Here is a 55,516-nt window from a genome sequence, read left to right on the forward strand (position 1 = left end):
CACCGTCGGCGAACGCGAACTGCTCGAACCCGACATCCTGGCATTCACCCGGCGACTGCACGACGCCGGCACCCCGGTGCAGACCCACCGCTGGCGACGCGGCGTCCACGCCTTCCCGGTGCTGGCCGGGCTGCTCCCGGAGGGACGCGAAGCGGTGGCACTGACCGGCCGATTCCTGCGCGCCATGCTCGATTCGAGCGCCGCCGAGGCCGAGTCCGCCTAGGCCAGTCGGGCGGCGGCCGCGGCGATCCGCTCGTCGGTGGCGGTCAACGCCACCCGGACGTGCTGCGCACCGGCCGGACCGTAGAACTCCCCCGGCGCCACCAGGATTCCGCGCTCGGCCAGCCAGTCGACGGTGCGCCGGCACGGCTCGCCGCGGGTGACCCACAGATACAGCCCGCCCTGCGAGTGCTCCACGGTGAACCCGGCCGCCCGCATCGCCGACAGCAGTGTGGTGCGGCGGCGGCCGTAGCGGTCGCGCTGTTCGCGCTCGTGGGCGTCGTCGTTCAGCGCGGCGACCATGGCGGCCTGGATCGGGGTGGGCACCATCATCCCGGCGTGTTTGCGCACCGCGAGCAGCTCGGCCACCAGGGCGGTGTCCCCGGCGACGAAGCCGGCCCGGTAGCCGGCCAGCGATGAGGTCTTCGACAGGGAGTGCACCGCCAGCAGGCCGCGGTGATCGCCGTCGCACACCGCCGGGTGCAGCACCGAGCGCGGCTCGGCGTCCCAGCCCAGGCCCAGATAGCACTCGTCGGAGACCAGCAGCACGTCGTTGGCGCGCGCCCAGTCGACGATCGCGCGCAGCTCCTCGACACTCGCGATCGCCCCGGTTGGGTTGCTCGGCGAATTGAGATACACCAACGCCGGCGGCGCGCCGTCCTGCGGGCTGTCGCTGCGCACCCACGGCGCTCCAGCAAGCCGGGCACCTACTTCGTAGGTGGGGTAGGCCAGTTCGGGGACGACGACGACGTCGTCGCCGCCGAGGCCGAGCAGGCTCGGCAACCAGGCGATGAGTTCCTTGGTCCCGATCACCGGCAGGATCGCCGACTCGGTCAACCCGGTGACGCGATAGCGGCGGGCCAGCGCGGCAACGGTCGCCTCGCGCAGCGCCCGGGTGCCCGCGGTGGTGGGGTAGCCCGGTGCCGACGACGCTGCCGCCAGCGCCTCGCGGATGATCGGGGCGACCGGGTCGACCGGGGTACCGACGGACAGGTCGACGATGCCGTCGGGGTGTGCCTTGGCCCGCGCGGTCGCCTCGGCCAGGGTGTCCCACGGGAACGTCGGCAGTGCGGCAGATCTGCGGACCGGACTCACGCGGCTGATAGTAGCCGCCACCCCGGCGAGCCCCTCCCTATGCACCCAGTTGCTGTGCAACAAGTTGCATAGCAGGGGTGAGCGTGCCTATGCTCTCGCCCGTGGCACTTCCCCACGCGATCCTGGTGTCGCTGCGCGAGCAGTCCGGCTCCGGCTATGAGCTCGCGCACCGCTTCGACAACTCGATCGGGTATTTCTGGAGCGCCACCCACCAGCAGATCTACCGCACGTTGCGAACTATGGAGGCCGACGGCTGGGTGCACGTCACCGAGGTGACCCAGCAGGGGCGTCCGGACAAGAAGGTCTACACAGTGGCCGAGGCGGGCCGCGCCGAGTTGGCCCGCTGGATCTGCGCGCCGCTGTCCGGACGCGGCAGCTCGGTGGTGGACAACCGGCTTCGTGAGCTGGCCGTCAAGATCCGCGCCGCCGGCTACGGCGACGCCGAGGCGGTGCGCGACCAGGCCAACACGCTGCGCGCCGAGCGTGCCGAGCGGCTCGATGTCTACCGCGCCCTGGCGAAAAAGCAGTTCCCCGATCCGAGCTCGCTGACCGGCGCCGGGTTGCATCAGTACCTGGTGCTGCGCGGCGGAATCCGGGCCGAGGAGAGCGCGGTGGACTGGCTCGACGAAGTAGCACAGGCATTCCAGACGAAGGCGGCACCATGACAGGCGAATCCAGCAATCCGTATCCGATCATGTTGTCCCCGTTGGACTTGGGGTTCACCACGCTGCGCAACCGGGTGGTGATGGGCTCGATGCACACCGGCTTGGAGGATCGAGCCTCCGACACGGGCAAGCTCGCCGAGTACTTCGCGACACGTGCCCGTGGCGGCGTCGGGCTGATCATCACCGGCGGGTACGCGCCCAACCGGTCGGGTTGGCTCCTGCCGTTCGCCTCGGCGATGAACACCCCCGCCGACGCCCGCCGCCACCGCCGGATCACCGCTGCGGTACACGACGCCGGCGGAAAGATCCTGCTGCAGGTGCTGCACGCGGGACGCTATGCATACCACCCGTTCTCGGTGAGCGCATCGGCGATCAAGGCGCCGATCAACCCGTTCCGGCCGCGGGCACTGACGACCCGCGGCGTCGACTCCACCATCGACGACTTCGCTCGGGCCGCCGAGTTGGCCCGCGAGGCCGGCTACGACGGCGTGGAGATCATGGGCAGCGAAGGCTACCTACTCAACCAGTTCCTGGCACCGCGGACCAACAGGCGCACCGACCGCTACGGCGGCAGCGCGGAGAACCGGCGCCGCTTCCCGGTGCAGGTGGTGGCGCGCACCCGTGCCGCAGTCGGACCGGACTTCATCATCTGCTATCGCATGTCGATGGCCGACTACGTCGAAGAGGGTCAGACCTGGGACGAAACCCTGGCGTTGGCAACCGATGTCGAGGCGGCCGGGGCCACCATGATCAACTCCGGCTTCGGTTGGCACGAGGCCCGGGTGCCGACCATCGTGACGTCGGTTCCCAACAGTGCCTTCGTCGACATAAGCAGTGCGGTCGCCGATCACGTCACGATCCCGGTGGTGGCGTCGAATCGGATCAACATGCCGCAGGCGTGCGAGCAAGTGCTCGCCGAGACCTCGGTGCAGTTGATCTCGATGGCTCGGCCGATGCTGGCCGACCCGGACTGGGTCAACAAGGCGGCCGACGATCGGGCGCAGGAGATCAACACCTGCATCGCGTGCAACCAGGCCTGTCTGGACCACGCGTTCGTGCACAAGAAGGTGTCGTGTCTGGTCAATCCGCGTGCCGGACACGAGACCACCCTGGTGCTCGGGCCGACCCGCAGCCGCCGGCGCATCGCGGTGGTGGGCGCCGGGCCGGCCGGCCTGGCGGCAGCGGTGTCGGCCGCCGAACGAGGCCACGACGTGACGCTGTTCGAGGCGAACGAGTTCATCGGCGGTCAATTCGACCTGGCCAAGCGGATTCCCGGCAAGGAGGAGTTCGCCGGCACGATTCGCTACTACACGGCGATGTTGGACAAGTACGCGGTGACGGTGCGATTGGGCAGCCGCGCGGTTGTGGCCGAGCTGGTCGGGTTCGACGAGGTGGTGCTGGCCACCGGTGTGAAGCCCCGCATTCCGCAGATCCCCGGCATTGACCATCCGATGGTGCTGTCCTACGCCGAGGCGATCACCGGCCGGCCGGTGGGACGTTCGGTGGCGGTGGTGGGGGCCGGCGGGATCGGCTTCGATGTCAGCGAGTTCCTGGTGATTGCAAACGCTGCCGACTCCCCCACCCTGAATCTCAAAGAGTGGAAGGCCGAATGGGGCGCCGCGGACCCGTGGGACGCCCCCGGCGCGCTGGTGAAGCCCGACCCCGCACCACCGGCCCGCCAGGTCTATCTGCTGGCCCGCACCGGGGGAGCCCAGGGGCGCAAACTGGGCAAGACCACCGGCTGGGTGCACCGGGCTTCGGTTAAAGCCAAAGGTGTCCAACAGATCTCCGGAGTCAACTACGACCTCATCGACGACGCCGGTCTGCACATCAGTTACGGGCGTGAGAAGTCACGGCCGCAGGTGCTGGCCGTGGACAACGTGGTGATCTGCGCCGGCCAGGAGTCGGTCCGCGACCTGGAGGATGGGCTGCGCGAACACGGGGTGAGCCCGCACGTCATCGGCGGTGCAGCGCTGGCGACCGAACTGGACGCCAAGCGGGCGATCAAGCAGGGCACCGAGCTGGCCGCGCGACTCTGACGCTCTTCCGCCGAGCGTGCACTAAGGTTCACCCCGACCTGCGGCAATAGCGAACATTTGTGCACGCTCGGCGGAAAGGGTCGGCGGAGATTAGGCGGGCAGCGGCGCGTAGTCGGTGGCGCGCTGCCGCGCCGGGCGGCCGATACCCTCGGCGATCACCGTCAGCTCCTCGATGGTCTTGGCCGACCCGTACTCGGAGCCGGCCATCCGGGAGATGGTCTCCTCCATCAGAGTTCCGCCCAGATCGTTGGCCCCGCCGTTGAGCATCACCTGGGTGCGCTCGACCCCCAGCTTGACCCAACTGGTCTGAATGTTGGGGATGCGGCCGTGCAGCATGATGCGGGCCAGCGCGTGCACCGCGCGGTTGTCCCGGTGACTCGGGCCGGGCCGTGACCCGCCGGCCAGATACAGCGGTGAGCTCTGGTGGACGAACGGCAACGGCACGAACTCGGTGAAACCACCTGTGCGGTCTTGGATGTCGCGCAGTACCCGGAGGTGTCCGATCCAGTGCCGCGGCGAATCGATGTGGCCGTACATCATCGTCGAGCTGGACCGCAGTCCGACCTCGTGCGCGGTGGTGATCACCTCGACCCACATCGAGGTCGGCAGCTTGCCCTTGGTCAGCACCCAGCGGATCTCGTCGTCGAGGATCTCCGCGGCGGTGCCCGGGATGCTGCCCAGGCCGGCCTCCCGCAGGCTGATCAGCCACTCGCGAATGCTCAAGCCGCTCTTGGACACTCCGTTGGTGATCTCCATCGGGGAGAACGCGTGCACGTGCATCGACGGCACCCGGGCTTTGACCGCGCGCACCAGGTCGGCGTAACCGGTGACCGGCAGCTCCGGGTCGATCCCGCCCTGCATGCAGACCTCGGTGGCGCCGGCCAGGTGTGCCTCGTAGGCGCGTTCGCCGACTTCGTCATTCGACAGCGAGAACGCGTCCGCGTCGCCCTTGCGCTGGGCGAACGCACAGAACCGGCAGCCCACGTAGCAGATGTTGGTGAAGTTGATGTTCCGGTTGACCACGTAGGTGACGTCGTCTCCGACGGCCTCGCGGCGCAGCGAATCCGCCAGTGCGGCAATGGCATCCAATGCAGGCCCGTCCGCGGTGGCCAGGGCCAGATACTCGGCGTCGGTGCAGCCGGCCGGGTCACGTTCGGCCGAGCGCAGCGCGGCCAGCACATCGGTGTCGACGCGCTCGGGTGCGCGGGCCGCCAGTTCGTGGATCTGTTCGCGGATCGACTCCCAGTCCCCGAACGCACTGCCCAGGTCACTGCGGGTCTCGGTGGCCCGGCCGTCCACATCGATGGCGGTGTGCAGATCCACCCGTCCGGCGGAGACCACCTCGTCGGGCTCCTGCCAGGCCAACCCCACCGGGTTGACGTCACGCGCCCAGCCGGTGTCCGGGTCGGCAAGTGCCGTGACGTGCGGGCGCACCCGCGGATCGATCCACGCCGCCCCGGCCTGCACGTAATCGGGCTGCGCGGTCAGCCGCTGCACCAGGTCGTAGCCGGCCTGTTCGGTGACCGCGGCCAGGTCGTCCAGCGCCGGCCAGGGGCGCTCGGGGTTGACGTGGTCCGGGGTCAGCGGCGACACCCCGCCCCAGTCGTCGACGCCGGCGCCGATCAGGGCCAGGCACTCCTCCGCCGACACCAGGTTGGGCGGCGCCTGGATCCGCATCTTCGGGCCCAGCACCAGCCGGGCCGCCGCCACGGTGGCCACGAACTCCTCGAAGCCCGCATCGGGCGTCGCCGCCATCGCGGTGTGTTCCTTGGCCCGGAAGTTCTGCACGATCACTTCCTGGATGTGGCCGAACTCCTTGTGCACCTTGCGGATCGCGTGCAGGGTGTCGGCACGCTCGGCAAGCGTCTCGCCGATGCCGACCAGCAGCCCGGTGGTGAACGGGATGGAGAGCCGGCCGGCGTCGGTCAAGGTGCGCAGCCGCACCACCGGGTCCTTGTCGGGGCTGCCGTAGTGCGCCAGGCCCTTGGTCTCGAACAGTCGCCGGGACGTGGTCTCGAGCATCATGCCCATCGACGGCGCCACCGGCTTGAGGCGCGACATCTCCGACCAGCTCATCACCCCGGGGTTCAGGTGCGGCAGCAGCCCGGTCTCCTCCAGCACCCGGATCGCCATTGCCCGCACATAGGCCAGCGTGCTGTCGTACCCGCGCTCGTCGAGCCACTGCCGGGCTTCGGGCCAACGGTCTTCAGGGCGGTCACCGAGAGTGAAAAGCGCTTCCTTGCAACCTAATTCCGCACCGCGACGGGCGATTTCGAGGATCTCGTCGGGCCCGAGATACATCTGCTTGCCCTGGGCTCGCAGCACGCCGGGAACGGTGACGAATGTGCAGTAGTGGCAGGTGTCGCGGCACAGGTGGGTGACCGGGATGAACACCTTGCGCGAGTAGCTGACCGGCAGCCGCCCGCCCGGCCCGCGCCGGCCGGCCGAGACCAGTCCCGCATCGCGCACCCGGGCGGCGCTGGCGCACAGGTCGGCCAGGTCGGCGCCGCGGGCGGTCAACGCGACGGCGGTTTCCTCGGGGTTGAGCAGCACACCGTCGCGGGCCCGCCGCAGCACGCGCCGCAACGCCGACGGGTTCGTCACCCGCACACCTGAAATCTCGCGCATGCCATAACCGCCACAGTAGTCGGCGCGCCCAACCGACCTTGTTCAGGGACTGCCGGCATTGAGTGCCTGCCGGCGGCGCCACAGCACCCACGCCGGCGGTGCGCTGCCCAGCGCGATCAGCAACAGCACGCCGTAGGCCATCGGACCGCGGTCGACGAAGATCAGATCGTCACCCGGCCCGCCGAACGTCATCAAGGCGATGGTCATCAGCCAGGTCCACAGTGGTAGCGCAGCCAGTCGCAGGGAGGTGGTGCAGCGCAGCGCGACCCGGACCAGGCCGGCGTTGACCAGGCCCCCGATCAGTGCGCTCAGCGGGAACGGGACGGCGCCGAGGTGCGCGGGCAGGAGCAGCGCCGACGACACGGCGCACAACACGCCGTCGACGGCCAGCAGGGCCAGCACCGGGTAGTTGACTGCGCGGTCCGGTGTAGCGGGAGGGATCGCGGGCTCGGAGAGCGGCGCGACCGTGGTCAAGTGGGGATGCTGTCCAGCTGGCTGACCATCGAACCGATCATCCACTGGTAGCTGTCAATCCACCACTGCCAGTGCTCCAAGTTCGGGTCCAGATCGGGATCCATGCCTACCTCACCTGCCGATGTCGCGACGTTGCTCAGCTGGAGCTTACCCGGCGGCCCGCTGCTCCGAACTCAAGTCCGGCCAGAAGGTCGGTTTCCCATCCCCGGGAATCACGCGGACCGGCCCGGCCGGCGACCAGAATATAGTGCTCACTGTCCAGAATCGGCTGGGCGACGTCGTTGGACAGCGCAAATGCCCGACCGGTGGGGCCGACGGTGATCTGGGTGGCGTGCGCGGTCATGGCGGCGATCTTGGCGGCGCGCGACGCGCCCGCTTCTACGACGGCATCGATCCGCTCGTCGGGGAAGTCCCCGGGGTGGACGGCGTCGACACCCTCGGCGGGCACCGTCCAGTGCGGCAGCCGATCCGCAGCACCCAGCGCCCGTCCGGCCTCCCGGCGGGCACTGCCGGCGGTCACCGTCCAGTAGAACTTCGGTGTAGCCCAGCCGGCGGCGCCCGCGGCTCCCCTTTCGCTGGCGGCCACCGCGGCGGTCGTCACGTGGTGAGCGTGGATGTGGTCGGGGTGCCCGTAGCCGCCGTACGGGTCGTAGCCGACGACCACGTGCGGCCGCAGCTGCCGGATCAGGGCGGCCAGCGCGGTGACGGTGTCGGCGTCGTCGGCGTCGATGAACCGCTGTTGGTGCCGGGCGGGGGTGCCGGCCATCCCCGAATCGCGCCAGCGCCCGGCTCCCCCGAGGAACCGCGGCGGACCGGCACCCAGTGCCCGAAGCGCCGCGGTCAGTTCACCGATCCGGTAGCCCCCGAGCTGGTCGGCCTGATCCACCGCCAGGTGCGCCCACCGGTCGCCGATGACCTCACCCTCCTCGCCCAGGGTGCAGGTCAGCACGTGTACGTCCGCGCCGCGGGCGCAGTAGTGCGCGATGGTGGCCCCGGTCGTCAGCGTCTCGTCGTCGGGGTGGGCGTGGACGAACAACAGCCGCGGAGTCTGATCCGACACGGCCGGAACCCTACCGCCGCGCGCCGCCTGGCGCCGCTTTCAGAACAGGCCGCCGAACAGGTCAGCCCAGTCGATGCTGCCCAGCAGGGTCATGTTTTCGGCCTGGATGGCATTGATGATGTCGGTGAATTCAGTCGGGCTGAGTCCGAACAGGGTGCTCCAGTCGGCGTCGGCCAGCCCCGGCTCAAAGTGGCTGAGCAGGCTGGTGTGGGCGTCGAACGGAATCCCGAACAGGCTGTTGAACGCGCTCTCGTTCTGCGCCAGCAGAGTGTTGTTGACGCTGAAGATCCAGTTCACAGCCTCGTTGACCTCGGGGCTGTCGCCGAACAGCCGTTCGGCGGCCAAGAGCTGCGCTTCGACCAGGGCGCTGTTGAGCTGCGCTTCCATGGCTGCGACCGCGGCGGTCAACGACTGGTACGCCAGCGGCAGATCCACGGCGAGTCCGGCGAGCAGCGTGGCGGCCGCGGCGCCCACCGCCTGCTCGGTGCCACCGAGCACCGATGTGGTCGTCGGTCCGACGGTGCCGCCGACAACGCCCGCTTCAATCGACTCGAGAACCCCTGCGACACCCTGCTGCAGGGCCTGCGTGTCCAGGCCGCCACCGGCCAGGTCTTTGGCCAACTCGTCGCTGATCGCCAGTTCGCCGGTCGAGTCGGAGCCACCTCCGAGGAGGTCATCGTTGCCACCGTTCCACAACACGTCACCCAGGCTGACATGCGCAGTGCCACCGTCGCCAGTGCCGGCCAGGTCCGGCCGTACATGGTTTTCGACGGTCTCGACCGCGGGGCCGGTGTCGACGTTGATCGCGGACAGGTCGAAGTCGCGAATCTGCACGTCCGCGAGGGGCTGTGACATCGAGGTCAGGCCCACGACCAAACCGGCGGCCGCCAGAGCCGCCGCCGCCGTCACGCCACACCGTTGAGCAAGGTGGTCCATCAACAACCCCTCCAACACGAACCGGAAAGTTGCTTAATACTACCCAAGAGTTGTCTGTGCGCAAGACGCCCAAGGGGCCAAGTTCACTCGAGGCTAACACGGTGCTACTGGTGCCCCCGCCTTCCGCCAAGCTAACTCTCAGCAAAGCGGCAGGATCACGGCCGCTTGACCCAGCCCCCGGCATCACCGACGATGCCCACCGGCACCGCCCCGGACATGCTGACGTTCGTCACGCTCGGGCCGACCGCCACGATCGTGGTGTCCTGCAGAATCGGCAGCACCGTCGCCATGTTCCACAGCCTGGGTTCCACCACCGAGATCACCTCGCCGATGCTCTTGGAGCCGTCGAGCGCGGCGTTGATCTCGCTCTGGATGCCGCGATCACAGACACCGGTGATGTTCGACGGCGCCTGCACCAGCGCCCCGGGGCCGGCCGCCTTCGGCGGCACCGTCGACGCCGGGGTGTTCGGCGCGGCCGGCGGCACCGTCGACGCCGGGGTGTTCGGTGGCGCGGATGCCTCCGGTGTCGGCGACGGTGTCGGTGCCGCCCGGCCCGGTGCCGAGACGGCGGTGGACTCCAGCGCGACGCAGCCGTAGCGCGACGCCAGCAGGGTGGCCAGATCGCCGCCCGCCGGCTGCCAGCCGACGATGGCGTCGACCTGGTTGGTCAACATGGCCTCCCGGTACAGCTTCACCGGGTCCAGCGCCAGCACGGTCGCCGCGATCCCGACGTTGCGCAGCTGATCGGCCGCGGTGTTGGCCACCGCCAGCGAGGCCGGGTCGTTGGCGCCGACCCCGATGGTCAGCGACAACTGCTCGTCGCCCTTGCTGATCCGCCCGCGGGTGTTCTCCTGCGGGCCGACAGGCGGCCCCGTTGACGGGGCCGGCGCGGCCGGGGGCGCATCCTTCTCCAACCGGTAACCGGCCGAGTGCAGCAGCGTCAGCGCCGCCTGCTCCGACATGGCTGGCGGCGCGGTCGGCACGTAGCCGGGGTCGCTGGGGGTACGGATCTGCGCCTGATCCAGCATGACGGTGTTGTCGCTGCCGGCGCCCACGGTGGCCAGCAGGCTCACGTCGAGCAGCCCGAGGATGGCCCGCCGCACCCGCGCGTCGGCCAGCTTGGGTTCGACGGCGCGCAGGGCCAACTGCATCACCCGCGGCGTTACCACCCGGGAGGTCTGCACGCCCGGAATCACCGACAGCTGCGCGAACGCGGCCGAACCGCCGTGTACCTGGGCGACCTGGGTGTCGCCGTTGCGGATCGAGTCGGCCAGCGCGGCCGCCGACCCGGCCCGGCGGAACAGGATCAGGTCGGGTTTGGCGGGCGGGCCCCAGTACCGGTCGTTGCGGGCCAGCAGGATGGCGTCACGCTGCGGGTCGATGTTCTCCACCCGGAACTGACCGCCGGTGACCGGCAGCGCCCGCGCCAGCCCGGCCGGGAATCCACCCGGCACGTCCTTGACGATGTGCGCGGGCAGGATGTTGGTGAACAGTTCCCGCCAGGCCGGATACGGCTTGGCGAAGGTGACCACCACCTGCTTGCCGCCGTCGACGGACTGCACCCCGTTGATCAGGTCATAGCCTGCCGGGTCGACAACGCCGGGCTGGCTGACCATCTGCTGCCACAGGTACCAGAAGTCGTCGGCGGCGATCGGAGCGTTGTCGGTCCAGGACGCCTCGGGCCGGATCCGGTAGGTGACGGTGAAGGGCACGTCATCGGTCACCTTCGCCGATACCAGCAGGTTCGGGTCCATCTCCCAGCGCGAACCGGTCGGTGTGTTGGAGTCCACGACGGGCCGGAATGCGCTCGGCAGCACCAGAGCACTGACCGCCGCGTTGACCGGCGACAGGTCAGAGCGCAGGTGCGGGTTGAAACCGGCGCCGATCGAGTCGATGCCCATGATGATCTGGCTGATCCGGGGCGGCGGGGGCGCCGTGCTCTTGGTGGTCTCGGTACTCTGCGGGGCCGGCGGCGGATTGACCGTGCAGCCCGTGGTGGCCTGCGTCAAGGTCAGTAGCATCGCCGAAATCAGCGCTCCCGCAGTCACATGGGGGCGGCGGACTGGCTTCGGCACGGGCACTAGGGTATCCGGCGAACCCGGAGCTAGAGGTTCTTGGCCCGGGAGCGGCTGCGCGCCCGCAACGTCGAGTCCAGTTCTACCTTGCGGACCCGGACCACCTCGGGGGTGACCTCTACGCACTCGTCTGCCGCACAGAACTCCATCGCCTGCTCCAGGTCCAGCTCAATCGGACGGGCCAGCGTCTCCATCACATCGGCCGTCGACGACCGCATGTTGGTCAGCTTCTTCTCCTTGGTGACGTTGATGTCGAGGTCCTCGGCCCGAGGATTGATCCCGACCACCATGCCCTGGTAAGTGTCCTGGCCCGGCTCGACGAAGAACTGCCCACGGTCAGCCAGCTGGATCAGCGCGAACGGCGTGATGGACCCGGCCCGGTCGCTCACCAGCGACCCGGTGTGCCGCGCCCGGATCTCGCCGGCCCACGGCTGGTAACCCTCGAACACCGCGTTGGCGATGCCGGTGCCGCGAGTCTCGGTGAGGAAGTCGGTGCGCCAGCCGATCAGGCCGCGGCTGGGGATGATGAACTCCATCCGCACCCAGCCGGTGGTGTGGTTGGCCATCTCGGTCATCCGGCCCTTGCGGCCGGCAGCGAGCTGGGTGATGGCGCCGACGTACTCCTCGGGGCAGTCGACCGTGAGGTGCTCGAACGGCTCGTGCACCTTGCCGTCGACCTTGCGGGTCACCACCTGCGGCTTGCCGACGGTCAGCTCGAAGCCCTCGCGGCGCATCTGCTCGACCAGAATGGCCAGCGCCAGCTCGCCACGGCCCTGCACCTCCCAAGCGTCGGGACGGCCGATGTCGACCACCCGGACCGAGACGTTGCCGATCAGCTCGGTGTCCAGACGCGACTTGACCATCCGCGCGGTCAGCTTGTGGCCGGAGACCTTCCCCGCCAGCGGCGAGGAGTTGGTACCGATGGTCACCGAGATCGCCGGTTCGTCGACGCTGATGCGTGGCAGCGCGACAGGAGAGGCCAGGTCAGCCAGGGTGTCACCGATCATGATGTCGCCGATGCCGGCGACCGCGACGATGTCCCCGGCCGCCGCCTCCTCCGTCGGGGTGCGCTCCACGCCCTCGGTGACCAGCAGTTCGGTGATCTTGGCGGTGGTGGTCACCGGTTCGCCGTCGACCTCGCGCATCCAGGCGACCTGCTGGCCCTTGCGGATGCGGCCGTTGTAGACCCGGATCAGGGCGAGCCGGCCCAGGAACGGCGAAGCGTCGAGGTTGGTGACCAGCGCCTGCAGCGGCGCCTCCGGGTCGCCCGACGGCGGCGGCACGTGCTCGAGCAGGACGTCGAACAGCTCGTCGAGGTTCTCCCCGTCGGGAACGGAGCCGTCGGCCGGTGCAGTCGTGCTGCACACCCCGGCACGGCCGGATGCGTAGAGCGTCGGCAGGCCCAGCGCATGCTCGGCAGCTGCCTGCGCCTCGTCGTCGAGATCGCTGGCCACGTCGAGCAGCAGATCGTGGCTGGCGTCGACCACCTCGGAGATGCGGGCGTCGGGCCGGTCGGTCTTGTTGACCACCAGAATCACCGGCAGGTGCGCGGCCAGCGCCTTGCGCAGCACGAACCGGGTCTGCGGCAGCGGCCCCTCGGAGGCGTCCACCAGCAGCACCACGCCGTCGACCATGGACAGCCCGCGTTCCACCTCGCCGCCGAAGTCGGCGTGACCCGGGGTGTCGATCACGTTGATGACGGTGACGGTGCCGTCCGGGTTGTGGCGATGCACGGCCGTGTTCTTGGCCAGGATCGTGATGCCCTTTTCACGCTCCAGGTCACCGGAGTCCATGATGCGCTCTTTGTCGTCGTCACCGCGATGCGAGAGGGCGCCGGACTGGCGGAGCATGGCGTCGACCAGAGTCGTCTTGCCGTGGTCTACGTGCGCGACGATGGCGACGTTACGAAAGTTCACCGGGCGATTCTGCCAGCGCACCCTGTCAATCGCGAAAACATGAAAGCCACGTCACAGCTTGAGGGGGGACTCGTCGGAGAACCTCTGCAGCTCTTCGAGGTGCAGTTCGGTCAGTGACTGCAGGCACTGCGCCGACGTTTCGGTGAGCTGCAGCCGGATCACCCGCTGGTCCTCACTGTCGCGGACCCGGGTGACCAGGCCGGCCGCCTCGGCTCGCTGGATCAGCTCACCGGCACTGTGGTGGCGCAACAGCAGATACTCGGCGATGTCTCCGACCGTCGGCCCCCGCGAGTCACTGTGCCCCCGCACGGCCAGCAACAACTGGTGCTGGGCCGGGGTAAGCCCGGCGGCCTGAGCCTGGTCGGCGCTCCACCGTTCGAAGCGGCGCAGCCGGGTCCGGAACGTGAGTAGCCGGGTGTAGACATCGTCTGGCAGTGCCACGCAGGTAACTCTAAGCCGACGATGCCGAGCTGTCCCAGTCAGCGCAGCCGTGCGTTGACCCGAATCTCGACGACCGCCCCCGGGATCGCCAGTTCGGAGATTCCCACGGCGGTCCAGGCCGGGTAGGGACGGGACACGAAAGAGTTCTTGACGGCAATGAACTCGTCGATGTGCCCGGAGAGCCCGACGTGGTAGGTGGTCATCTCGACGACGTCGGCGAGGGTGAGCCGAGCTTCGGCGAGCAGGCTACGCAGGTTCTCGAAGGCCAGGGTGAACTGCTCGGTGAGGTCCTCGGGCACGCTCAGGTCGGGACGGTGACCGATCATGCCCGAGCAGCGCAGGTGATCGTCGTCGATGACGGCGGGGGCGTAGTGGTAGGTGTCGTACATCGGTTGCATCCACGCCGGGATGACGACCTTCACGGTTGCTCCGTCGTATGCATCAACTGATCAGGGCAGTACGTATGCGCCGCGATGCCGACGAACAACGTTCCGTGCTCGGTGGACAGGCCCGGATTGCGCGCCTTGAGGCCTTCGAGCACCTCGGGGCTCGGTCGGCCTTCGGCGATCAGCCCGCACACCAGCTTCGCGGTGATAATCGCCTGATCGGCATGGTTGTAGGTGATTCCCGACGCCCGCAGAGCCCCCAGAAAGGTGTTGTCGGTGTCGGTGGTGGCGGGATCGGCCTGCACCGGGCCGGCCAGCGCCGCGGCTGCGATGGCGGCCGGCCCGGCCACTCCGGCCAGCAGCGCTGCGCGGTGCGTCACCAGCCCCGCCGTTCCGGTCGGGAGCCCATCGGCTGGCCCCGCATGGCTACGTCGCGGCTGCGGTAGACGATGTAGGGCCGGAACAGGTATCCGACCGGGGCACTGAACGCGTGCACGAGGCGGGTGAACGGCCAGAGCGCGAACAGCGCCAGCGCGATCATCACGTGCACCTGGAAGTAGATGGGCGCCTGCACCATCAGATCCCCGCGCGGATCCAGCGTCCAGATCGAGCGGAACCAGACCGAGACGGTCTGCCGGTAATCATGCGCCTCACCATAAGCGGTGGTGCCCATCAGCGTGCAGGACATACCGGCCACCAAAGCGCAGACCAGCACCAGGTACATCAGTTTGTCGTTGACGCTGGTCGCCTTGAACACCGATCGTTCGGTGCGGCGCCGGTAGATCAGCAGCCCAACGCCGATCAGGGTGGCGATGCCGGCGGGAAGGCCCAGAATCAGCGCCTGCATGTGGTAGAGCCGGTCGCTCATCCCCAGGGCCTGGGTCCATGATTCCGGGACGAACAGTCCCATGATGTGCCCGGCGATAACCACGAAGCTGCCGAAATGGAACATCGGGCTGCCGATCCGCAGCAGCTTGGATTCATACAGCTGCGACGAGCGCGTGGTCCAGCCGAACTTGTCGTAGCGGTAGCGCCACCAGATGGCGACGACGACGATGGCCAGCACGAAATACGGCCCGATGTCCCACCACAGCTCCGCGGCGTTGTTGGCGTTCGTCATCGGGTCGGCACCTTCGGCATCCCGAGCGACACGGTCGCCGAATACGGTTGCAGCCCGACGGCTTCCGCGGGCGGGCCGGAGGCCATCAGCTCACTCACGTTGTGTACCTCCTGGTCGGTCGCCATCGGCAGTGTCTCGCACACCGCGGCGACGGCGTGGGCATACGGCGATCCCGCATCGGACAGCGCCTTGTGCAGCACATCGATCGGCACCCGGTGCGCCAGCAGCAGCCGGCGGCCGGCCTCGGGGTCGACCAGTGCGGCGAACTCCAGCACCACCGGCAGTTGATCGGGCGCCTCACCGGCGGGAGGCTCTGCGCCGGCCTCGCGATAGGCGGTGGCGAAAGCCAGCATCTGCATCCCCCGGTTACGGGTGTCCCCGCCGGTCCAATAGGTCAGCAGCAGTGTCGAGCGACGTCGCATATCGAAGGTCTCCACATAATCGACCGCAGCCGTCATCGGATCCGAGGCGCGCAGCGCGGCCACCGTGCGCCGCAACAGATCCGCCGGCGTCTGGTCCGCGTGGACGAGCAGCGCTTCGACGGTGTCGAGCCGCTGCCACAGCTGCTCGTCCGGATAGGCCAGCAACAATGACGCCGCCTGCCACACCGCCCGATCACCCGGCCCGCCGGGTTGGCGCCGCAGCGAGCGGATCAACCGCTTCACGTCTGCTCCGGGAACATCTCGGGCTCCGCCCGGTCACCGCCGCCCCAGTTGAGCAGGTTGGTCCTGCCCCGCGGTCGCTGGGCGTGTCCACCGTTCTCGACCATGTGAAACGACGCCCCCGCCTCACCGTCGGCGCCGACGAACGGGTCGTCCTCGTGCCCGTTGGGGCCGCCGGTGATGGAGCACCCCATGTGTTCCAGATCGTGCGCCTGCTGGCTGTAGGCGGTGGGAATCACGTAGCGCTCTTCGTATTTCGCGATCGCGAGCAGACGGTACATGCTGTACATCTCCTCCTCGGTCATGCCGACCGCGGCGGGGATGTGTGGTTGGGTCTCGCGCCCCAGGCTGATGTCGCGCATATAGGAGCGCATCGCCGCGAGCCGTCGCAGCACGTCTTCGATGATTCCGGTGTCACCGGCGGTGAACAGTTCGGCTAGGTAGGCCATCGGGATGCGCAGTGCCTCCAGCGCACCGAATAGGTTGCCCATGTCTTCGCCGTCGTGCCCGTCCCGACTGACGGCGTCGACCACCGGCGACAGCGGGGGGACGTACCAGACCATCGGCATGGTCCGGTACTCCGGGTGCAGCGGCAACGCCACCTTGAAGGTGTTGATCAACGCGTGGATCGGCGAGCGTTGGGCGGCCTCGATCCAGGCGTCGGAGATCCCCTCGGCACGCGCACCGGCGATCACCTCCGGGTCGTTCGGGTCCAGGAACACCTCGCGCTGCGCCTCGTAGAGGTCGGTGTCTTTTTCCACCGACGCCGCCTCCAGCACCCTGTCGGCGTCGTAGAGCACCAGCCCGATGTAGCGCAGCCGCCCGACACAGGTCTCCGAGCAGATGGTCGGCAGGCCGACTTCGATACGCGGGTAGCAGAAGTGGCACTTCTCGGCCTTGCCGGTCTTGTGGTTGAAATACACCTTTTTGTACGGGCAGCCCGACACGCACAGCCGCCAGCCTCGGCAGCGGTCCTGATCGACAAGCACGATGCCGTCTTCTTCGCGTTTGTAGATCGCCCCGGTCGGGCACGACGCCACACACGACGGGTTCAGGCAGTGCTCGCAGATGCGCGGCAGGTAGAACATGAACGTCTCTTCGAGCTCACTTTTGACCTGGTCACTGACCTTGCGCAGGATCGGGTCGTTGACCAGGTTCTCCGGGGAGCCGGCGAGGTTGTCGTCCCAGTTGGGGCCCCACTCGATCTTGGCCGGATCGCCGGTGATCGCGCTGCGCGGCTCGGCGACCGGAATGGTGTCACCCAGCGGGGCGGTGGTCAGGTTGTCGTAGTCGTAGGTCCAGGGCTCGTAGTAGTCCTTCAACCCGGGCAGGTTGGGGTTGGCGAAGATGTTGAGCAGCTTGTGGACTCGGCCACCGGCCAGCAGGCGCAGCCGGCCCTTCTTGTCCAGCGTCCAGCCGCCCTTCCAGCGGTCCTGGTCTTCGTAGGTGCGCGGATAGCCTCCGCCGGGCCGGGTTTCGACGTTGTTGAACCAGACGTATTCGGTGCCCTCGCGGTTGGTCCAGGCCTGTTTGCAGGTCACCGAGCAGGTGTGGCACCCGATGCATTTGTCCAGGTTCATCACCATGGCCATCTGCGCCATTACTTTCATCTTCTTCAGTACCTCACGTCCTGGCTGCGACGGCGCACCACCGTCACCTCGTCACGCTGGTTACCGGTCGGCCCCAGGTAGTTGAACGCGAACGCGTGCTGACCGTAGCCGCCGGCGAGATGGCTTGGCTTGACCCGGATTCGGGTCAGTGAGTTGTGCGTGCCGCCGCGTTGGCCGGTGGTCTCGCTGCGGGGTGTGTCGACGGTGCGCTCCTGGACGTGGTAGACGAACACCACACCGTCGGGCATCCGCTGACTCACGATCGCCCGGCCCACGAACACACCGTTGACATTGACCGCCTCGATCCAATCGTTGTCTTTGACACCGATTTTCGCCGCGTCACCCGGACTCATCCACATCGTCGGGCCACCGCGTGACAGCGACAGCATGTACAGGTTGTCCTGATACGTCGAGTGGAACGACCACTTCGAGTGCGGGGTCAGATACCGCACCGTGATCCCGATCCCGTCGCCGGTCTCGCCGAGCTCGGGGGCATCGAAGAGCCGCACCATGTCCAGCGGCGGCCGGTACACCGGCATGTGCTCGCCGAGTTCTTCGATCCAGTCGTGCGCGGTGTAGAAGTGCATCCGGCCGGTCAGGGTATGAAATGGCTTGAGACACTCGATGTTCACCGTGAACGGTGCGTAGCGCCGTCCTCCGGTCTCGCTGCCGGACCACTCCGGGCTGGTGATCACCGGAACCGGCCGGGCCTGGGTGTCGGCGTAGGTGATGCGCTTCTCCTCGCTGCCCTCGGCCAGGTGCGCCAGCTGCCGGCCGGTGCGCTTCTCCAGTTCCCGGAAACCCTCGACCGCAAGCCGCCCGTTGGTGGTGCCCGACAACGCCAGCACGGTGTCGGCCATCCGCAGTGCGGTGGTCAGCGCCGGGCGACCTTCGGCGACACCGGAGTCCAGCACCCCGAATTTGGCGGACAGCTCCTCGACCTCTTCGTGCGGAAACACCGTGTAGCCCTTGGTGGTCATGCCAAGTGAGTCCACCAGCGGTCCCAACGACCGCCACTTGTCGTGGATTGCGGTGTAGTCGCGCTCCACCACGGTCACCTTCGGCATGGTCTTGCCCGGCACCGGGGTCTCACCGCCTCGCAGCCAATCTCGTTCGGTGCCATCGGGATAGGCCATTGCATCGGCGGTGTCGTGCTGCATCGCGGTGAGCACCACATCGTTGCGGACCCCGAGGTGCTTGCGCGCCAGCGCACTGAATACGCGGGCTATCGCACCGAATGCGTCGTAGTCGCTGCGGGTCTCCCACGGCGGGTCGATGGCCGCCGCGAACGAGTGCACGTACGGGTGCATGTCGGTGGATGACAGGTCGGCCTTCTCGTACCAGGTCGCTGCGGGCAGCACCACGTCGGACATCAGCGTGGTCGAGGTCATCCGGAAGTCGATCGACATCAGCAGGTCGAGCTTGCCTTCGGGAATCTCGCCTGCCCAGTTCACATCCTGCGGTTTGACTCCGCCGGCGGGCGGTTCGCCCAGCACGCTGGCATCGGTACCCAGCAGGTGTTTGAGGAAGTATTCGCCGCCCTTGCCCGAGGCTCCGATCAGGTTGGCCCGCCACACCGTCAGCACCCGAGGCCAGTTCACCGGGTTGTCCGGGTCGGTCACCGACAGCTTCAACTCACCGGCGGCGAGTTGCTCGGCGACGTACTCCCCCGCATCGCGGCCGGCGGAGTCGGCCGCGTCGGCCACGTCCAGGCTGGACTTGTCGAACTGCGGATAGAACGGGCTCCAGCCCATCGCGGTGGCCGACGCCAGGATATCCATCGTGTGCTTGCCGTCGAACCGGCCGCGGCCCAGCGGCGTGGTCAGCTTGTCCGCGCCGTAGGCGTCGTAGCGCCACTGGTCGGTGTGGGCGTACCAGTAGGAGGTGCCCGGCACCTGCCGCGGCGGCCGCGACCAGTCGTTGCCCGCGGCCATCGTCTGCCAGCCGGTCAGCGGGCGCACCTTCTCCTGCCCGACATAGTGCGCCCAGCCGCCGCCGTTGCGTCCCATCGAGCCGGTCAGCATCAGCAACGCCAGCACCGCCCGGTAGGTGGCGTCACCGTGGAACCATTGACAGATCCCGCTGCCCATGATGATCATCGACCGGCCGCCGGATTCCTCTGCGTTGCCGGCGAACTCGCGCGCAATCCGGATGGCCTGAGTGGCCGAGACCCCGGTGATCGGCTCCTGCCATGCCGGGGTGTTGACCGCCGTACCGTCGTCGTAACCGGTCGGCCAATCACCCGGCAGCCCGGCCCGGCCCACTGAATAGTTGGCCAGCATCAGGTCGAAGACGGTGCACACCAGGTGTTCTCCGACCTGGCGGATCGGAACGCCGCGCTGCACCACGGTGCCGGCGCCGCTGACCGCGTCGAAGCCGGGTAGCGACACCAGCCGCCCCCCGCCGTTCACCCCGGCTGCGCCGGCCACGCTCAACGCCGGGCGCACCTCACCGAGGTCGAGGTTCCACTTGCCCAAACCCTCATCGCCCCAACGGAATCCCAGCGAGCCGTGCGGTACCACCACGGAGTCGGTGACCTCGTCGAGCACGGCCGGCTTGAACGCGGCGTTCTCTACATCCTGGCCAAGGTCGGCCGCGGTCAGGTTCTTGCCCGGCACCAGCTGCCCGTCGCGCTCCTCGAGCTTGATCAGAAACGGCAGGTCGGTGTACTGGCGCACGTAGTCGGTGAAGAACGGCACCTGCTTTTTGACGTAGCACTCGGTGAGGATGACGTGGCCCATCGCCATCGCCAGGGCGCCGTCGGTGCCGGCCGCGCACGGCATCCACTCGTCGGCGAACTTGGTGTTGTCGGCGTAGTCGGGGCTGACGCTGACGACCTTGGTGCCGCGGTAGCGGACCTCGGCCATCCAGTGCGCGTCGGGGGTGCGGGTGATGGGGACGTTGGAGCCCCACATCATCAGATACGCGGCATCCCACCAGTCGCCGGATTCGGGGACGTCGGTCTGGTCGCCGAACACCTGGGGCGAGGCCACCGGCAGGTCGGCGTACCAGTCGTAGAACGACGTCATCACGCCGCCGAGCAGCTGAACGAACCGGGATCCGGCGGCGAACGACACCATCGACATCGCCGGAATAGGCGAGAACCCGGCGACCCGGTCCGGGCCGTAGGTCTTGATGGTGTGCACGTGCGCGGCGGCGATCATCTCGGTGGCCTCGGCCCAGCTCACCCGGACCAATCCACCTTTGCCGCGGGCCTGTTGGTAGCGCCGCCGCCGCTCGGGGTCGGCCTGGATGTCCGCCCAGGCGTCAACCGGGTCGCCGAGCCGCGCCTTGGCCTCCCGGTACAACTCGACCAGCACGGCCCGGGCGTACGGGTAGCGCACCCGGGTCGGCGAGTAGGAGTACCAGGAGAACGACGCCCCACGCGGGCAGCCGCGCGGCTCGTACTCGGGACGGTCCGGGCCCACCGACGGGTAGTCGGTGGCCTGGTTCTCCCAGGTGATGATCCCGTCCTTGACGAAGATCTTCCAGGAGCATGAACCGGTGCAGTTCACTCCGTGGGTCGAGCGCACCACCTTGTCGTGGCTCCAGCGGTCACGGTAGAACACGTCGGCCTGGCGCCCGCCGCGGTGGGTGACGGTGCGCAGATCATCGGAGAACTGGCCGGTGGTGAAGAATCGGCCGCCGCGTTCCAGCAGCTCTTCGAGGGGGCCGCCGATGCGGGGCACAGCTTTGGTCATGCGGATCTCCTTATAAGGGGTAGCCGCACTCCGGCGGGGCTTGCTGCCGTCCGGCGCCGCAGCACGCCATCTGGGGATCTGACTTAGAGGGTAGCGAGCGGTGACGCTCTATATCGCCCTACGACTGATGCCGTGCGCAGATTTAACAGGCTTGTTTCACCTACAGTGCCCGAGCCAGGTCGGCGAGCCAAGCTCTGTCGGCAGGTACCCAGGCGATGTTAGGCAACTCCACAGTGGTCACCCAGCGCAGGGCGAGGTGGTCGTCGGCGCGCGGCTCGCCGCGGGCCAGGTCAACGCGATAGGCGCGCAGGATCAGGCCCGGGAGCTCGACATCGGCACCGATACGCCGCCCTACCCTGATCGCGTCGGCGTCCAGGCCCAGCTCCTCGGCGAGCTCACGTGCCAGGGCCGCGGGTTCGCTCTCACCGGGCTGCACCTTGCCGCCGGGCAGTTCCCACAGGCCGGCCAGCTCCGGTGGCCGGCGGCGCTGGGCGATCAGCAGTGCCGGCCCGGCCTCGGTGTCGGTGATCACGGCTCCGGCGACGACGATCTGGGTGGACATGGCGTGTGAGGCTATACCGGCCTACCGTCGGGTATGGCTTTGTTGACGGATGATCAGGTGGACGCGGCATTGTCGGGCCTGGACGGCTGGGAGCGGGTCGACGGCACGCTGCGCCGTTCGGTGACGTTTCCGGCGTTTCTGGCCGGCATCGACGCGGTGCGTCGGGTGGCCGAGCACGCCGAGGCCGTCGATCATCATCCCGACATCGATATCCGTTGGCGCACTGTGCTGTTCACACTGGTGACACACTCTGCCGGCGGGATAACCGAGAAGGACGTCGGGCTGGCGATCGAGATCAATCGGCTGCTGGCGAGCTGACGCGCACGGTCGCCATCCAGGCCAGCGTGGCCAGCGCGCCGACGATGTAGACCAGTCCGGCCCACGCCAGGTACCAGGGCCGGCCGATCTCCCAGATGGTCGGCTGGAAGAAGCTCAGCAGCCACGGCACGCCGACGACGGTCAGTGCCAGCCAGACCCAGCCCAATACGCGGGCTCCGCGGCGATCGGCGTAGGGACCCGCCAGCAGCCAGATCATCAGCGGCACCAGCCACACCCAGTGATGGGTCCAGGAGATCGGCGAGGCCAGCAGCCCGAACAGCTCGACCACCAGCAGCAGCCCCAGCGGGTCGGGTCTGGCGCTCAGCGCACGCCAGGCCAGCACGGCCAGCACGGCGGTGACGGCGACCGCGACCAGCACCGGCGCGCTGTACCCGGCGTCGTGCCCGAGGATGCGGGCGATGCCGCCGCGCCAGGACTGGTTGAACGACGTGGCGATCGGCCCCACCCGGTGCGCGTCGCCGAGCAGCTCGGTGAAGTAGCGGCGGACCTGGTCTCCGGCGGCCCATACCGACACCGCGATGGTGCCGGCGAAGACGACGGCCGAGAACGCCGCGGCCGCCCAGCGCCGCGCCCCGGCCAGGTAGACCCCGGCGATGGCCGGGGTGAGCTTCACCCCGGCGGCCAGTCCCACCAGCAGGCCCGACACCCACCACCGGCTGCTGTAGACGGCGTAGAGCACCGCCAGTGCCAGGATCACGTTGATCTGGCCGTAGTCGAAGGTGCTGCGCAGCGGTTCGGTCCAGATACCGGCGGCCGTCCACAGCATCGCTGACCGGCGGGTGGCCGGGCCTTGTGAGGCCCCCAGCAGGCGCTGGCTGAGCCTGATCACGCCGTAGAGCGCGGCCATCGTGCCGATCTGCCAGCAGAGCGCGACCAGCCCGAACGGCAGGAAGTGCAGCGGGTAGAAAACCACCGCGGCGAACGGCGGGTAGGTGAACGGCAGCGGGAAGTCCGGGGTCTGCTCGGCGTAGACGTAGTCATACAGCGCGCCGGGCCCGGCCAGTGCGGCGCCGCCGGAGATGTAGACGTGCAGGTCGACGAAGTTGGCGCCGCGCGGGGTCAGATAGGTCCAGGCGAGTCGCGCGGCGATGCTGATCGCCAGCAGCAGCGGGGCCCAGGCGATCAGTCGGTTGGTCCACGAGCGCGCGGCCGGGGTGTGCAGGGTGGTGTCTACCGGCATGACTGTAGCGAACGGCGGGCTGATCACCGTCGAGGTTCGGGTCCGTAACGGTTCCATAAATCACACATGTGTCACTTGAGCCTCACCAGTAACACGCTAGCTTCGGTTTTTGTAGACGCCACCGCCGAGAGATTGGGGATCTCATGACGCGCCTCCGGACACTGTTCACCAGCATTGCCACCACTGCAGCCACGGTCGGATCGTCGGCCACCCTGGTCCTCGGCGGCCTGGGTGTGGCCGCCGCCGACCCGGCCATTCCGGCCCTGCCGCTGCCCGTCGCGGGCTTCCCGGGCCTGCCGGCGCTGGAGCAGCTGAGCCCGGTGATCCAGCAGGCGGCCGCCGACCCGGCCGGAGCCACCTCGCTGCTGATGGCCGCCGCCGCCGCGTTCACCGGCAACTCCTCGGCGCCCGCCGGTTCGCGCCAGGTGGCCGACTCGGTGGCGCAGTTCGTGCAGTCGCCCCCGGAGGCCGCGTTGGCCGCTGAGCACGTGCCGACGGCCGGCTCGGCCCCCGGCATGGAGGCGCACCTGCCCACCGGCATCGACCCGGCCAAGTCGGTGGGCCCGCTGGCCCTGGTGAACGCGCCCGAGGCCGTCCCCGCGGCGCCCGAGGCCGTCGTCGCCGCGCCGGCACCCGCTTCGGAAGCCGCCGGCCCAGCACCTGAGGCCGCCCCCGGCGCCGACGTCGCAGGCCCGGCTGCCGCACCCGCCGCCAACTCGGGGTTCGGCCCGGACGCGCCGCCCACCCAGGACTTCATGTACCCGTCCATCGGCTCGAACTGCCAGGCCGACGGCGGCAACGTCATCGCCTCAGCGCTGTCGGTGGCCGGCCCGGCGCCCATTCCCACGCCCGGACCCAAGCCCGGCCAGACCGCCTACGTGTTCACCGCGGTGGGCACCCCGGGGCCGGCCGAGACGCAGAAGCTGCCGTTGAACGTCACCTGGGTGAACCTGACCACCGGCAAGTCCGGCAGCGCCACGCTGCAGCCGCGCACCGACATCAACCCGGAGGGGCCCACGACGCTCACCGCGATCGTCGACACCGGTTCGGGCAGCATCATGTCGACGATCTTCGGTCAGGTGACCACCAAGGACCACCAGTGCAACTTCCTGCCCACCATCGGTTCGACGGTGGTGCCCTGAGCCAAGGGGTTTACCCCCGGCGCCGAGACCGCACGGACAGCGTCAGTAGGCCATGAACAGGATTTCGTCCCGGCCGTAGCTCATGCCGGGGTGCGCATCCGCGAGATGCTTCTGGGTCAGGTCGACCAATTCGTCTTCGTCCTTGCCGACGATGGCCTCGCCGCACGGGCAGTTGAGGTGGGTCTTCATGTCAGACGCCTTTCTGTCGCGCTGATCAGCCCTGACGGGCCTGCTTCGCAGCCTGTTTGTTCGCCTTCTTGGTGGACCGTACCTGTTGCAGCGAGGCGGCATCCACGACGTCGGCAATAGAAAGGTAGGTGCCGGGGCCACCGTAGGCACCGGCCGCCTCACGCCAGCCGTTCGGGGTCACGGCGTACTGCTTGCCGAGCAGCGCCAGAAAGATCCGCGCCTTCTGCTCGCCGTACCCGGGGAGCGCCTTGAGGCGCTTCAACACCTCGGCGCCATCGGGTTCACCGACCGTCCACAGCGCCGTCGCGTCGCCGCCGTACTGATCGACCAGCGCTCGCGCCAGAGCCTGGATGCGGCCGGCCATCGAGCCCGGAAAACGGTGTATGGCAGGCTTTTCCGCGCACAGGGCGGCGAACTCTTCGAGGTCGCGACCGGCGATGTCGTGCGGGTCCAGGCCGCCCATCCGGTCGGCGAGCTTCTTCGGCCCGGCGAAGGCGACCTCCATCGGAATCTGCTGATCGAGCAGCATCCCCACCAGCAACGCGAACGGGTCGGCGCCCAACAGGGCATCAGCGGCCGGGTCCCCCACCAACTGCAGCTTCGCCATGGCGCACAGTCTATGACCGCGTGTGAATGTCAGTGGAGTGTGCAACCGTGTATCCACAACACCCGGCAAGGAGGCAGGCGTGAGGCGTGCAGTGAAAGCTCTTTTCGCGGCGGTGGTGACCGCCGGCGCCACAACCCTGGCCCTGGCCCCCGCGGCCGGCGCCATCCCGGATCAAGGCACCCCGGAGTTCGACACCTACATGCAGGGCCTGGAGCGCAACGGGTTCAACCTGAATCCGGACACCGCGTGGCGGGTGGCCCACCAGGCGTGTGAGGGCGGTCTGCCCGGCTACATCGGGTTGGAACTCGCCGCCCAGGGCGTCATCGGGCCGGGCGCGGACCAGCGGTTGATGGAAGTGGCGCGCAAGTACGCGTGCCCGGTGCAGTAGGAACTAGCCGCTCTTGCGGCGGAACTCCCGGCGGTTCTCCAGCGATCCGTGCGACCGCGACTGCTTGGCGCCGCCGTCTTTGTGGTCGGAACCACCGGATGCCTTGGCGTTCTTGCGGTCCAGGGCCTCTCGGAACTTGCGCTTGTTCTCGTCTGCGGCAGCATCTGATTCGGCCATGCCCGGAGCCTAGCTCAGCGCATGCCCGGCGGCATGCCGTACAGGTGCGTGATCGGCAGGCTCAGCAACACCCGGCGATCGGCGACCATGGCCGCACGATACTCGTCCCAATCCGGATGCTCCCCGGAGAGGTTGCGGTACAACGCGATCAGCGCCTCCACGGTGCCATCTGCAGGGTCGGCGGCGGGTGGGGTCAGCTGGGCCTCACCCTCGGCGACGGCATAGGACCAGCCGTCATCGGAACTGACCAGCAGCGATGCGCGGGGGTCACGGCGCAGGTTGCGGGTCTTGGCCCGCGGCTCGGTGACCGACACCTGCACGACGAGGGTGCGCGGGTCGAAGTAATACCGCACGTTGGACAGCTGGGGGCGCCCGTCGCGTTTGACGGTGGCCAGCACACCCAGTGAGTTCCCGCCGATCAAGGCCAGCAACTTGTCGTCGAACACCTGGCGCCCCATGCCCGAAAGCGTACCGATTGAAGCGGGCGTGCGCGCTGGTTACCATCGCGCAGATGACCCGGTTCGCGGCGTTCCTGCGGGGAGTCAACGTCGGTGGAGTCAACCTCAAAATGGCCGACGTCGCCGACGGGCTGACCCGTGCCGGGTTCACCGCCGTACGGACCCTGCTCGCCAGCGGCAACGTACTGCTGGATTCACCCGACGACGCCGCGACGGTGCGCGCCACGGCCGAGGCGGCGTTGCGGGAACGCTTCGGCTACCAGGCGTGGGTGCTGGTTTACGACATCGACACCGTCCGCGGCATCGTCGAGGGCTTCCCGTTCGAGCCCGAGGTCGACGGGTGGCATTCCTACGTCACGTTCGTCGCCGACGAGACGGTGCTGGCCGAGCTGGCGCCGCTGGCCGCAGAAACCCACGAGAAGATCACACTCGGCGACGGGGTGATCTACTGGCAGATCCCCAAGGGCGACACCCTGACCAGCACCGTCGGCAAAACCATGGGCAACAGGCGATATGCGCCGTCCACCACCACCCGCAACCTGCGCACTCTGAGCAAGGTGCTGCGCTGAGGCCGCCCCGGTAAGGTCGGACAAGTGAGCCAGACCGAAAAAGTCGCCCTTACCGGCGTGTCCGAGACCGCCCTGCTGACGCTGAACGCGCGGGCCAGGGAAGCCCGTCGTCCCGATGGGATCATCGACGATCCGATGGCAGTCCGGCTGGCGGACTCGATCGATTTCGACTTCGCGAAGTTCGGCTCGACCCGCCAGGACATCGCGGTACGAGCACTGGGCATCGACGCCGAGGCGCTGCGCTTCTTCGACAAGCACCCGACGGGCACCGTGGTGGCCTTGGCCGAGGGCCTGCAGACCAGCTTCTGGCGGCTCAGCGAAGCCGTTGCCGATCCGCAATTCCGTTGGCTCACCGTCGATCTGCCGCCGATCATCGAGATCCGCGAGCGGCTGCTGCCGGCCGCCCCGCAAGTGTCGATCATCGCCGGGTCGGCACTGGACTACAGCTGGATGGATCAGGTGGACGCCACCGACGGGGTGTTCATCAGTGCCGAGGGACTGCTGATGTACCTGCAGCCCGAGCAGGCACTGGGTCTGATCGCCGAATGCGCCCGGCGGTTCCCCGGTGGCCGGATGATCTTCGACCTGCCGCCGGCCGTGATCGGCTGGCTGGTGCGCCTCGGGGTGCCGACCTCGCTGCGCTACCGGGCGCCCGCGATGCCGTTCACCCTGACCGCCGCAGACACCGCCAAGCTGGTGGACACCGTGCCGGGTGTCCGGGCCGTCCACGACCTGGCGCTGCCGGCCGGCCGCGGGCCGCTGTTCGGCACCGTGCTGCCGGCCGCCTACCGGATGCGGTTCCTAGCCGACGCGCGCCCGTCGCTGACGCTGCTGGAGTTCGGCTGATCGGTCACGGCGCGCCGAACGCCGCATCGAGGTAGCGCAGCGCGTCGTCTCGGCCCAGACCGACCTTGCGGGCCGCCGCGACGAAGGCACCCGCGGCCGCCGACATCGCCGCATCGACCGGATCGCTGCTCGCCACGAAACTGCCGAAGCGGCCCCGGGTGTCGACGATCCCGGCCGCCTCCAGCTCTCGGTAGGCCCGAGCGACGGTGTTGACCGCCAGACCCAGCTGGCCGGCCAGCTCGCGCACCGTCGGCAACCGCGTTCCTGCCGGCAGCGCCCCGTCGCGCACCGCTTCGATGATCCGGGTCCTTACCTGCGCGAACAGCGGCTTGTCCGGGTCCAGGTCGGTCTTCGGGTCGATCTTCAGCAACTCGGTGAAGTCCATTCGCCCAGTATCGCCCGCCGCTCAGCACGCCCGTTATGTTGGAGACGTGCGGGTGGTGGTGTTCAGCGGTGCGGGAATCTCCGCGGAGAGCGGGATACCCACCTTCCGTGACGACGAGAAGGGCCTGTGGGCGCAGTACGACCCCTACGAGGTGTCCAGCATCGACGGCTGGAACCGGCACCCGGAGTTGGTCTGGGGCTGGTACGTATGGCGCTATCACCTGGCCCGCCGCTTCGAGCCGAACCTCGGCCACCGTGCGATCGCGGACTGGGAGCAGCACGCGCAGGTACAGGTGATCACCCAGAACGTCGACAACCTGCATGAGCGCGGCGGCAGTTCCACGGTCCATCATCTGCACGGCACCATGTTCACCTTCCGGTGCGCGGCGTGCGCGCAGCCGCATGAGCCCGAGCTGCCGGAGCTGGACGAGCCCGTCCTGGAGGTGGCACCGCCGGTCTGCGAATGCGGTGGCCTGGTCCGCCCGGACGTCGTCTGGTTCGGCGAAGACCTGCCCGCCGGGCCCTGGAACGCAGCCGTTGAAGCAGTGGAGAACGCCGACGTGCTGGTGGTGGTGGGCACCTCCGGGCTGGTCTATCCGGCGGCCAGCCTGCCGGAGCGCGCGCTGGAGCTGGGCAAGGCCGTCATCCAGGTGAATCCCGAGCCGACGCCGCTGTCGGAGCGGGCAACGTTGTTCCTGCGCACCACCGCGTCGGCGGCGCTGCCCGGGATGGCGCAGCGGCTGCCCTTCCTACTGAGCTGACTCAGGCCGGGCGGGCGGCCGAGCCCAGGGCGAATTCCGACACCGGCAGCGGCGCCCACGCCGGGAACTGATGCCCGCGCCGGGATGCCTGCACCACGAAGCCGGCGTCGGTGATCATCCGTTCGGTGTCGCGGTGGGTGTGGCAGTTGCCGAACAGCCGCGGCCAGATGGTGGCATCAGCCAGACGCTGCAGCCCGCCTCGAGCCCCGGCGCTGGCGACGTGCTCGAAGTACCGCAGCTGCCCGCCGGGCTTAAGCAACGCGAATAGACCACGCAGCACCTCTTCTGGTTCGTTCACCGAGCACAGCACCAGCGAGCAAACAATCGCATCGAACGGCTGCGCGGCATCGAGGGCCTCGACCGTGCTGGCCAACACGGTGACCGGAACCGGCGCCCCGGCCGCGACTTCGATGGCGACCTGGCGCAACTGCGACTCGGGCTCGATGGCCACCACTTCGGTGACCGTGTCGGGGTAGAACGCGAAGTTGCTCCCGGTGCCGGCGCCGACCTCCAGCACCCGCCCGGACAGACCCTGCAGGTTCTCCCGGCGGCGGTCCCGCAGCCACTCGGTCTCGCGGCTGGACATGAAGGTCCAGATACGGGCGAACAGCGGGTTGTCGAGAGTCACCGGAGAGGCCATGACCGCTACCGTATCGGGTAGGGCAAGGGCGCCCGGGGCGGCGCCCCAACTGGGGCGGCCGGCAAAGGCTACCCGTCAGTAGAATTGCCATCATTTCCCGAATCGTGACTCAAAGATCCCTTAATGGTGACCAATACTCTCAGTGTCATGTGGATCGACGACTCAAGTGCCGACGTGATCAAGGTTGACTTCGAGGCTCTGTACCACGGCGACGTCCTGGTCGAGGGCGACACCTCCGAGCAGCTCGACTCCTGGCACCCGATCGCCAGCTGATTGAGCGGCGCCGCAGCAGCGGTGTCCATCGATATCGGCTGGTTGCGCGATGGCTGCCGCCTAAGTAGGGGCGTCCTCAGCTACTGCTGATCATTCGCGACACCGCCCGTAACACACGACGACTGGCTGAGTGCCGCATCCGCTGAACCACCGGCTGCCGCATCGGCTGCACAGATCCCAACCTCGGAAAGAGCGCGAGCGCATTGGTCCGCTCGATCGCCTGCCGGACGGAATCATCGGCGTAGTTCTCCAGCCCGGCGGCGAACAGTTTCCCGGCGGCAAGCGGCGCGAACGGCCAATCCGATCCGAACGTGACATGCCCGGGACGCGCGAACGCGAGCAGGCTGGGCAGGGCCGCGGCGCTGGACGACAGCGCGGTGTCGAAGTAGAAGCCGGCGAAATCATCGAGGCAGTCGGCCGGGCTCGCACCGGTGTCGGCCATGATCGCGACGGCCATCCGGTGGCTGGCGTAGGGCACGAATCCCCCAGCGTGACTCAGCAGGAATCGAATGTTCGGATAGCGTCGCCGAATACCGTTGCGCACCAACAGATAGGCCGCTCGGGTGGTGTCCAGCAGGAAGTCCGCGGCGAACGGCGCGACGCCGGGAACGACGGGACCGGGTAGGTCCGCGGGGTGGATGAACACCACCGCCGAGCGCGCGTCCAGCGCAGCGAACAGTTCGTCCTGCCCGTCCTGGCCCAGGTACACCCCGGCACTGTTGGCCAGTAGCACCACGCCGTCGGCGTGCAGTTCGTCGAGTGCGCGCACCGACTCTGCGACGGCCGCATCGACATGGGGCATAGGAACGGTGGCGAAGAACCCGAACCGGTCGGGATGCGACGCGACCAGTTGTGCGGTGTAGTCGTTGAGATCGCCTGCCAGCGCCGCGGCGTCGGCAGCGGCCGGCAGGAAGGTGGTGCCCGGCGTCGACACCGACAGGATCGCGGTGCCGACGTCCAGGTCGGCCATCGCCTGCAACAATCCCTCCGGACTCCAGTCGGGCAGCGCCCGCCCGCCGGCTTCGTCGATACCGTCTCGCTGTAAGGCTTTTCGGTAGTCCGGTGGGATCAGATGGTGGTGGGTGTCGATGCGTTGCATGTTTGCCCCTGGATTCAGTCAGGGATGCCGGCGCCGGACAGCGCGGGCACGGTGTCTTCGCGGTGCCGCAGCGAGGCGGCCGCGGTCTTGAACTGGGTGAGCTTGTCGATGATGGTCTGCCCCGCCGGCGTGTGGCCCCAGGTGCTGATGCCCTGATAGGTCGCAGGCTCCCAGGTCTTTTCGTCGACGACAATCGGGTTCCAGCCGACTTCCCATTCGAAGCCCGACGGCGTCATCGCGTAGTAGGACAGCTCCCGGTCGTTGGTGTGCTGGCCGACCCCCAACGCCATCCTGAAGCCGAGGTCGGTGACCCGCTGGTAGGAGGCGGTCATGTCGTCGAGGTCGGCGACCTGGATGTTGAGGTGCTGGATGCGGGTGCGGATCGGGTTGATCGGCAACCGGTTCACCGAGGCGATCGCCACCGAGTGATGGCGCCGGTTCACGCGCAGGAACCGGATCTTGAGTTTGAGACCGTTGATCGTCTCGTCGATGAAGTCGCTCAGTCGAGCGTCGAAGACGGCGTTGTAGTAGCCGCGAACCTGGTGCGGCTTGGTGGTGGTGAGAGCGACGTGCCCGATCCCGTCCTCCCCGGTGACGAATCCGCCACGCACCGCCATGTCGGGCGGCGTGGCGCCGGTGCCGGCGCGGGTGAAGATCTCCTGGGTCAGATCGTTGGGTCCGGAGAACCGCGCCAGTCGTTCGACACCGCGCAGCGCCGCCTCCTCCCCGGTGCCCTCGGCGACGGGTACGCCGTGTCGGGTGACGCGGGAGACGACCTCGTCGAACAGCGCGTGGTCGTCGAGTTGCCACCCCAGCGCGGTGACGTCTTCGGCCGGACCACGCTGCAGCAGGAAACGGCACGGGTGCTCATCGAGCCGAAACCTCATCACGCCCGACTCGGTGTCGTCGACGTGCATGCCGATGGCGTCGCGCCCGAAGCGACGCCAGTCGGCGAACTTGTCGGTCTGTATGACGATGTAGCCGAGACTCACCGCGCCGAACACATTCATCGGTCGAAAACCGAGGACGCGCCGAGAAAGTCGGTGACGAGCCGGTTGAACAACTCGGCGCGCTCCCACTGCATCCAGTGGCCGGTGCGCGAGGTCATCACCAACTCGGCGTTGGGCAGGGTGTTGAGCAGCAGCGGGCCGCCGGCGGGCTTGTTGACCTTGTCGTCGCGGCCCCACAACACCAGAGTCGGGTTGTCGAGCGTGGCGAGCCGCTTGTCGCGGGTGAGGTCCATCCGCCACAGCGTGCGCAGCGCCATCGGGCCCGACGGACGGCGCAGCGGCGGATTGGCCACCACCTCCGGGGCGATCGACGCCGAATATCGCAGGTCGATCAGTTCGTCGGGAACCGAAGCGCCGTCGTAGACCAGGTAGGTACGGATGAAGGCTTCCAGCTTGTCGCGGCTGGGGCCGTCGCCGCCGTAGTAGGCCAGCAACGCATTGAGCCCGGCGGTGGGCAGGCCGCGGGTGGTCCCGATCCCGCCGGGCCCCATCAGCACCAGTTTGCCGACCCGGCCCGGAGTGTCCAGGGCCAGTCGCAGCGCGGCCGCGCCGCCGTAGGAGTTGCCCACCAGATGCGCGGTGGCGATGCCGAGTTCATCGAGCAGGCCACGGATCGCGTCGGCGAGAGAGCCGAACGGATCGCCCTGGTCGACGTACTTGGTCGAGCGACCGTAGCCCGGCATGTCGGGCACGATGACCCGAAAGTGTTGCGCCAGTGCGTCGATGTTGCGGGAGTAGTTGGACACTCCGGAAGCACCGGGACCCCCGCCGTGCAGCATGACCACTGCGGGCCCGGCACCGGCCTCGGCGACGAAGAGCGGTTTTCCGGCAACGATGACGGTCTGCTCGGTCAGCGTCGTGGTCATGCGGTGACTCCAATCTTCCACGTGAATCCAGCGGGCGGTGCCGGAAGTGATTGACCGGTTGCGGCTGCGGCATAGATGAATCCGTCCGGCCGCAGCACCACCGCGGACGCCTTCTTGCGGTGCAGCCAGCGCAGCAGGGAGGGTTCGTCGACTCGGACAGCGGGCACGCCCAGCTCGGTCCAGGCCTGCGCGCCGGCCGGTGCCGCCCCGGTGTGCAGCAGCGACCAGCGACCCCCGAGTAGGTCGTCGAGGCGAATCCTGGCTCCGTCGCCGTCCGTCACCCACGGTTGCGGGATCTGCCAGCCGACGGCCCGATGGTGGCGGCCGGCGAGGAAACCCTCGGCGTAGCGGGGATCTGGGACCCACATCCGCTTCTGCGCGGCGGCCTCCGCGCCGGGTACGCGGGCCAACGCTCGCATGGCGTGGTTGCGCAGCCGGGCGATGATCCGGTTGCGTTCGGTGATGATCCGCCCAACCATGCAGGCCCGCCGAGTGGTTTCGATGACGTGCGGTTTGCGTTCGGCCTGATAGGAGTCCAGCAGCGAGGCCGGTGCGAGGCCCTTGATCACCGCGGCCAGTTTCCAGCACAGGTTGGCCACATCACGCACGCCGGCAGACATCCCCTGCCCGATCCACGGCGGCATGGCGTGTGCGGCGTCGCCGGCCAGAAACACCCGCCCCACCCGCCAGCGGTCGGCGACCCGGACGTGGTGGCTGTAGATCACCGCCCGCAGGATCTCGACGTGTTCGCCGGTGATGCCCTGATTCCCCAGTACCTTCCAGATCGCGTCGTCGTGCAGCAACTCGCGCTCGTCCTCGTCCGCACGCGCCGGGTATTCCCAGCGGTGATGCCCCAGCGGCGTCGGGCAGTCGACGGTGGGACGCGAGGGATTGCAGTGAAACCGCAACCGGTCGTGGCCATCCCATTCCTTGAGCACCTTGGTGTCGATGACCACCCACCGCTGCGAGTAGGTGCGCCCGGTGTAGCCGATGCCCAACTGGCCGCGAGTCGGTGAGGATCCGCCGTCGGCAGCGATCACATAGGACGCGCGGACTCTCGTGAACGTGTCGGAGTGCAGGTCGGCCAGCATCAGCTCGACCTGGTCGTCGCCGGGCAACACCCGCAGGCACTCATGCTCCAGCAGGACGTCGACACCGGTGAAACGCTGTACGCCTTCACGCAGAACGTCATCCACGGCGGGCTGATACAGGAACTGCTGCGGTGGGTGCCCGGTCCCGCGGGAGGTGATCTTCAGGTCGATGAACGGCACCCCGCCGGCGTCGACGAAGTTCAGTGGCCGGTCGGCCAGCATGTCGCACTGCAGCCGATCCGCCAGACCAACCGACTGCCAGATCCGCATGACCTCCTCATCGGTGGAGATCGCCCGCGCTCGGCCGTAGACGTCCGCATCACGCTCCACCACAAGGACTTTGAGGCCAAGTTGACCCAACAGGTTCGCGGCGGTGGCACCGGTCGGTCCGTAGCCGATCACCGCGACGTCGTAGGTAGGTGTAGTCACTATCGCACTCGCATCCTCGGGGAGCTTGTTCTGTAGTGATCGCTACGGTAATGTAGTGATCACTACAGAGTCAAGACCCCGAGGAGAGCCGGAATGGCGAAAGAGGTCCGACCGAGACCGCGCAAGCGCGCCGACGGCGAGGTGTCGCGGACGAGAATCCTGGACGCCGCCACCGAGATCGCCGCCGAACGCGGCTACGAGGGCACCAGCATCACGCTGGTCAGCGCCAAGTGCGGGTTGCCGGCCAGCTCGATCTATTGGCATTTCAAGAACAAGGACGACCTGATCGCAGCGGTGATCGAACGCAGCTTCGCCGATTGGCGGCGCGCGTGGCAGCTCCCCGAGGACGGCGCCGCGCAGGAGCGCCTACAGGGTTTGGCGATGCAGATCGCCAAGGCCCTGCTGGACTCGCCGGACTTCATTCGCCTCGGGCTGATGTTGGCGCTGGAACGCCGTCCGGTCGAGGCGCGAGCCCGGGCGATGTTCATCCAAGTCCGTGCGCAGACGTACGCCGAGCTCATCAGTACCTTGGCCGAACTCGCCGCCGGGCTCACCGAGGCACAGATCCACCAGCTGGTCACCTACGCCATGGCCGGGGCCGACGGCCTGTTCATCGCCAAGGAGATCGGCGGTGACGCCGTGGATCTCATCGATCTGTTCGAGTTGCATGCCCGCGTTCTCTACGACACGGCGATGCGCTTGCTCCGCGAACAGGCCGAATGACTCATCGGGCTACCGGATCCGTCGCGTCCCAGGCGACCGATCCCGATTTCCAGTGCGTCAGTTCGGCCGCCTGCTCATTGGCGTACAGGTGACGCGGCGGCTGACCGAATGTCGCGTAGGGGCGGCAGCGGATGACCAGCCGGTCTTCGCGTGCCGCCATCTCGGCGACGAAGGGCCGGGCGTCCTCGGGGGCCTGCTGTCCGGACATCCGCCAGCCGACGGCCATCATCACGTCGACGGTGAGATCGGGGTCGCGGTCGATGACCGCGTCGGCGTAGACCTGCAGGAACGCGAAGGGCCAGCGCTCGTCGAGCACGCACAGGCTCACTTTTCCGTCCCGTGCCACGGCGTTCGCCTTGGCGCGCCCTGCCATGGTGGACACCAGGAGCTCGTCGCCGTCGGTGGGAACGTAGTACACGATCGACATCGCGGGCCCGTCATGGCGGCGACGGTAGCCGAACACGCACGTCCGGTGGGTTCGGACGAATTCGCGGCGCTCGGACGGGAGCATGTCGCGTTCGGTCGAGGGCGTGAACGGCTCGGCGGCCGCCGGTAACAGTCTCATGGGGTTCCTCCCGGTTGCGAGTAGCGCACGATGTTGCGTTGGGTACCGAGATCGATAGCCCCGTCGTCGGTGGCGATCACGGCCTCCACCACGTCACCGTCGCGCAGGTATTTGGTGTTGCCCGCTTGGCGTTTGAAGAACGCCTTCCACTTCAGGTCCGGCGGCAGCAACGAGCCGATGATCTCGATCGGCTTGGGCGGCGCGCTCAGTGCGGTGCCGGCCGGGGTGCCGGTCATGACCAGATCTCCGGCCGACAGATCCTGGAAGCGGGTCAACGACTGCAGGGCCTGCAGCGGCGGGTAGATCATGTCGCCGCCCACCAGCATGTCCTGGCGCACAGCGCCGTTCACCCGCAACCGCAGCCGCAGCTCGGCGAACCTGCGTAGTTCGTCGGCGTCGAGCAGCACCAGCGCCGGCCCGACCGGGGTGAAACTCGGGTAGGACTTGGCTTCGTAGAACTGCGTTTGCGGTAACTGGACGTCGCGGGCGGACACGTCGTTGGTCACCACGACACCGGCGATGACCTCCGACAGGTTCGCCTCGGTGATCGTGGTGCCGACCGGGACGTCGCGGCCGATAACCAGACCGATCTCGACCTCGTAGTCCAGGAATCGGACATGGCCGGGTTTGACGATGTCGCCGAACGGCCCGGTGATCGACGCCGAGGACTTTCGGAAGAACGTCAACGGGATGGTGGCGGGGTTCATGCCGGAATCCTTGACGTGCGAGGCGAAGTTGGTCATCTGGGCGATCACCCGGCACGGTCTGCTCACCGGGGACAGCAATGTCAGGGTGTCGACCGGCACCGGGTCGGACGCGTCGGCGGCGTCGATGGCGGCGCGATCCGCCAGCAGCTCTCCGGTGCTGGTGGCGTTGGTGTCGATCTTGGCCGCGCCGGTCGGTGTCCGCACCCACCATCCGTCGGCGGTGCGCAGGATTGCGGTGGTCATGATCTCGCTACTTTCAGCAGGCCGACAAGGCGATGGAGGTCGAAGTCGTTGTCGCCGCGAAGCCCGTTCACCAGCGCCATGGCTTCGGTTCGCAGCTGCCGTGGGCTGGTGCCGAGGAAGTCGGCGGTGGCCGGCGGCCCCCACTGCGCCAGGCCGGAGGCGGTGAACGGCGCCCAGCCGGGGGCGACGGTGTTGTCGAACATGTCGCCGTCGGTGAAGTGTTCGACCAGGAAACCGTCGGGGTCGCGCCAGTAGTCGAAGATCTGGCTGCCCTGGATGTGGCGGCCGATCCCCCAGGAGCGTTGATAGCCAACGTCTTTGAGGTACTCCCCGCCGGCGGCCAGCGCATCGAGGTCGCAGACTTGATAGGCCGAGTGCACGTAGCGGTTGACGGGCCCGAGCGCCATCGCCAGGGTGTGGTGATCGCTGGGGGTGGCGCCGCGGTCGCAGCGGATGAAGCTCATCGTCGGCCCGCGTTGGCGTTGGCCGGCGAAGTATTGGAAGTCGCTGACGATCATCCCCAGGGTGTCGAGGTACCAGTCCAGTGCGGCACGGTATTTGGCGGACTGCAAAACGACATGACCGAGCCGCTGCACCGAGGCGGGCACGCGCGGCGGGCGTTGGGTGGCGTTGGCCCGGTCGATGCCGTGGCCGACGTTGAGGACGTGTGGCGACTGGGCGGGCAGCGGCGCCAGCGGATGGGTGCCCGACACCACGCGCACCGGCAGGCCGCCGGGGTCGACGAGGTCGACTGCCGATCCGCCGATGCTCTCCGGGAGCGGGCGTACCCGCGAACCGGCCGCGTCGGCCAGCCGCAGCAGGTCGGCGTCCTCGGCCGCGGTGAAGGCCATGCCGGTGAACCGGGTGCCGCCGCGGCGGATGATCACGCACGGCGCGCCGGGATCGGTGCCGCGCAGCTGCAACTCGGTGTCGGTGCGCAGCGCGGTGGCGAAACCGAAGGCGTGCGCGAACAATTCGGCCCGGGCCAGGTCGGGCTTGGCGAATTCCAGCCACGCCAGGTCGGCGACCTTGATGGCCGGATTGCGCGAGCGACCGCAGTGCTCGCCATTGCGGGCACCCCGGTCACTGTGCAGGTCCCCGTGGGCGGTCGTCACGGTAGCTATTGAACACTATTGTTCAATTTAGATCAATAGTGTTTAATCAATACCGTGACGTCGACCGAGCAGCGGATCAACGCCGCCGCAGTACGCCTCTTCGTGGAGAAAGGGACCACCCAGGTCACCATCAGCGAGCTGGCCCAGCAGGCGCAGGTCGCCCGCGGCACCCTTTACCGCAATATCGGCTCGGTCGACACCCTGTTTCACCGCGTGGTGGCCGACCTCTCCGACGATCTACATCGACGGGTGTCGCACGCCTTCACCGGCATCGATGACCCAGCCGCCCGCTTGGCCACCGGCGTACGACTATGGATTCGCTACAGCCACGACGACCCCGCTATGGGCCGCTTCGCGGTGAAATTCGGCCTCAACCAGGAAACGCTGCGCTCGCTGATGACCGGGCCCGCCATGAATGACATCGACGCCGGAATCGCCGGCGGCCGATACGACCTCGGCGCCACCAGCATCGACAGCGTCGCCTCCCTCATCGTGGGCACCACTGTCAGCGCGATGTGGATGGTGCTGGAAGGACATCAGACCTGGCGCGAGGCCGGCTCGTCCGCGGCCGAACTCATTCTGCGCGCGATGGGAATCGAATCCGTTGAGGCCCAACAGATCTGCAGCACCGACCTGCCGGCGCTGCCGCCGCACTGAGCAGAACGATCAGTCCGCGCCGTAGCTCCAAGTGCGTAGCCGTGGAAGCGATCGTCACGACTCGTGCCGGCGCGGCGCGATGATCCGCGCGGCGGCTTCGACGGCCGCGGCGCGATGTGCGGCGACATCGGCGTCGTCGAGGACGTCTTGATGGGGCCAGTCCGCCCAGGCGGTGCCGATACCGAACAGCATCACCAACAGGTCCAGCGGCTTCCAATGCGCGTCGACGTGACCGGTGGCCTGCGCTGCCTCGATCGCGGCAAGCTCGCGGCCGGGAATATCGTGGCCGAGAGACTGTCGTGGCGCTGGTGATCGTCACGATCGCTGCGGCGGTGCTCGGCGACGCGCTGAGCTACGCAGCCGGCAGGCGGTTCGGCCTGAGATTGCTGCGAACACGCCTGGCCAGGCGCGCGAAGCGGATCACCCGTAAAGCCGCCGCTGCCCCACGTCGGGGCATGATGGGCGCGCTGTTCGTGCAACGCTGGATTCCCCCGACACGGGGTTTTGTGCCTGCACGACTGGGTGCCGCCCACAGGCCCTTCGCCGCATTCGTGGCCTGTTCCGCCGTGGCGAGCCTGGTGTGGGGACTCGTCATCGTCGCCGGCAGCTATGCCGGTGGCAGCGCGCTGCTGTTCGCGATGCCGGTGCTGGCGCTGCTGGTGCCGATCGTCGGCGTGACGCGACGCGTGGTCACCGCCCGGCGGGACCGGATTTCTCGCTCGGCAGCCGCGGCGGTGTGACCGGCTAAGCCACGTTCTCTTCGTCGTCGTCTTCGACCATGCCACCGAGCCGGCCGGTGATGATGTCCTCGGCTTCGCCGACGATCCGCGACACCAACTCCCCGCACGTGGGGATGTCGTTGATCAGGCCCATCGATGTGCCCACCGACCAGATCCCGGCCTCGACGTCGCCGTTCTCGAATACCTTGCGCCCGCGCACCCCGGCCACCAGCTCCTGCACGTCCGGGAACTGCCCGCCCTTGTCGAGGATGTCGACGACCTCACGCGAGACGGTGTTGGACGCCACCCGGGCGGTGTTGCGCAGCGGCCGGAAGATCAGCTCGGTGCCGCGCTCGTCGCCGGCGACGATGGCCTCCTTGACGTTCTGGTGAATGCACGACTCGACGGTGCACATGAACCGCGATCCCATGTTGATGCCGTCGGCACCCAGCGCCAGTGCCGCCACCAGGCCGCGGGCGTCGGCGAAACCGCCGGAGGCGATCATCGGGATCTCGATCTGGGCGGCCGCGGCCGGGATCAGCACCAGGCCCGGGATGTCGTCCTCGCCGGGGTGGCCGGCGCATTCGAAGCCGTCGATGCTGATGCCGTCCACGCCCAGGCTCTGGGCCTTGACCGCGTGCCGCACCGAGGTGCATTTGTGCAGCACCTTGATCCCGTTGTCGTGAAACATCGGCAGGTGCGGTGCCGGGTTGGATCCGGCGGTCTCGACGATCTTGATGCCGGCGTCGACGATCACCTGCCGGTATTCGTCATAAGGCGGCGGGTTGATCGCCGGCAGGATGGTCAGGTTCACCCCGAACGGCTTGTCGGTCAGGTCGCGGGTCTTGGCGATCTCGTTAGCCAAGTCGGCCGGGGTGGGCTGCGTCAACGCCGTGAGGAACCCCAGGGCCCCCGCATTGGCTACGGCCGCAACCAGTTCCGCGCGGCCGACCCACTGCATTCCGCCCTGGGCGATGGGGTGCTCGACCCCGAAGACCTCGGTGAACTTCGTTGTCAGGGACATGTGGACTCCTTGATTACCTGGGGGCCATCCGGATCGCGCCGTCGAGGCGGATCACCTCGCCGTTGAGCATGGGGTTTTCGACGATGTGCTGCGCCAGCGCGCCGTACTCGTCCGGGTCGCCGAGCCGGGCCGGGTGCGGCACCTGCGCGCCCAGTGACTTCTGCGCCTCCTCGGGCAGCGAACCCAGCAGCGGCGTCTTGAACAGGCCCGGTGCGATGGTGCAGACCCGGATCAACTCCCGGGACAGATCCCGGGCGATCGGCAGCGTCATGCCGACCACGCCGCCCTTGGACGCCGAGTAGGCGGCCTGGCCGATCTGGCCGTCGAACGCGGCCACCGACGCGGTGTTGATGATGACGCCACGCTCTTCGCCGACGGGGTCCGTCTTCGCGATCCGCTCGGCGGCCAGCCGCAGCACGTTGAAGGTGCCGATCAGGTTGACCTGCACGACCTTGGTGAACGCATCCAGCGGGAACGCGCCGTCCTTACTCAGCGTCTTGATCGCGTTGCCGATGCCGGCGCAGTTGACGTTGATCCGCAGCGGCCCCATCGACTCGGCGACATCCAATGCGGCGCTGACCGCGTCCGGGTCGGTGACGTTGGCCTCGACGAACCGCGCCCGGTCACCGAGCTCGGCGACCGCCTCGGCACCGCGCAGGTCGATCACCACCACCGAAGCACCCGCATCCAGCAGGCGCTTGGTGGTCGCCAAGCCCAATCCCGAAGCGCCGCCGGTGACCACCGCCACCGCGTCCTTGATCCGCACCGCGTACCCCTCTCGTCGACCAACCACCTGGTTGGTCGGGACTATACCCAGTCCGCCAGGATCGCCTCGTTGTCGGCCCCCAATACCGACGGCGGAGTCGGAACGTCGGGAACACTGCGGGAGAACCGCGGCGCCGGCATGGGCTGCAGAGATCCGTCGACGTCGTAGAAGGTGTCGCGTTCGGCGACGTGCGAATCGGTCTGCACCTCGTTGAACGCCAGCACCGGCGCCACGCAGGCATCCGAGGTGGCGAACACCGTCGCCCAGTGGTCGCGGTCGTGGGCGGCGAACGCCTTGGTGAACACCTCGCGCAACTCCGGCCAGCGGCTCTTGTCGTTCTGGGCGGGTACCTCGGCCGGGTCCAGGCCCAGCTTGGCCAGCAGTTCGGCGAAGAACTGCGGCTCGATCGAGCCGACCGAGACGTAGCGGCCGTCGGAACACTCGTAGGTGTCGTAGTAGGGCGCGCCGGTGTCGAGCATGTTCACCCCGCGCTCGTCACTCCACAGGCCCTGGGCGCGGAAACTCCACATCATCGCCCCGAGCATGCTGGCGCCGTCGACCATGGCGGCGTCGATCACCTGCCCCTTGCCGGAGGTCTGCCGCTCCCACAGCGCCGACAGGATGCCGACCAGCAGGAACATCGATCCACCCCCGAAGTCGCCGGCCAGGTTCAGCGGCGGCACCGGGCGCTCGCCCTTGCGGCCGATCGCGTGCAGGGTGCCGTTGAGCGAGATGTAGTTGATGTCGTGGCCGGCCTGCAGCGCACGCGGCCCGGTCTGGCCCCAGCCGGTCATGCGGCCGTAGACCAGCCTGTCGTTGACCTTCGCGCAGTCCTCCGGGCCCAGCCCGAGCCGCTCGGTGACACCCGGCCGGAAGCCCTCGATGAGCACATCGGCCTTGGCGACGAGCTTGAGTACCAGGTCGCGGCCCTCCGGCGACTTCAGGTCGGCGGTCACCGAACGCCGGTTGCGCAGCATGGTGTCCGCCGGTGCTCCGCCACCGAATTTCGGCGGACGGTCGACGCGCACGACTTCCGCGCCCAGGTCGCCGAGGATCATCGCCGCGTGCGGCCCCGGACCGATCCCGGCCAACTCGATGACCCGCAACCCCGCCAGTGGACCCGCCATGTGTGCCTCCTCGTCGTAACCGGATGTGATCTGCATCCTAAGGTGAGGGCTATGACCGCAATCGACTCCGGCATCGACACCCTGGCTCCGGTGGACGGCTTGTCCGTCTCCCTGGCCGACGGCGTGCTCTCGGTGACCATCGACCGCCCCGACAGTCTGAACTCGGTGACCACCGGCGTGCTCGCTGGAATCGCCGACGCCATGGAGGGCGCCGCCCTCGATCCCAGGGTGCGCGCGGTGCGCCTCGGCGGCGCCGGGCGCGGATTCAGCTCCGGTGCCGGGATCAGCGCCGAGGACGCCGGCGACGGGGTGCCGACGGAGATCATCGTCGAGGCCAATCGTGCGATCCGGGCGATCGTGGCGCTGCCACGTCCGGTGGTGGCCGTGGTGCAGGGCCCGGCCGCCGGTGTCGGGGTGTCGCTGGCGCTGGCGTGCGACCTGGTGCTGGCCTCGGACAAGGCGTTTTTCATGTTGGCGTTCACCAAGATCGGGCTGATGCCCGATGGCGGCGCCTCGGCATTGGTGGCCGCGGCGATCGGCCGGGCCCGCGCCATGCGGATGGCGCTGCTGGCCGAGCGACTGCCCGCCGCCGACGCGCTGGAAGCCGGGCTGATCAGCGCCGTCTACCCGGCCGAGGAGTTCGAGGCCGAGGTGGACAAGGTGCTGGCCGGCTTGCTGGCCGGGCCGGCGGTCGCCTTCGCCAAGACCAAGCACGCGATCAACTCCGCGACGCTGGCCGAGTTGGACTCGGCACTGGACCGCGAGTTCGTCGGGCAGTCGATTCTGTTGAGCTCCCACGACTTTCGGGAGGGCACCCGCGCGTTTCAGGACAAGCGCGCCCCGAAATTCACCGACTCCTGACCCCTCCCCCTTCTGCCCCTTCTGCTTCTCCCCCTTCTGCTTCTCCCCCTTCTGCGCGAGCGTGCACAAATGTCCGGCAAAACGCCTGGACAGGGCGGACGTTTGTGCACGTTCACGGCAGAGGCGAAGGCAGCGATTACCTGCCGAAGACACGGCATAGGCGAAGGCAGTGATTACCTGCCGAAGACCGCGGGCAGCGCGAGCACCATCACCAGCCCCCACACCAGGTGCGTCAGCACCGGCGCCAACACCCCGCCGGTGGCCCGGCGCTCGACCGCGCAGACCGTGCCCAGCACCAGCGCGGCGACACCGATCATCAGGTTGCCGGCCGCCATCATCGCCGCGACGTAGAGCAGTGTCGACAACACCAGCGGGTAGCGGCGGCCGAACGCACTGAACAGCGCACCGCGGAAGAACATCTCCTCAGCGACCGCATTGACGATCGCGATCAGCACCACCAGCCGCCACGACACCTGACCGGTGTAGTCCAGGATGGCGGTCACGTCGGCGGCCAGTGACGGGATCTGCTGCACCGCCAGCCCGCCCAGCAGGAACACTGCGCCCAACGCCAGGCCGACGCCGGTTCCGGTGAACACCGGCCGTTCGTTGCGCCCCCGGAAACGCACCGCACCCAGGTGCAGTGGCCCGGCCACCGCCGCCCCCACCGACCAGATCGCGGCCAGTGCCAGCGAGAGCCAGTAGAACGCGGCGTCACCAGGGTTCTTGGTGTGCATGAATGCCAGCACCGCCGCACCGAGCACCACCACCACCGCGACGACGATGCGCCGACGCCGCACCACGGCCCGCGGCTCGTGGTAGGGCGCGGAGACCTTGGTGAAGATGTCGGTGAACTCGCGAAGCAGGCCGGGGCGGGCCGGACTGATCTGGGTCATGACCTAAAACGTAGCGGCCCAAGCCCAGTCGGTGGCCCGAATGCGTCAGTTCGCCCGATGGACTTCGGTCAGCACGCGATACCCCTCGGCGTTGAACCGGTTGTTGGCGACTTCGGCCTCGCTGAGCTCGCGCCGCACCTTGCCCGGCACCCCCGCCACCAGCGACCGGGGCGGCACCACCATGCCCTGCGGGATCACCGCGCCGGCAGCGACCAGGGACCCTTCGCCCACCACGGCTCCGTTGAGGACGATCGCACCCATGCCGATCAGGCAGTCGTCGCCGACGGTGCAGCCGTGCAGCACCGCGTTGTGCCCCACACTGACCCGGGCCCCGACCCGGGCCGGAAAGTCCTTGTCCACGTGGACCGTCACACCGTCTTGAATGTTGGAGCCGGCACCGATCTCGATCGGTTCCACCTCGGCACGCAGCGTCGCCGAGTACCAGACGCTGGCCCCGGCGGCCAGGCTGACCTGGCCGATCAGGGTGGCGTTCGGCGCCACCCAGGCCTCGGCGTGCACCTGCGGCGTGTGGCCGGCAATCGCGATGATCAGCGGTTGGGGCACCCGGCTCACCGCGCCTTCCACACCGGTGCCCGCTTCTCGGCGAACGCCCGCGGGCCTTCCCTGGAGTCCTCGGAGCGGAGCAGCGTGGCGAACTCCCGGCCGCTGCGGGCCCAGTCCGCCACCTCGCCGGTGATGACGCCGTCGTCGACGCCGTAGGCGATGCGCTTGCTGGCGCGCACCGACAGCGGCGCGTTGCCGGTGATGCTGGCCGCCAGCTCCAGCGCGGCATCCAGCACGGAGCCGTCCGGGACCACCCGGTTGACCAGTCCCCAGCGGGCGGCGTCATCGGCCGAGATCGGGTCCCCGGTGTAGAGCAGTTCCAGGGCGACCTTGCGCGGCAGCTGGTCGACGATGCGGAACACCCCGCCGGCCCCGGCGATCAGGCCGCGCTTGACCTCCGGGAGACCGAACTGGGCCCGCTGCTCGGCGACCACGAGGTCGCTGGCCAAGGCGATCTCGGTACCGCCGCCGAGCGCAGTGCCGTTGACCGCGGCGATGGTCGGCTTGTCGATGAAGTGCTGCACGTAGCCGGCGAACCCCCACTCCGGATGGTCGGGGTGGTAGATGTTCTCGCGGTTGGCAACGGCCTTGAGATCGGCTCCGGCGCAGAACGATTTGTCCCCGGACCCGGTGATCACCACCGCGCGCACGTCGTCGTCGTTCTGGGCCTGCGCGAGTGCGTCGCCGATGCCGGTACTGACCGCGCCGTTGACGGCGTTGCGCGCCTCAGGCCGGTTGATCGTGATCAGCGCGACGTTGCCGCGGCGTTCCACCAGGACGACGGCCTGGCTCACAGCAGTTCCAGGATGGTGGCGTTGGCCTGGCCGCCACCCTCGCACATGGTCTGCAGGCCGTAGCGAATCCCGTTGGCGCGCATGTGATACAGCATGGTGGTCATGATGCGGGCGCCGGAACCGCCCAGCGGGTGGCCCAGCGCGATCGCCCCGCCGTTGGGGTTGAGTTTCTTCGGGTCGGCACCGATGTCGGCCAGCCAGGCCATCGGCACCGGGGCGAAGGCCTCGTTGACCTCGAACACCCCGATGTCGTCGACGCTGAGGCCGGAGCGCTGCAATGCCTTCTGCGTGGCCGGGATCGGTGCGGACAGCATCATCACCGGGTCGGCGCCGGCCAGCGTCGCGGTGTGCACCCGAGCCAGCGGCGTACAGCCCAGCTCCCGCGCCTTGGCCGCCGACATGAACAGCAGCGCCGCCGAGCCGTCGGAGATCTGGCTGGAGTTACCGGCATGAATCACGCCGTCTTCTTTGAAAGCGGGCTTGAGCTGGCCCATCTTCTCCAGCGTGGTGCCGCGCCGAATACCCTCGTCGGCCGCCACGGTGTTGCCTTCGGCATCCTTGATTCCGACGATCTCGTCGTCGAACGCTCCGGAATCCTGTGCGGCAGCCGCCTTCTCGTGCGACGCCAGGGCGAACTCATCCAGCGCGGTGCGGCTCAAGCCCCACTTGTCGGCCATCATCTCCGCACCGGTGCCCTGGTTGGGGGTCTGGCTGTAACGCGCCCGGAACGCCTCCGGGTAGGGGTGCCCGCCGTTGGCCAGCGACGCGCCCATCGGGGTGCGTGACATCGACTCGACGCCCCCGGCGACGACGACGTCGTAGTGCCCGGCGACCACACCGGCGGCGGCGAAGTGCACCGACTGCTGGCTGGATCCGCATTGGCGATCCACCGTCACGCCGGGCACGCTCTCCGGCCAGCCCGCGGTCAGCAAGGCGGTGCGCCCGATGTCCAGCGCCTGCTCGCCGGCCTGCATGACGCAACCCCAGATCACGTCGTCGACCAGGGCGGGGTCCACCCCGGCCCGCGTCACCAGCCCGTTGAGCACCTGCGCGGACAGTTCCGCCGGGTGCACCCCGGACAGTCCGCCGTTGCGCTTGCCGATCGGCGAACGTACCGCTTCTACGATGACGGCCTCAGCCATGGTGTTCTCCTTAGTCAACGAGGAATCTTGACTCGATTGTTGACCAGGCCGCACCGGGTGTCGACGGGCGGGGGCAGGTACCGGGTCAGCCGACCGGCGTGAACTCCAGGTGCAGATCCTGCAGCCCCCGCATGATGAAGGTCGGCTCGTAGTTGTACCGGCGGGCCTCGGGTGGACCGTGCCTCTCCTCGCAGATCCTGATGTCGGCCATCCGGTCCAGGATGCGGTTCAGTGAGATGCGTCCTTCGGCACGCGCCAGCGGGGAGCCCGGGCACGAGTGCACGCCGCGACCGAACGCCACATGCTCGCGCACGTTGGCCCGATCGACCCGGAATTTCTCGGGTTCGTCGAACTTGCGGGGGTCGCGGTTGCTGGCGCCGGGCAGCAGCATCACCGTGGTGCCGGCCGGAACGGTGACGCCGCCGACCGTCGTGGTGGTCCGCGCCATCCGGAAGTGCGACTTGACCGGGCTTTCGGTGCGCAGCGTCTCCTCCAGGAACACCGGGATGTGGCTGCGGTCGCTGCGCAGCAACGCCTGGATGTCGGGCTGTTCGGCGATCACCCGCAGCCCGGCGGAGAGCAACTTGACCGTGGTCTCCTGGCCGGCGGCGAACAGGAACGTGGCGACCCGCACCACGTCGATGACCTCCGGTGTCGAGCCGTCCTCGTATTTGGCCTGGGCCAGTTCGGTCAGCACGTCGCCGCGCGGTTGCTTGCGCCGGTCTTCGACGTAGGCGGAGAACATGTCGTCCAGCCACTGCAGCGGGTTGTGGGAGACCGGGTCGTCGTCCAGCGATCCCACCTGCTCGCCGGCCATCACCCGCCGGAATTCGCGGTGATCGTCTTCGGGCACCCCGAGCAGGTCGGCGATCACCAGCATCGAGAACGGTTTGGCGTAGTCCTCGATGAATTCGGTGCTGCCGCGGGCGACGAACTTGTCCAGCTGCTCGTCGGCCAGCCGCCACATGAAGTCCTCGTTCTCCTTGAGCCGCTTGGGAGTCAGCAGCCGGCTCAACAGGCCCCGCGTGCGGGTGTGCTCGGGCGGGTCCTGGGTGACGATGTGCTCACTCATCGGGATCTGGTCGCGGTGGGCCTCGATCAGCTCGCTGACATCGTCACCGGTGGGTTCGAACGTCAGGCCGGAGAACGGGCCCGCGACCGAGACACACGCGGAGAACGCCGGATCCTTGTACACCGCAAGGGCTTCGGCGTGCCCGGTGACGGCCAGCACCCCCTGGTGCGGTTCGTGCACGATCGGGCACTTGGCCCGCAGGTGGTCGAAGTACGGGTACGGGTCGGGGATCAGCGACTGGTCGGTGAAGAAGTCGACGGAATCGTAGTCATTCATAGCGAGGCCTCCTGCTCTGGTCACTGCACCATCTCGGTGACGGCGGTCACCTGGGCGTCCGAAATGTTCATGATCGCCGGGAGGTTCTCGGCGATGTCCTCTGCTGTCAGAGGCGTTCTGGTGATTCCCGCGGTACGCACCACGGCGATGCGTGCGATATTGCCCATGCCGACCTGCAGGACTTCGCCGTTGAGCGGGCAGTCCTGATGTGCCAGGAAAGCCGCTGCGGGCGCGCACAATTCCGGCGGCATGCTGGCGTTGATGGTGTCCATGACGTCTGCGGGGATGGACAATTGAGCGGCCACGGAGTCCGAGTGCGACGCCGACATCCGGGTGTTGGCGCGCGGCGAGATGGCGTTCACCCGGATGCCGTGCCCGATTCCCTCGGTCGCCAGATTGCGGGTCAGGCCGAACACCGCCCCCTTGGCGGCGCCGTAGCTGGTCAGCTCGGAGATGCCGCCCAGCATGGCTTCCGAGACGGTGTTGACGATCCGGCCGTAGCCCGCCGCGACGAAATGCGGCCACGCGGCACGGCAGACGGCCACGGTGCCCAGATAGTGCACGTCGAGCATGCGGCGGAACTGCTCGATCGACAGCGCGTCGAACAGACCGGGGTCGTGGATGCCGGCGTTGTTGACCACCACATCGATCCCCCCGAAGGCCTCGATGGCGGTGTCGATGATCGCTTGTGCGCCTTGGGGTTCACTGACCGAGGCGTAGCATGCCACCGCCTGCCCTCCGCCGTCGGCGATCTCGCGCACCACGTCCTCGGCCGGTGCCGGAGAGCAGCCGTCGCCGTCGATGCCGACCCCGTAGTCGGCCACGACCACCCGGGCGCCCTTGTCCGCCAACAGCATCGCGTGACTGCGACCCACCCCGCGCCCAGCCCCGGTGACGACGGCAACGCGCCCGTCGAACCGTAGCCCGGTCATGGCGCATCGAACAGCACGGGCAGCGACGTCGGTGACCGGAACACCTGCCCGCGGATGTGCGGATCGCCTCCGTCGGGGTCCAGCCGAAGGTTCGGCAGCCGGTCGAACATCGCACCGAGCGCGTCGCGCATCTCCATCCGGGCCAGGTGACTACCGAGGCAGACGTGGGCGCCGTGGCCCCAGGACGCGTGAACCTTGGACTCGCGGAAGATGTCGAACGCGTTCGGGCTGGGGTAGCGGTCGTCCTGGCGGTTGGCGGCCCCCAGCATCGGCATCACCGCGGAGCCGGCGGGAATGGCCACCCCGCCCAACTCGGTGTCGCAAGTGGCCACCCGGGTGATGGTCAGCAGCGGTGCGTCCCAGCGCACCCCCTCTTCGATGGCCTGCGGCAGCAGTGCCCGGTCGGTGCGCACCGCGTCGAGCTGATCGGTGTGGGTGAGCAGCGCGAACAGCAGGTTTCCCAGCGACCGGTAGGTGGTCTCGATGCCCGCCGGCAACAGCAGCCGCAGAAACGAGAAGATCTCCTCGTCGGACAGCTTCTCGCCGTCGATCTCGGCGTCGGCCAGCCGGCTGATCAGATCCTGACGCGGCTCGACCCGGCGGGCGGCCAGGATCGGGGCGAAGTAGTCGCGCAACGCCTCCGACGCGGCGCGCCCGCGCTCGGGGTTGATGGTGAAGGACAGCAGCGAGATCGACCAGCGCTGGAATTGCTCGTAATCCTGTTCGGGCAGGCCCAGTATCCGGGAGATGATCCGGGTCGGGTACTCGAAGTTGAACTCCTTGACCAGGTCGGCATGGCCCCGGTCGGCGAACCGGTCGATCAGCAGATTGGCCACCGGTATCACCAGCTCGTGTTCCCAGCCCGCGACCGCCCGCGGCGAGAACGCCTTGGACACCAGCGCGCGCTGCCGGCCGTGCACCGGCTCGTCCATGCCCAGCATCACGGTCCTGCCGAGCACATCGCCGAAGGTGTCGATCACGATCGACGACGAGAATGTCTCGTTGTCGCGCAACATCGCGATCACGTCCTCATGCCGGTACACCATGAACACCGGCTTGGACTCCTCGTGCGGCATCCCTGACATGTCGATGCGCTGCACCGGATCCTCGCGGCGCAACCGTGCCAGTTCGGTGTAGGGGTCTCGGACGTCGCCGGAGACCACGTCGTCGAAGGCGCCGAAATCCTCCAGGTCGTCGAACAATTGCATGACATCTCCTCTAAAGAGCGGGGTAGGCAACGGATTTGATCTCGGTGTACTGGTCGAACCCGGCCATGCCGTTCTGGCGGCCGACGCCGCTGGCCTTGTAGCCGCCGAAGGGCGTGTCGGCTCCGTAACCGGCCGCCCCGTTGAGGCCGATGAATCCGGCGCGCAGCCGCTTGGCCACGGCCAGTGCGTGATCCAGGCTGCCCGACATGACGTTGCCGGCCAGGCCGTACGGACTGTCGTTGGCGATGCGCACCGCGTCGTCTTCGTCGGTGTAGGGAATCACGGACAGCACCGGCCCGAAGATCTCCTCCTGGGCGATGGTCATCGAGTTGTCGACGTCGACGAAAAGGGTTGGCTTGACGAAGAACCCGCGGTCAAACCCGTCCGGCGCCTCGGCTCCCCCGACGAGCATGGTGGCGCCTTCGGCGATCCCCTTCTCGATGTAGCCGCGAATCCGGCTGCGCTGCTTGGCCGAGATCACCGGACCGCACAGCGTCGAGGCGTCCTGCGGGTCGCCCGGCGCGATACCGGCGTACATCGCCTGCAGCATGGCGACGCCTTCGTCGTAGCGCGACCGCGGCAGCAGCAGCCGCGTCGGGTTGGCGCAGCCCTGGCCGGCGTGCATGCACGGCGCGATGCCCATCATGCAGCCCAGCCCGAGGTCAGCGTCGTCCAGCACGATGGTCGCCGACTTGCCGCCGAGTTCCAGGAAGAGGCGCTTCATGGTCGCGGCGCCCTTTTCCATGATGCGCTGCCCGACCGCGGTGGAGCCGGTGAACGAGATCAGGTCGACCTTGGGCGAGCAGGTCAGCTGCTCGCCGACCAGGTGATCCGAGGAGGTGACCACATTCGCCACACCCGGTGGGATATCGGTGTTCTCCGCGATCAGCCGCCCCAGCCGGGTCGCGTTGAACGGGGTGTCGGGCGCGGGTTTGAGCACGAGTGTGTTGCCGGTCGCCAGTGATTGACCGATCTTGTGGATGGCGACTTCGAATGGGAAGTTCCAGGGCACGATCGCCCCGACCACCCCGACGGGTTCCCGCCAGACCTTGCGAGTGGTGTTGACCCCGGTCACCGAGACGAACGCGTCCCCCAGCGACGTCTCCCACGGATAGCTGTCGATCAGCTGCGCCGGGTATCTCAGGCCGTCCGACAGCGGCGCGTCGAGCTGCGGTCCCGCGGTGATGGCCCGTGGGCAGCCGGCTTCGAGGATCAGCTCTTCGCGCAGCTCCTCCTGCTCGGCTTCCAGTGCGTCCTGAAGTTGCAGCAGACAACGTTGCCGGAAACCATGATTGGTCGACCAGTCGGTGTCGTCGAATGCCCGTCGCGCGGCGTCGATGGCGCGGTGCATGTCGGCTGCCGAGGCATCGGCGACCTCGCCGATCGCTTCCTCGGTGGCCGGATTGAGGTTGACGAAGGTGCCGTTGCGGCCGCCGACGAGCTTGCCGTCGATCATCATCTGTGACTCGAGGTGGGGAAGGTCAGCCATTGCGGCCCCTGTCTGCCATGGCCCCGAACCGCGGCAGTCCCATCATCAGGCGAATCGCATGATGGAAGCCCGCGCCGGGGAGCATTCGGTTGGCGATCAACAACATTCGGGCGTCGGGGCCGACCGGCTGCCGGACGAACGGTTTGCGGGATTCCAGCGCGGTAGCGAGTCCGGCGGCGAAGCGCTCCGGAGAGCGGGCGGCGCGTTTGACCGCAGCTCGTCCCCTCCGGTCCATGGTGCTGTGGTGACGCGCGTAGGGGCCCTGGAGGTCCCGGCAGTCGGTGGTGCCCGCGTCGGTGATGATCTCGGTGTCGTAGGTGCCGGTCACCAGAATGGTCACCCCCAGTCCGAACGGCGCGATCTCGTTCGCCAGGGATTCGGCCCAGCGCTCGGAGGCCCCCTTTGCCGCGGAGTACGGCGCGGTGGCCGGCATCCCCCGGACACCACCCGCACTGGACACCACCACGATGCGCCCCCGGCCCGCGGCGCGCATCGCCGGCAGCAGCGCGTTGGTCAACGCCACCGGCCCGAACACGGTGGTCTGAAACATCCGCTCCCACAGGTCCACCGGTGTCTCCTCGGCCATCCCGGCCGCCGAGATCCCGGCGTTGTGCACCAGCGCGTACGGGGCGCCGACGGCTTCCTCGACGGCCTTGGCGGCGGCGGCCACCGACGCCAGGTCGGTCAGGTCCAACTGGATTCCGACCAGCCGAGGGTCATCGCCGGATGCACCGGTGGCCCGATGCAGCTCCGCCATCCCGGTCTCCGGTGATCGCATCGCGGCAATCACCTGCCAGCCGCTGCGGTACAGGTGCACCGCCGACGCCAGCCCGAGTCCGCGCGAAGCGCCGGTGACCACGACGCTGCGGCGTTCACCCATTGCCGGGTCCGCAGCGGTCGCCGTCGGCGCCGAGCTCGACATCGGGCCGCCCACTCGGTTGGCCGCTGAGCCAGGTCGACCAGATGCCCACCGAGTACGGGCCGGGCTGGCCCTGCTTCTCGTAAAAGCCTTGCGGGTCATAGATCTTCGCTTCGGGATACGGCCACGCGCAGGCCACCGTCCGGGACAGGTGTGTCGCCTTGACCAGGGCGAAGGTGCTGCCGTAGCAGAAGTAGCCGAGGTTGATCAACACCAGCATCACCGTGAACATGCCGAGCGTCGGGCGCCCGGCGAAGATCTTCGCCCGCTGCGCCAGCTTCTCGGCCACGGTGCGGCCGGTGTCGTCGCGGTACAGCAGCACCCCGGCGGGCACCATCACGAAGTTCACCGCAAATATCTCGAAGATGAACGGGAATTGGTGTGTCTGGCCCATGAAGATCGACCCGAACGGGACCTGGGAATAGATGTACATTCCGGTCTGCACCAGCGTGATCTCCAGAGCCGCGTCGATCACCATCCCGAACGGCAGGATGCAGATCGCCAGGCTGATCAGCGGGTGGCGCCACACGAAGGAGTCGACGGGCCGGCGCGCCTGGATGCGGCGCAGCAGCCAGATCCCCGGGAAGTAAGGCGCCAGGTAGAACATGATGTAGCCCAGCACCACGAATGGCTCCACGGTGGGCGACAGCGAGACCAGCGGCCAGTCTTCGGGCAGGTGATGCAACTCCGGGTTGTACACCGCGAACGGCGCCCAGTTCATGATCGGGTCCTGCCAGACGATCAGCGTCGTGACGATGCCCATCAGCAGCACCGGGTGATAGGGATGGCGGCGCCACGCGATCACGTAGGTGACGATGATGCCGATCATCACGACGACGGTGAACGCCTCCAAGACGCCCAGCCAGTGGTCGAACCCGAACAGCACCGGCACCGGCCGCTCCGGCGGTGTCTGCGTGTACGCCGCGTCACGAACCCGATCGGACTCCAGACCGGTTCGGGCATTGGCGAGCAGGAACGCCACGAAGCCGAACCCGGCTGCTGCCCACGCCCACACCCAGGGCGAGCCCTTTCGCTGTTGCGCCGGTGCGGCGGCCTGATGTTTCGAGGCCGGCGCTGTCTGTTCCGCGGTCATCGGTTATTCCTCTCCGAAACGGTCGACGAGATGAGAGTTGACGCCGTCGGCGTCGAGCTTGCGGGCCACCAGGTAGCCGGCACCCATCCAGGCCCGGCGGGTCCAATTCCCGAACGACACCCGGGTTCCCGGCGCACCGGAGGCTGCGGGCATCATCTTCACCCGCTCCAGGGCTTCCTTGACGCCACGCGGGCTGAGCGGATGGGCATCGCTCAATGCCCGCACCAGGGTCATCGCGACATCACGGTTGACCACCGACACGCACCACTCGGTGCGGCGGCCGTAGGCCTGCTGGTAGTCGTCGAGGAACGCCTGGCCGACCGGATTGCCCTCGTCGTACTGGTCGATGCCGATCCAGCCCATGAACGCGTTCCACATCACCGGGTTGATCCAGGCGTTCTGGAACGCGGTGCTGGTGAACCGCGGCGGATCCCAGCCCAGCGCCTCCAGGGCCGGGTTGATGAAGACGATGCCGAAGCCGAAGCCGCAGTGCACGATCGCCGGAACCTTGGCCTCGTGCAGCGTCCGCACCGCCTCCGAAACGTCTTGCGCGGTTTGGGCGATCGTCGCTTCGGCCACGATCTGGATGCCTTTGCGCCGGCACGCCTCGCGGAAATTCTTCAGGTAGGTCTCGCCCACCAGCGACTGTTCCTTGAGCACCCCGACCTGGCTATGGCCGCCCTTGGCCAGTAGGTCGGTCCAGAAGATCGGCTCGTCGGTCAGCGAACCCTGCGGAAACGCGAAGAACCACTCCCCCAGCGCCTCATCGGAGCCGGTGACGGACAGGCACGGCACTTTGAAGCGTTCCTCGATCGCCTCTCGGGTCGGCACGCAGTTGTCGGTGATGTGCGGGCCGAACACCGCCAGGCAGCCTTCGTCGCACAGTTCCCCGTAGGCGTCGATGACGGCCTTGACCGAGCCCTTGGGTAGGCCCTCGACTTCGCGGTAGACGATCTCGATGGGCCGGTCCAGCAGGCCCTGCTCGGTTGCCTGTTTGAAGACCAGGTCCAACGGCTGCGTCAGATCCTCGAAATAGGTCTTCGGAAAGCCCTCCGGGAGAAGGAAATCCATCAGATAGCCGATCTTGATCGGCTCTGCGGTGCTCTCGTAGGACATTCGACTCCCAACTGGAACCTAATATTTGTTCAGACCTTAGCGTGGCAATGGTTGACCGTCAATCACCTGTCGGCGAGATACCCGTCGATCATCTCGTTCAGGCCGGCCGCCACCAGGGAGTCGTCGGTGAGCGGGCCCGCGATCGCGGCCCGGGCCGCCGCACGCGGGCTCAGCCCCTCGGCGACCAACCGCCCGGCGGCGATCAGCACCCGTGTCGAGGCGACTTCGCGCAGCCCGCCGGTCTCCACACGCCGAATCGCCTGCCCGAGCCGTACCAGCTCCGCGGCGCCCTCGTGGTCGAGTCCGGCTTCGGAGGCGACGATCTTCTCCTCGACATCGGCTGCGGGGAATCCGAATTCGATGGCGACCATGCGCTGACGGGTCGAGTCCTTGAGGTCCTTGAGCACACTTTGATAGCCCGGGTTGTAGGACACCACCAGACCGAATCCCGGTGCGGCATCCAATGTCAGGCCCAGTCGCTCGATCGGCAGCTGGCGGCGGTGGTCGGCCAGCGGATGCAGCACCACGGTCGTGTCCTGGCGGGCTTCCACCACCTCGTCGAGGTAACAGATCGCACCTTCACGCACAGCCCGGGTCAGCGGCCCGTCCGACCATTCGGTCTCCCCGCCCCGCAACAGGTACCGGCCGACCAGATCGGCGGTGGTCAGGTCGTCGTGGCACGCGACGGTGATGAGCGGCCGGTTCAGATCGTGGGCCATCGCCTCGACGAAGCGGGTCTTGCCGCATCCGGTGGGACCCTTGAGGACCACCGATAGCCCTTGCCGGTACGCGGCTTTGAAAACCTGCTCCTCGTTTCCGACCGACACGTAGTAGGGTCGCGGACCTCCGGCCGCAGTTGCCATGGTGTTCATCCCTTTCTCGTCACGCAACACGTCGTCGCAGATCGGCTGAGTACAGCGCCGAACGGAACAGTGGTCCGATCAGCCGGCTGAGTTGGTCGAGCCGCGGAATGGTCGCGTGTGCCGCGCTGCCGAATACCCGGCGCAGCTCCTCGACATCGGTGGCCGCGCCGACCGTCAGGCACAGACAGCCGATGCCGCGCCGGCGCGCCTCGCCGAGGGCGCGGCGGGCGTCGGCAGCGCCGTAGACGCGCTCGTAGCCGTGGTCGTAGGCCAGGCCGTCGGAGAGCACGACCAGCAGTCGCCGCGGGGTGCCGCCACGATGCTCCAGAACACTCGAGCCATGCCGGATCGCGGCGCCAAGCCGCGAGTAGGCACCGGGTTTGAGGCCGTGTAGCCGCCTCATCGCGAGGACATCGAGGGCGTCATCGAAGCGCTTGACCGGCGTGAGGTGTACCGCCGAGCGGCCCTGGGAGGCAAACGCATACAGCGCGAGCCGATCCCCCAGGTCATGTAGGGCGGTGGCCAGCGCCGCGGCCGCCGCGCGCTGCTGGGCGTGCACGGTCTGGCCGGCGGTGCCGGGCTCGGCCGCCGATCCCGAGACGTCCAGCAGA

60 protein-coding genes (2 of these 60 running past the window's edge) are annotated in these 55,516 nt (G+C 68.3%); 14 read left to right on the forward strand and 46 right to left on the reverse strand.

Going from position 1 to position 55,516, the window contains the following annotated elements:
* A protein-coding gene (locus K6T84_RS00535; protein ID WP_225401654.1) for an alpha/beta hydrolase crosses the window boundary here: on the forward strand, positions 1–223 show its 3' portion. 743 nt of this gene lie to the left of the window's left edge; the window shows 223 of its 966 coding nt (coding positions 744–966); the start codon falls outside the window, past its left edge; it ends in the stop codon at positions 221–223.
* Here K6T84_RS00535 and dapC read toward each other — a convergent pair.
* Positions 220–1,314, reverse strand: a complete 1,095-nt coding sequence (gene dapC / locus K6T84_RS00540; protein WP_225401653.1) for a succinyldiaminopimelate transaminase — start codon at positions 1,312–1,314, stop codon at positions 220–222. The genes K6T84_RS00535 and dapC overlap by 4 nt on opposite strands.
* A gap of 101 nt (positions 1,315–1,415) precedes the next feature.
* Here dapC and K6T84_RS00545 point away from each other — a divergent pair, with 101 nt between their 5' ends.
* Together K6T84_RS00545 and K6T84_RS00550 are read left to right on the forward strand one after the other, a co-directional pair.
* On the forward strand, positions 1,416–1,979 hold the full coding sequence (locus tag K6T84_RS00545) for a PadR family transcriptional regulator (protein ID WP_224864928.1): 564 nt from the start codon (positions 1,416–1,418) through the stop codon (positions 1,977–1,979).
* Positions 1,976–4,018, forward strand: a complete 2,043-nt coding sequence (locus tag K6T84_RS00550; RefSeq protein ID WP_224864927.1) for an NADPH-dependent 2,4-dienoyl-CoA reductase — start codon at positions 1,976–1,978, stop codon at positions 4,016–4,018. The genes K6T84_RS00545 and K6T84_RS00550 overlap by 4 nt, the downstream gene beginning before the upstream one ends.
* 90 nt (positions 4,019–4,108) lie before the next feature.
* Here the strand turns inward: K6T84_RS00550 and K6T84_RS00555 are convergent, their stop codons facing one another.
* The 14 genes from K6T84_RS00555 to K6T84_RS00620 all read right to left on the reverse strand — a co-directional run bounded on the left by K6T84_RS00555 (position 4,109) and on the right by K6T84_RS00620 (position 21,589).
* Complete coding sequence (locus K6T84_RS00555) at positions 4,109–6,646, reverse strand: bifunctional FO biosynthesis protein CofGH (protein WP_225401652.1); 2,538 nt, start codon at positions 6,644–6,646, stop codon at positions 4,109–4,111.
* Between the two features lie 42 nt (positions 6,647–6,688).
* Positions 6,689–7,120 carry a hypothetical protein gene (locus K6T84_RS00560; protein WP_225401651.1) on the reverse strand — a complete coding sequence of 144 codons (432 nt, stop codon included), beginning with the start codon at positions 7,118–7,120 and terminating at the stop codon, positions 6,689–6,691.
* Positions 7,121–7,256: 136 nt separating this feature from the next.
* On the reverse strand, positions 7,257–8,180 hold the full coding sequence (mshB, locus tag K6T84_RS00565; RefSeq protein ID WP_225401650.1) for an N-acetyl-1-D-myo-inositol-2-amino-2-deoxy-alpha-D-glucopyranoside deacetylase: 924 nt from the start codon (positions 8,178–8,180) through the stop codon (positions 7,257–7,259).
* A gap of 39 nt (positions 8,181–8,219) precedes the next feature.
* A complete protein-coding gene (locus tag K6T84_RS00570) occupies positions 8,220–9,116 on the reverse strand; it encodes a hypothetical protein (protein ID WP_224864923.1) in 897 nt (298 codons plus the stop codon).
* A 155-nt stretch (positions 9,117–9,271) separates the two neighbouring features.
* Complete coding sequence (locus K6T84_RS00575; protein ID WP_224864922.1) at positions 9,272–11,197, reverse strand: ABC transporter family substrate-binding protein; 1,926 nt, start codon at positions 11,195–11,197, stop codon at positions 9,272–9,274.
* 23 nt (positions 11,198–11,220) lie between these two features.
* The gene (gene typA / locus K6T84_RS00580) at positions 11,221–13,107 is read right to left on the reverse strand and encodes a translational GTPase TypA (RefSeq protein WP_225401649.1); all 1,887 of its coding nucleotides are present in this window, start codon (positions 13,105–13,107) and stop codon (positions 11,221–11,223) included.
* Between the two features lie 51 nt (positions 13,108–13,158).
* A complete protein-coding gene (locus tag K6T84_RS00585) occupies positions 13,159–13,548 on the reverse strand; it encodes a MarR family winged helix-turn-helix transcriptional regulator (RefSeq protein ID WP_224864920.1) in 390 nt (129 codons plus the stop codon).
* 38 nt (positions 13,549–13,586) lie between these two features.
* The gene (locus K6T84_RS00590; RefSeq protein WP_224864919.1) at positions 13,587–13,970 is read right to left on the reverse strand and encodes a RidA family protein; all 384 of its coding nucleotides are present in this window, start codon (positions 13,968–13,970) and stop codon (positions 13,587–13,589) included.
* Positions 13,967–14,314 (reverse strand): DUF732 domain-containing protein, encoded by a 348-nt coding sequence (locus tag K6T84_RS00595; RefSeq protein ID WP_224864918.1) that lies wholly within the window; start codon positions 14,312–14,314, stop codon positions 13,967–13,969. The genes K6T84_RS00590 and K6T84_RS00595 overlap by 4 nt, the downstream gene beginning before the upstream one ends.
* Positions 14,311–15,054, reverse strand: a complete 744-nt coding sequence (narI, locus tag K6T84_RS00600) for a respiratory nitrate reductase subunit gamma (RefSeq protein WP_224864917.1) — start codon at positions 15,052–15,054, stop codon at positions 14,311–14,313. The genes K6T84_RS00595 and narI overlap by 4 nt, the downstream gene beginning before the upstream one ends.
* On the reverse strand, positions 15,051–15,719 hold the full coding sequence (narJ, locus tag K6T84_RS00605; protein WP_225401648.1) for a nitrate reductase molybdenum cofactor assembly chaperone: 669 nt from the start codon (positions 15,717–15,719) through the stop codon (positions 15,051–15,053). Before narJ ends, narI begins: the two co-directional genes overlap by 4 nt.
* Complete coding sequence (gene narH / locus K6T84_RS00610; protein ID WP_224864915.1) at positions 15,716–17,326, reverse strand: nitrate reductase subunit beta; 1,611 nt, start codon at positions 17,324–17,326, stop codon at positions 15,716–15,718. The genes narJ and narH overlap by 4 nt, the downstream gene beginning before the upstream one ends.
* A 5-nt stretch (positions 17,327–17,331) precedes the next feature.
* Entirely contained in the window at positions 17,332–21,027 is a 3,696-nt protein-coding gene (locus K6T84_RS00615) for a nitrate reductase subunit alpha (protein ID WP_224864914.1), read from the reverse strand.
* Positions 21,028–21,187: 160 nt separating this feature from the next.
* Complete coding sequence (locus K6T84_RS00620; RefSeq protein WP_224864913.1) at positions 21,188–21,589, reverse strand: (deoxy)nucleoside triphosphate pyrophosphohydrolase; 402 nt, start codon at positions 21,587–21,589, stop codon at positions 21,188–21,190.
* A 33-nt stretch (positions 21,590–21,622) separates the two neighbouring features.
* On the opposite strand from K6T84_RS00620, the gene K6T84_RS00625 reads away from it, so the two are divergent.
* Complete coding sequence (locus tag K6T84_RS00625; protein WP_224864912.1) at positions 21,623–21,907, forward strand: 4a-hydroxytetrahydrobiopterin dehydratase; 285 nt, start codon at positions 21,623–21,625, stop codon at positions 21,905–21,907.
* On the opposite strand, the gene K6T84_RS00630 is transcribed toward K6T84_RS00625, so the two are convergent.
* Entirely contained in the window at positions 21,885–23,108 is a 1,224-nt protein-coding gene (locus K6T84_RS00630) for a mannosyltransferase (RefSeq protein ID WP_224864911.1), read from the reverse strand. The two genes, K6T84_RS00625 and K6T84_RS00630, sit on opposite strands and share 23 nt — an antisense overlap.
* A 143-nt stretch (positions 23,109–23,251) precedes the next feature.
* Here K6T84_RS00630 and K6T84_RS00635 point away from each other — a divergent pair, with 143 nt between their 5' ends.
* Complete coding sequence (locus K6T84_RS00635) at positions 23,252–24,250, forward strand: Rv1157c family protein (RefSeq protein ID WP_224864910.1); 999 nt, start codon at positions 23,252–23,254, stop codon at positions 24,248–24,250.
* A gap of 42 nt (positions 24,251–24,292) precedes the next feature.
* Here the strand turns inward: K6T84_RS00635 and K6T84_RS00640 are convergent, their stop codons facing one another.
* Together K6T84_RS00640 and K6T84_RS00645 are read right to left on the reverse strand one after the other, a co-directional pair.
* Positions 24,293–24,439 carry a DUF1059 domain-containing protein gene (locus tag K6T84_RS00640; protein ID WP_224864909.1) on the reverse strand — a complete coding sequence of 49 codons (147 nt, stop codon included), beginning with the start codon at positions 24,437–24,439 and terminating at the stop codon, positions 24,293–24,295.
* Between the two features lie 25 nt (positions 24,440–24,464).
* Complete coding sequence (locus K6T84_RS00645) at positions 24,465–25,046, reverse strand: HhH-GPD-type base excision DNA repair protein (RefSeq protein ID WP_224864908.1); 582 nt, start codon at positions 25,044–25,046, stop codon at positions 24,465–24,467.
* A 79-nt stretch (positions 25,047–25,125) separates the two neighbouring features.
* Here K6T84_RS00645 and K6T84_RS00650 point away from each other — a divergent pair, with 79 nt between their 5' ends.
* Entirely contained in the window at positions 25,126–25,434 is a 309-nt protein-coding gene (locus tag K6T84_RS00650; protein ID WP_224864907.1) for a DUF732 domain-containing protein, read from the forward strand.
* Positions 25,435–25,437: 3 nt separating this feature from the next.
* On the opposite strand, the gene K6T84_RS00655 is transcribed toward K6T84_RS00650, so the two are convergent.
* Together K6T84_RS00655 and K6T84_RS00660 are read right to left on the reverse strand one after the other, a co-directional pair.
* Positions 25,438–25,611 (reverse strand): DUF5302 domain-containing protein, encoded by a 174-nt coding sequence (locus K6T84_RS00655; protein WP_224864906.1) that lies wholly within the window; start codon positions 25,609–25,611, stop codon positions 25,438–25,440.
* Between the two features lie 14 nt (positions 25,612–25,625).
* A complete protein-coding gene (locus K6T84_RS00660; RefSeq protein ID WP_224864905.1) occupies positions 25,626–26,069 on the reverse strand; it encodes a PPOX class F420-dependent oxidoreductase in 444 nt (147 codons plus the stop codon).
* Positions 26,070–26,122: 53 nt separating this feature from the next.
* Between K6T84_RS00660 and K6T84_RS00665 the strand changes: the two genes are divergently transcribed.
* Complete coding sequence (locus tag K6T84_RS00665) at positions 26,123–26,638, forward strand: DUF1697 domain-containing protein (protein ID WP_224864904.1); 516 nt, start codon at positions 26,123–26,125, stop codon at positions 26,636–26,638.
* A 24-nt stretch (positions 26,639–26,662) separates the two neighbouring features.
* Positions 26,663–27,484 (forward strand): class I SAM-dependent methyltransferase, encoded by an 822-nt coding sequence (locus K6T84_RS00670; protein WP_225401647.1) that lies wholly within the window; start codon positions 26,663–26,665, stop codon positions 27,482–27,484.
* Positions 27,485–27,488: 4 nt separating this feature from the next.
* On the opposite strand, the gene K6T84_RS00675 is transcribed toward K6T84_RS00670, so the two are convergent.
* Positions 27,489–27,869, reverse strand: a complete 381-nt coding sequence (locus K6T84_RS00675) for an Rv1152 family transcriptional regulator (RefSeq protein ID WP_224864902.1) — start codon at positions 27,867–27,869, stop codon at positions 27,489–27,491.
* 46 nt (positions 27,870–27,915) lie between these two features.
* Between K6T84_RS00675 and K6T84_RS00680 the strand changes: the two genes are divergently transcribed.
* A complete protein-coding gene (locus K6T84_RS00680; RefSeq protein WP_225401646.1) occupies positions 27,916–28,629 on the forward strand; it encodes an SIR2 family NAD-dependent protein deacylase in 714 nt (237 codons plus the stop codon).
* Position 28,630: 1 nt separating this feature from the next.
* Here the strand turns inward: K6T84_RS00680 and K6T84_RS00685 are convergent, their stop codons facing one another.
* Entirely contained in the window at positions 28,631–29,269 is a 639-nt protein-coding gene (locus K6T84_RS00685; RefSeq protein ID WP_224864900.1) for a class I SAM-dependent methyltransferase, read from the reverse strand.
* A 147-nt stretch (positions 29,270–29,416) separates the two neighbouring features.
* On the opposite strand from K6T84_RS00685, the gene K6T84_RS00690 reads away from it, so the two are divergent.
* Positions 29,417–29,542, forward strand: a complete 126-nt coding sequence (locus tag K6T84_RS00690) for a hypothetical protein (protein WP_255612438.1) — start codon at positions 29,417–29,419, stop codon at positions 29,540–29,542.
* Positions 29,543–29,618: 76 nt separating this feature from the next.
* On the opposite strand, the gene K6T84_RS00695 is transcribed toward K6T84_RS00690, so the two are convergent.
* The 4 genes from K6T84_RS00695 to K6T84_RS00710 are packed head-to-tail and all read right to left on the reverse strand — an operon-like array spanning position 29,619 to position 34,037.
* Positions 29,619–30,641, reverse strand: a complete 1,023-nt coding sequence (locus K6T84_RS00695; protein ID WP_225401645.1) for an amidohydrolase family protein — start codon at positions 30,639–30,641, stop codon at positions 29,619–29,621.
* Between the two features lie 14 nt (positions 30,642–30,655).
* Entirely contained in the window at positions 30,656–31,651 is a 996-nt protein-coding gene (locus K6T84_RS00700) for a VOC family protein (protein WP_224864898.1), read from the reverse strand.
* Positions 31,648–32,517 carry an alpha/beta fold hydrolase gene (locus tag K6T84_RS00705; RefSeq protein ID WP_224864897.1) on the reverse strand — a complete coding sequence of 290 codons (870 nt, stop codon included), beginning with the start codon at positions 32,515–32,517 and terminating at the stop codon, positions 31,648–31,650. The genes K6T84_RS00700 and K6T84_RS00705 overlap by 4 nt, the downstream gene beginning before the upstream one ends.
* Positions 32,514–34,037 (reverse strand): bifunctional 3-(3-hydroxy-phenyl)propionate/3-hydroxycinnamic acid hydroxylase, encoded by a 1,524-nt coding sequence (locus tag K6T84_RS00710; protein ID WP_225401644.1) that lies wholly within the window; start codon positions 34,035–34,037, stop codon positions 32,514–32,516. Before K6T84_RS00710 ends, K6T84_RS00705 begins: the two co-directional genes overlap by 4 nt.
* 93 nt (positions 34,038–34,130) lie before the next feature.
* Here K6T84_RS00710 and K6T84_RS00715 point away from each other — a divergent pair, with 93 nt between their 5' ends.
* Positions 34,131–34,760 (forward strand): TetR/AcrR family transcriptional regulator, encoded by a 630-nt coding sequence (locus K6T84_RS00715; RefSeq protein WP_225401643.1) that lies wholly within the window; start codon positions 34,131–34,133, stop codon positions 34,758–34,760.
* 1 nt (position 34,761) lies between these two features.
* On the opposite strand, the gene K6T84_RS00720 is transcribed toward K6T84_RS00715, so the two are convergent.
* From K6T84_RS00720 to K6T84_RS00730, 3 genes are read right to left on the reverse strand one after another with little or no spacing between them, the layout of a single operon-like run.
* On the reverse strand, positions 34,762–35,325 hold the full coding sequence (locus tag K6T84_RS00720) for a pyridoxamine 5'-phosphate oxidase family protein (protein ID WP_224864894.1): 564 nt from the start codon (positions 35,323–35,325) through the stop codon (positions 34,762–34,764).
* The gene (locus K6T84_RS00725; RefSeq protein ID WP_225401642.1) at positions 35,322–36,275 is read right to left on the reverse strand and encodes a fumarylacetoacetate hydrolase family protein; all 954 of its coding nucleotides are present in this window, start codon (positions 36,273–36,275) and stop codon (positions 35,322–35,324) included. Before K6T84_RS00725 ends, K6T84_RS00720 begins: the two co-directional genes overlap by 4 nt.
* On the reverse strand, positions 36,272–37,399 hold the full coding sequence (locus K6T84_RS00730; RefSeq protein ID WP_225401983.1) for a VOC family protein: 1,128 nt from the start codon (positions 37,397–37,399) through the stop codon (positions 36,272–36,274). The genes K6T84_RS00725 and K6T84_RS00730 overlap by 4 nt, the downstream gene beginning before the upstream one ends.
* Before the next feature lie 45 nt (positions 37,400–37,444).
* Here K6T84_RS00730 and K6T84_RS00735 point away from each other — a divergent pair, with 45 nt between their 5' ends.
* Complete coding sequence (locus K6T84_RS00735) at positions 37,445–38,047, forward strand: TetR/AcrR family transcriptional regulator (protein WP_224864892.1); 603 nt, start codon at positions 37,445–37,447, stop codon at positions 38,045–38,047.
* A 54-nt stretch (positions 38,048–38,101) separates the two neighbouring features.
* Here the strand turns inward: K6T84_RS00735 and K6T84_RS00740 are convergent, their stop codons facing one another.
* Positions 38,102–38,326 (reverse strand): hypothetical protein, encoded by a 225-nt coding sequence (locus K6T84_RS00740; protein WP_225401982.1) that lies wholly within the window; start codon positions 38,324–38,326, stop codon positions 38,102–38,104.
* Between the two features lie 20 nt (positions 38,327–38,346).
* Between K6T84_RS00740 and K6T84_RS00745 the strand changes: the two genes are divergently transcribed.
* Positions 38,347–38,787 carry a DedA family protein gene (locus K6T84_RS00745; RefSeq protein ID WP_225401641.1) on the forward strand — a complete coding sequence of 147 codons (441 nt, stop codon included), beginning with the start codon at positions 38,347–38,349 and terminating at the stop codon, positions 38,785–38,787.
* Between the two features lie 4 nt (positions 38,788–38,791).
* Here the strand turns inward: K6T84_RS00745 and K6T84_RS00750 are convergent, their stop codons facing one another.
* The 3 genes from K6T84_RS00750 to K6T84_RS00760 are packed head-to-tail and all read right to left on the reverse strand — an operon-like array spanning position 38,792 to position 41,683.
* A complete protein-coding gene (locus K6T84_RS00750; protein ID WP_224864890.1) occupies positions 38,792–39,790 on the reverse strand; it encodes an NAD(P)H-dependent flavin oxidoreductase in 999 nt (332 codons plus the stop codon).
* Between the two features lie 13 nt (positions 39,791–39,803).
* Complete coding sequence (locus K6T84_RS00755; protein ID WP_224864889.1) at positions 39,804–40,556, reverse strand: 3-hydroxyacyl-CoA dehydrogenase; 753 nt, start codon at positions 40,554–40,556, stop codon at positions 39,804–39,806.
* 41 nt (positions 40,557–40,597) lie between these two features.
* Positions 40,598–41,683 carry a CaiB/BaiF CoA transferase family protein gene (locus K6T84_RS00760; RefSeq protein ID WP_224864888.1) on the reverse strand — a complete coding sequence of 362 codons (1,086 nt, stop codon included), beginning with the start codon at positions 41,681–41,683 and terminating at the stop codon, positions 40,598–40,600.
* A gap of 51 nt (positions 41,684–41,734) precedes the next feature.
* On the opposite strand from K6T84_RS00760, the gene K6T84_RS00765 reads away from it, so the two are divergent.
* Entirely contained in the window at positions 41,735–42,544 is an 810-nt protein-coding gene (locus tag K6T84_RS00765) for an enoyl-CoA hydratase (protein WP_225401640.1), read from the forward strand.
* Between the two features lie 173 nt (positions 42,545–42,717).
* On the opposite strand, the gene K6T84_RS00770 is transcribed toward K6T84_RS00765, so the two are convergent.
* From K6T84_RS00770 to K6T84_RS00830, 13 genes are all read right to left on the reverse strand, one after another.
* Positions 42,718–43,437, reverse strand: a complete 720-nt coding sequence (locus K6T84_RS00770; protein ID WP_224864886.1) for a CPBP family intramembrane glutamic endopeptidase — start codon at positions 43,435–43,437, stop codon at positions 42,718–42,720.
* Between the two features lie 45 nt (positions 43,438–43,482).
* A complete protein-coding gene (locus K6T84_RS00775; RefSeq protein WP_224864885.1) occupies positions 43,483–44,001 on the reverse strand; it encodes a gamma carbonic anhydrase family protein in 519 nt (172 codons plus the stop codon).
* A gap of 5 nt (positions 44,002–44,006) precedes the next feature.
* Positions 44,007–44,795, reverse strand: coding sequence for a crotonase/enoyl-CoA hydratase family protein (locus tag K6T84_RS00780; protein ID WP_224864884.1), 789 nt, complete (start codon positions 44,793–44,795; stop codon positions 44,007–44,009).
* Positions 44,792–45,937, reverse strand: coding sequence for a thiolase family protein (locus K6T84_RS00785; protein ID WP_225401639.1), 1,146 nt, complete (start codon positions 45,935–45,937; stop codon positions 44,792–44,794). The genes K6T84_RS00780 and K6T84_RS00785 overlap by 4 nt, the downstream gene beginning before the upstream one ends.
* A gap of 85 nt (positions 45,938–46,022) precedes the next feature.
* A complete protein-coding gene (locus K6T84_RS00790; RefSeq protein ID WP_224864882.1) occupies positions 46,023–47,285 on the reverse strand; it encodes a cytochrome P450 in 1,263 nt (420 codons plus the stop codon).
* 20 nt (positions 47,286–47,305) lie between these two features.
* Positions 47,306–48,217 carry an SDR family NAD(P)-dependent oxidoreductase gene (locus K6T84_RS00795; protein WP_225401638.1) on the reverse strand — a complete coding sequence of 304 codons (912 nt, stop codon included), beginning with the start codon at positions 48,215–48,217 and terminating at the stop codon, positions 47,306–47,308.
* Positions 48,214–49,425 carry a cytochrome P450 gene (locus tag K6T84_RS00800; RefSeq protein WP_224864880.1) on the reverse strand — a complete coding sequence of 404 codons (1,212 nt, stop codon included), beginning with the start codon at positions 49,423–49,425 and terminating at the stop codon, positions 48,214–48,216. Before K6T84_RS00800 ends, K6T84_RS00795 begins: the two co-directional genes overlap by 4 nt.
* A gap of 10 nt (positions 49,426–49,435) precedes the next feature.
* On the reverse strand, positions 49,436–50,884 hold the full coding sequence (locus tag K6T84_RS00805) for an aldehyde dehydrogenase family protein (protein WP_225401981.1): 1,449 nt from the start codon (positions 50,882–50,884) through the stop codon (positions 49,436–49,438).
* Between the two features lie 22 nt (positions 50,885–50,906).
* Positions 50,907–51,794 (reverse strand): SDR family oxidoreductase, encoded by an 888-nt coding sequence (locus tag K6T84_RS00810; protein ID WP_224864879.1) that lies wholly within the window; start codon positions 51,792–51,794, stop codon positions 50,907–50,909.
* Complete coding sequence (locus K6T84_RS00815) at positions 51,787–52,926, reverse strand: spirocyclase AveC family protein (RefSeq protein WP_224864878.1); 1,140 nt, start codon at positions 52,924–52,926, stop codon at positions 51,787–51,789. Before K6T84_RS00815 ends, K6T84_RS00810 begins: the two co-directional genes overlap by 8 nt.
* A gap of 3 nt (positions 52,927–52,929) precedes the next feature.
* On the reverse strand, positions 52,930–54,042 hold the full coding sequence (locus K6T84_RS00820; RefSeq protein ID WP_224864877.1) for an ABC transporter substrate-binding protein: 1,113 nt from the start codon (positions 54,040–54,042) through the stop codon (positions 52,930–52,932).
* 62 nt (positions 54,043–54,104) lie between these two features.
* Entirely contained in the window at positions 54,105–54,914 is an 810-nt protein-coding gene (locus K6T84_RS00825) for a CbbQ/NirQ/NorQ/GpvN family protein (RefSeq protein WP_224864876.1), read from the reverse strand.
* Positions 54,915–54,924: 10 nt separating this feature from the next.
* A protein-coding gene (locus K6T84_RS00830) for a nitric oxide reductase activation protein NorD (RefSeq protein ID WP_225401980.1) crosses the window boundary here: on the reverse strand, positions 54,925–55,516 show its 3' end. It continues 1,043 nt past the right edge of the window; only the last 592 of its 1,635 coding nucleotides appear in the window; its start codon lies off the right edge, out of view — the gene reads right to left on this strand; its stop codon occupies positions 54,925–54,927.

It is taken from the genome of Mycobacterium zoologicum (genome assembly GCF_020181635.2).
Taxonomy (GTDB): domain Bacteria; phylum Actinomycetota; class Actinomycetes; order Mycobacteriales; family Mycobacteriaceae; genus Mycobacterium; species Mycobacterium zoologicum.

Excerpts from the sequence above, each read along its gene's own strand:
- K6T84_RS00705 (WP_224864897.1), bottom strand. The coding sequence starts at position 32,517 with ATGACCACGACGCTGACCGAGCAGACCGTCATCGTTGCCGGAAAACCG.
- K6T84_RS00635 (WP_224864910.1), top strand. The coding sequence starts at position 23,252 with ATGACGCGCCTCCGGACACTGTTCACCAGCATTGCCACCACTGCAGCC.
- K6T84_RS00685 (WP_224864900.1), bottom strand. The coding sequence starts at position 29,269 with ATGGCCTCTCCGGTGACTCTCGACAACCCGCTGTTCGCCCGTATCTGG.
- K6T84_RS00645 (WP_224864908.1), bottom strand. The coding sequence starts at position 25,046 with ATGGCGAAGCTGCAGTTGGTGGGGGACCCGGCCGCTGATGCCCTGTTG.
- K6T84_RS00665 (WP_224864904.1), top strand. The coding sequence starts at position 26,123 with ATGACCCGGTTCGCGGCGTTCCTGCGGGGAGTCAACGTCGGTGGAGTC.
- narH (WP_224864915.1), bottom strand. The coding sequence starts at position 17,326 with ATGAAAGTAATGGCGCAGATGGCCATGGTGATGAACCTGGACAAATGC.
- K6T84_RS00570 (WP_224864923.1), bottom strand. The coding sequence starts at position 9,116 with ATGGACCACCTTGCTCAACGGTGTGGCGTGACGGCGGCGGCGGCTCTG.
- K6T84_RS00640 (WP_224864909.1), bottom strand. The coding sequence starts at position 24,439 with ATGAAGACCCACCTCAACTGCCCGTGCGGCGAGGCCATCGTCGGCAAG.
- K6T84_RS00555 (WP_225401652.1), bottom strand. The coding sequence starts at position 6,646 with ATGCGCGAGATTTCAGGTGTGCGGGTGACGAACCCGTCGGCGTTGCGG.
- K6T84_RS00725 (WP_225401642.1), bottom strand. The coding sequence starts at position 36,275 with ATGACCACCGCAATCCTGCGCACCGCCGACGGATGGTGGGTGCGGACA.
- K6T84_RS00675 (WP_224864902.1), bottom strand. The coding sequence starts at position 27,869 with ATGGACTTCACCGAGTTGCTGAAGATCGACCCGAAGACCGACCTGGAC.
- K6T84_RS00750 (WP_224864890.1), bottom strand. The coding sequence starts at position 39,790 with ATGTCCCTGACAACGAAGTTCACCGAGGTCTTCGGGGTCGAGCACCCC.
- K6T84_RS00620 (WP_224864913.1), bottom strand. The coding sequence starts at position 21,589 with ATGTCCACCCAGATCGTCGTCGCCGGAGCCGTGATCACCGACACCGAG.
- K6T84_RS00660 (WP_224864905.1), bottom strand. The coding sequence starts at position 26,069 with ATGGGGCGCCAGGTGTTCGACGACAAGTTGCTGGCCTTGATCGGCGGG.
- K6T84_RS00795 (WP_225401638.1), bottom strand. The coding sequence starts at position 48,217 with ATGACCGGGCTACGGTTCGACGGGCGCGTTGCCGTCGTCACCGGGGCT.
- K6T84_RS00765 (WP_225401640.1), top strand. The coding sequence starts at position 41,735 with ATGACCGCAATCGACTCCGGCATCGACACCCTGGCTCCGGTGGACGGC.
- K6T84_RS00690 (WP_255612438.1), top strand. The coding sequence starts at position 29,417 with ATGTGGATCGACGACTCAAGTGCCGACGTGATCAAGGTTGACTTCGAG.
- K6T84_RS00820 (WP_224864877.1), bottom strand. The coding sequence starts at position 54,042 with ATGTCCTACGAGAGCACCGCAGAGCCGATCAAGATCGGCTATCTGATG.
- narI (WP_224864917.1), bottom strand. The coding sequence starts at position 15,054 with ATGACGAACGCCAACAACGCCGCGGAGCTGTGGTGGGACATCGGGCCG.
- K6T84_RS00825 (WP_224864876.1), bottom strand. The coding sequence starts at position 54,914 with ATGAACACCATGGCAACTGCGGCCGGAGGTCCGCGACCCTACTACGTG.
- K6T84_RS00550 (WP_224864927.1), top strand. The coding sequence starts at position 1,976 with ATGACAGGCGAATCCAGCAATCCGTATCCGATCATGTTGTCCCCGTTG.
- K6T84_RS00800 (WP_224864880.1), bottom strand. The coding sequence starts at position 49,425 with ATGCAATTGTTCGACGACCTGGAGGATTTCGGCGCCTTCGACGACGTG.
- K6T84_RS00760 (WP_224864888.1), bottom strand. The coding sequence starts at position 41,683 with ATGGCGGGTCCACTGGCGGGGTTGCGGGTCATCGAGTTGGCCGGGATC.
- K6T84_RS00805 (WP_225401981.1), bottom strand. The coding sequence starts at position 50,884 with ATGATGATCGACGGCAAGCTCGTCGGCGGCCGCAACGGCACCTTCGTC.
- K6T84_RS00815 (WP_224864878.1), bottom strand. The coding sequence starts at position 52,926 with ATGACCGCGGAACAGACAGCGCCGGCCTCGAAACATCAGGCCGCCGCA.
- K6T84_RS00695 (WP_225401645.1), bottom strand. The coding sequence starts at position 30,641 with ATGCAACGCATCGACACCCACCACCATCTGATCCCACCGGACTACCGA.
- K6T84_RS00810 (WP_224864879.1), bottom strand. The coding sequence starts at position 51,794 with ATGGGTGAACGCCGCAGCGTCGTGGTCACCGGCGCTTCGCGCGGACTC.
- K6T84_RS00655 (WP_224864906.1), bottom strand. The coding sequence starts at position 25,611 with ATGGCCGAATCAGATGCTGCCGCAGACGAGAACAAGCGCAAGTTCCGA.
- K6T84_RS00630 (WP_224864911.1), bottom strand. The coding sequence starts at position 23,108 with ATGCCGGTAGACACCACCCTGCACACCCCGGCCGCGCGCTCGTGGACC.
- K6T84_RS00790 (WP_224864882.1), bottom strand. The coding sequence starts at position 47,285 with ATGAATGACTACGATTCCGTCGACTTCTTCACCGACCAGTCGCTGATC.
- K6T84_RS00720 (WP_224864894.1), bottom strand. The coding sequence starts at position 35,325 with ATGAGACTGTTACCGGCGGCCGCCGAGCCGTTCACGCCCTCGACCGAA.
- K6T84_RS00700 (WP_224864898.1), bottom strand. The coding sequence starts at position 31,651 with ATGAATGTGTTCGGCGCGGTGAGTCTCGGCTACATCGTCATACAGACC.
- K6T84_RS00785 (WP_225401639.1), bottom strand. The coding sequence starts at position 45,937 with ATGGCTGAGGCCGTCATCGTAGAAGCGGTACGTTCGCCGATCGGCAAG.
- K6T84_RS00625 (WP_224864912.1), top strand. The coding sequence starts at position 21,623 with ATGGCTTTGTTGACGGATGATCAGGTGGACGCGGCATTGTCGGGCCTG.
- K6T84_RS00770 (WP_224864886.1), bottom strand. The coding sequence starts at position 43,437 with ATGACCCAGATCAGTCCGGCCCGCCCCGGCCTGCTTCGCGAGTTCACC.
- K6T84_RS00615 (WP_224864914.1), bottom strand. The coding sequence starts at position 21,027 with ATGACCAAAGCTGTGCCCCGCATCGGCGGCCCCCTCGAAGAGCTGCTG.
- K6T84_RS00715 (WP_225401643.1), top strand. The coding sequence starts at position 34,131 with ATGGCGAAAGAGGTCCGACCGAGACCGCGCAAGCGCGCCGACGGCGAG.